The organism is Streptomyces sp. NPDC015242, assembly GCF_043079125.1.
In the GTDB taxonomy this organism is placed as follows: domain Bacteria; phylum Actinomycetota; class Actinomycetes; order Streptomycetales; family Streptomycetaceae; genus Streptomyces.
The window spans coordinates 113,660-168,576 of record NZ_JBIBUF010000012.1; the positions used below are offsets into that span (position 1 = coordinate 113,660).

Genomic DNA, 54,917 nt, shown 5'->3' on the forward strand with positions numbered 1-54,917 from the left:
TTGAGCAGGCGGTGCACGGTGCCCGGCCGGTCGAGCCGGCCGTAGGTGACGGCCGTGACCGTCTCGGCCATGCCCCACACCGGGGCGATGTGCTCCTCGCGCACGCCGTACCGGGCCGTCGCGTCGAGGAAGCGGCGCAGCACCGGCAGCACGATCCGCTCGCCCCCGCACAGCAGGGACTTGAGGCCGCTGAGGTCCCAGGGGCGACGGCCCGGCCGCTCGGCCAGCGCGTCCGCGACCAGCCGGTAGGCGAAGGTCGGGGCCCAGCTGTGCCGCGCGCGGTGTTCGTGGAGGAGGTCGAGCCAGCGCAGCGGGTCGGCGAGCACCTGCTCGGTGGGGACGTGGACGTTGGTGCTGCCGGTGAAGACGGCGAGCAGGTGGTAGAGGAGGAAGGCGCCGCTGTGGTCCAGGGGCAGCCAGTTCACCATCGTGTCGTCCGGGCGGACGTCGAGGATCCGCCGGCTGCTCGCCGCGAAGTCCGCGAGCCCGGCGTGCGTCAGGCGCGCCGCCTTCGGGCTCCCGGTGCTGCCGGAGGACAGCATCAGCAGGGCCGTGTCGGAGGGGTTCGGCTCGACGTGGTCCCGGGCGGGCGGCGCGGCGAGGCACTCCCGGGCCAGGGCGATCCGCGGGGCGGGCGTGCCGTGGGCGAGGGCCGCGGCGCCGGGCGCGTCGGTCAGGACGAGCGGTCCGTCGAGTAACGCGCGGGCGTGGCCCAGCCGTTCGAAGGCGGGTGAGCCCGGCGCGGGATGCTCGGCGATGGCCACCGGGACGGCTCCGCCCAGCACACAGCCCCAGAAGGCGGGGAAGAACTCGTCCAGCGGCAGCCCGCACAGCACCACAGGGTCACCGCGCCGCACGCCGTGCTCGCGCAGACCGCCGAGCATCCGGCGTGCCGCGTCCAGCAGTTCGGGATACGGCCGGGCGGCTGTCGTGCCGTCGGCCGCGACGCCCACGACGGCACCGCCGGGCGCCGACCGGGCGGCGCCGAGCAGGGCCCGCACCGCGTCGACGGGATCGTCCTCGGTCCGCTCGGGCTCAGGACCCCGGCAGACGGCCTGCCCCCGTAGACGCTCCATGCGTGTCCTCTCCCTCTTCTGCGGTGGTGCACGAACGGTTCGTGGCCTTGCGCGCGTGGCGCTTCCGTACGGTGAAGAGCAGGGCCAGGGCCCCGCACGCCGCCACCCCGTGGAAGGCGCCCACGACGGCCAGGGCGGGCAGAGTCTCCAACGCGGCCGCGGCGGCGATCGTGCCCAGCGCGAACCCGGACTGCTCGGCGGTGGCGGACAGGCCGAACAGCCGGTCGCGCTGCCGGTCGGGGGCGGCTTGCAGACGAGAGGTGTAGACGATCTCGGTCCAGCCGTCCGCGAACCCCGCCGCCAGGGCCGCCGCGATCAGGGCCGGGGCGGGCGGGCCGGTGAAGGCCGCGACGAAGCAGAGCGACATCGCGCAGGTGCCGGCCGCGAAGGCCCGCTCGCCCCAGGTCGTCCCGTGCGGGCGGCGCTTGAGGACCTGGTGGGCGAGGAGCGTGCCCACGGCCCACGCCGACCAGAACCGGGTCATGAACAAAGCCGGTTCGGACGGCTCGGCCGCGCTCGCCGCCAGGGGCAGCGCGACGTTGTGCGAGGCGGAGGCCAGCGCGTCCAGGCCCCGCAGCGCGATCAGGCCGAGCAACGGCCCGGCGATCCCGGCGACCCGCCGCCCCAGCCGCCCACCACGGACCTCCCGGCCCGCCCGTCGGCCCCCGGCCGCCGATCGGCCGGCTTCGGTCGCCGGGTCGACCGGCCGGTCGGCCTCGCTCGCCGGGTGGCCCGCCGTGTCGGCCGAACCGTCCGCCGGGGTCACCGGGTTGCCCGCCGTGCCGGCCGAGCCGACCGCCCCGGTCGCCGGGTTGCCCGCCGCGTTGGCTGAGCCGTCCGCCCCGGTCGCCGGGTTGCCCGCCGCGTTGGCTGAACCGTCCGCCCCGGTCGCCTGGTTGGCCACCGCGTCGGCTGAACCGTCCGTCAGCGTCGCCGGGTTGTTCGCCACCCGGGACGGCCGACCAGCCCCAGTCCCCGCCTCGGACGACCGGCCCGCCCCGGTCCCCGCCTCGGACGACCGGCCCGCCTCGGAGTCCGTGCGCGGGCGCAGCACCAGCACCGCCGCCGCCGACACCGCGAAGCTCGCGCCGTTGACCGCGAACGCGACGCCGAAACCACCGAGGGCGATGACCGGCGCGGCCGACGCGAAGCCCAGCACCGTGGCGACGGAACGGGCCGTCACCAGCACGCCGTTGGCCCGCGCCCGGTCCTCCTGCCCGACCATCACCGGGACCGCGCTGCGCAGGGCGACGTTGAAGAGCGTGTTGCCCGCCCCCAGCACGAGCACCGCGCCGAGCAGCACGCCGAGTGAGACGTCCCGGGCCCCCAGCGCCAGGACCGCCATGGCGAGGGTCTGGGCGACATCCGTGGCCACCATGAGCCCGCGGCGCGTGACCCTGGCGGTCACCGCACCGGCGGCGAGCCCGGCTGCGACGCCGGACAGCAGCCGTACGGCCATGACCGCGCCCACGCCCAGGGCGGTTCCCGTGACCTCGTACGAGAACAGGCTGAGCGCGATCAGATTGAGGTACGTCCCGTAGGCGGACACGGCGTGCGCGACCACCAGGGACCGGAACCTCCAGTCCACCCCCGTCACCGGACTCCTCGACCGCGGCCGGGCGGGAGCCGGCCGCTCACCATCCGAGCGTTCGGTCGATCATTGCAGAAGTGTTCGCGTCCGCGGGCGGAAATCCGTGCAACGGGCAGCCGGTCAGGGCCGGACCGAGGCCAGGGAGCGCTGCCTCACCCGCTCCAGATGGCCCGTGAACACCTCACGCGCCTCGGGTGTCAGGGTCCGCAGCGCCACCAGCGCCGTGATGACGACATCGCACAGCTCGGCCTGCACGTCGTCCCAGGTGTGCGTCGCGCCCTTGCGCGGGTTCTGGCCGGTCGCGCCGATCACCGCCTCGGCGACCTCGCCGACCTCCTCGTTCAGCTTGAGGACGCGCAGCAGCAGGCCCTCGCGGCTCTCGACGGGGCGGTGGGTGTCCAGCCACGCGCACAGGGCGTCGACGGTGGCCCACAGGTCGGGCGCGGCGGGTGCGGGGGACGTGTGCTCACTCATGGGCCCGCAGCCTGCCACGCGGGTCTGACAACGCCCCGGTCGCGCCCCGCGGGGTGCTACGCCATGGACTCCTCCTCGAACAGCGCCTCCTGCTCGCCCTCCTTGGCCTTGCGCAGCCGCCGGGCCCGCCCCCCGACGACCAGCGCCGTGCCCGCGGCGGTGGCCGCGAACGCGGCCGGGATCATCCAGCTCCGGTTCACCGCGTGCCCGAGCACGGCGTCCAGGGAGAACCGGCCCGGTCCGGTGACGGCCAGACCCGCGGCGGTCAGGCCGAGTGTCGCCGCGTACTCGTAGCCGCCGCTCTGGTTGAAGAAGCCGTTCGGGGCGTGCACCGCCGCGGCCCCCGCCATCGCCCCGGCCGCCGCCGCGCCGGCCGCGGGTGTGGCCAGGCCCAGCGCCAGCAGCACGCCGCCGCCGGTCTCCGCGAGCCCCGCCGCCGTCGCGCTCGCCTTGCCCGGGGCGTAGCCCACGGACTCCATGAACTGACCGGTGCCCTCGATGCCGTGGCCGCCGAACCAGCCGAACAGCTTCTGCGCGCCATGGGCGGCCAGGACGCCGCCCGCCCCCAGCCGGAGCAGCAGCAGGCCCAGATCACGCCGGTGGTCGTGCCTCACGCGTCGCTGGTAATACCTCACGTCGTCTCCCGGAGCAGACAGCAGGAACAGGGGAACACCCCTCGTCGCGTCCCACCGTCGCACTTCAGGCACCCCCCGACACCTCACGGCCGCGCCCGGGGCGCCGTTCGGGTGGCACGGGTGGCGTGGCCGGGCGGCCGGGACGAGGCTGGCGCGTATGACGATTCAGACCACGCGCCTGAGCGACCCGGCCGTCCGGGCCTTCGTGGCCGCCGTGAACAGCCACGACCGGGAGAGCTTCATGGCGCTCCTCGCCCCCGGCGCGACCATGGCGGACGACGGAACCGACCGCGACCTCGCCGACTGGGTCGACCGGGAGATCTTCTCCTCCCACGGCCACATGGAGGTCGACAACGAGTCCGACGGCGGCCGGTCCCTGCTCGCCCGCTACAGCAACGACACCTGGGGCGAGATGCGCACCCGCTGGAGCTTCACCATCGACGAGGACGGCAGGATCTCGCGGTTCGAGACCGGTCAGGCCTGACCCGCGGCAGCCCCGCGCACGCGTCTGCTTGCCCTCGCGTGGGCTCCAACTCCTAGCCTCTGCGGGCATGGAGACCACACGGCCGCTGGGACGCGGCGGCATCGAGGTGAGCGCCCTCGGCTTCGGCTGCTGGGCGATCGGCGGGGAATGGCAGGCCGCGGACGGGCAGCCGCTCGGCTGGGGCAGGGTCGACGACGAGGAGTCGGTGCGGGCGGTGCGGCGCGCCCTCGACCTGGGCATCACCTTCTTCGACACGGCCGACACCTACGGCGCCGGGCACAGCGAACGCGTGCTGGGCCGGGCGCTGGGCAAGCGCAGGGCCGACGTCGTCGTCGCCACCAAGTGGGGCAACGTGTTCGACGAGGAGACCCGTACGCTCACCGGCGGCGACGACTCACCGGCTCATCTGCGCCGCGCGCTCACCGCGTCCCTGCGCCGGCTCGGCACCGACTACCTCGACCTCTACCAGTTCCACCTCGCCGACGCCGATCCGGAGAGGGCCGCCCTGCTCCGGGACGCGTGCGAGGAACTGGTCCGCGAGGGGCTGATACGGGCCTACGCGTGGAGCACCGACGACCCGGCGCGTGCCGCCGTGTTCGCCGAGGGGCCGCACTGCGCCGCCGTGCAGCACGCGCTCAACGTCCTCCAGGACGCGCCCGCGATGCTCACGCTGTGCGAGGAGGCCGGCCTGACGAGCATCAACCGCAGTCCGCTCGCCATGGGGCTGCTCACCGGGAAGCGCCGGGACGGGCAGCCGCTGGAGGCGGGGGACATCCGCAGCAGGCCGCCGGCCTGGCTGCGGGGGTTCGGCGACGGCTCGGGCGCCGATCCGCGCTGGCTCGCCCGCGTCGACGCCCTCCGGGACGTCCTCACCAGCGAAGGCCGCACGCTCGCCCAGGGCGCCCTGGCCTGGCTGTGGGCGCGCAGCCCGCGCACGGTGCCCATCCCCGGCTTCCGTTCGGTCGCCCAGGCGGAGGAGAACGCGGGAGCCCTGGAGAAGGGGGCGCTGACCGGTGCGCAGCTCACGGAGGTCGACCGGCTGCTCGGGCGGTGACCCCGGCGGTGACCCAGGCGGTGACCCCGACCGGGAGCCGTGCCGGTGGAGGGGGCCGGCCGGGAGCCCGGCCGGTGGAGGAGGGCCGCCCGCGCACCCGGGCGCCGTTCGCGGTGCGGCGGCCTGTGCGGCAGTCGTTCCACACGCACCGGTGCGTACTCCGCGGTGCTCGCGAAGTCCACCCCCACCCGGTGCGGTGGAACGACTGCCGCCTCCCCCCTGGATGTGGCCGACGGGAGCCCTCTGCTCCATCTGTGAAGCTTTGGTGTAGATGATTTGAGCATAGGCCCCCCACCGGCCGCAATGGGGTGGACGTTCCTATTCCGTTTGTGCACGTTGACGAGTTGACGAACTCGGCCGCCGGCTCAGCCCCGTCCGACGTACGGCATCGTCGTGGCCAGCACGGTCGCGAACTGCACGTTCGCCTCCAACGGCAGCTCCGCCATGTGCCGCACGGTGCGCGCCACGTCCGCGACGTCCATCACCGGTTCCGGGGCGACCGTCCCGTTCGCCTGGAGCGCTCCGGTCTGCATGCCCGCCGTCATGTCGGTCGCCGCGTTGCCGATGTCGATCTGCCCCACGGCGATCCGGTACGGCCGGCCGTCCAGGGACAGTGACTTGGTCAGGCCGGTCAGCGCGTGCTTGGTCGCCGTGTAGGCCACCGACTGCGGGCGGGGCGTGTGCGCGGAGATCGAGCCGTTGTTGATGATCCGCCCTCCTTGCGGCTCCTGCTCCTTCATCTGCCGGTACGCCGCCTGCGCGCACAGGAACGCCCCGTTGAGGTTGGTGTCCACCACGTGCCGCCAGGCGTCGTAGGACAGGTCCTCGACCGGCACGCCGCCGGGCCCGAACGTGCCCGCGTTGTTGAACAGCAGGTCCACCCGCCCGAACCGACCGACGGTGGCCGCGAACAGCTCCGTCACGTCCTGCGGGCGTGAGACGTCCGTCCGTACGGCGAGGGCCGCGCCCCGCGGCACCAGGGCCGCCGTCTCCTCCAGCGTCTCCGCGCGCCGGCCCGCCAGCGCCACCGACCAGCCCGCACGCAGCAGTTCCACGGCGACCGCCCGGCCGATACCGGAGCCCGCGCCGGTCACCACCGCGATTCCGTTCCCCTTGGCATCCATGGGCCCGCAGCGTACGGGAGGGTCCGCCATCCGGAACTCATCCGTCCGTCATGTGAGTGCGGTGTACGCGTCAATCAGGTGTCGTCCCCGGCCACTCCAATGCCCCCTGCAGCCATTCGCCAGGGGAGGACCGGATGACACCCGCAGCACACCCGTCCCAGCACGCCCCCGAACTCCGCGCCGCCGCCCGCCACATCGGCCGCCGCCGCTTCCTCACCACCACCGGCGCCGCCGCCGCGCTGGCCTTCTCGACCAACCTGCCCGCCCCCGGAGTCGCGGCCGCCGCCGAACTCGACGCCGCGCGCCTCACCGACAACCCCTTCACGCTGGGCGTCGCCTCCGGTGACCCCCTGCCGGACTCGGTCGTCCTGTGGACCCGCCTCGCGCCCGTGCCCTTCCAGGCCGACAGCGGACTGCCCGCCGAACGCGTCACCGTGCACTGGGAACTGGCCCACGACGAGCGGTTCCGCCGCATCGCCCGGCGCGGCAGCGCCACCGCGCACCCCGAGTTCCACCACACCGTCCACGTCGAGGTCGGCCACCTGGAGCCCGGCCGCGTCTACCACTACCGCTTCCGCGCGGGCCGCTGGACCAGCCCCGCCGGCCGCACCCGCACCGCCCCCGGCCCCGGCAGCCGCGTGGCGTCCCTCACCCTCGCCGCCGTCTCCTGCCAGGCCTACCACGACGGCTACTACACCCCCTACGCCCACCTCGCCGCCGAGGACGTCGACCTCGTCTTCCACCTCGGCGACTACCTCTACGAGTACGCGGTCGACTCCGTCGGCGGCCAGCGCAAGTACACCGACCGCACCCTGCCCGCCCTGTTCGCCCGCGAGACGGTGACCCTGGAGGACTACCGGCTGCGGTACGCCCTCTACAAGTCCGACCCGGACCTGGCCGCCGCGCACGCCGCGCACCCCTTCGTCGTCACCTGGGACGACCACGAGACCGAGAACAACTACGCCGGAGACGTCCCCGAGAACAGCGTCCCGCCGGAGGAGTTCCTGCTGCGCCGCGCCGCCGCCTACCGCGCCTACTGGGAGAACCAGCCCCTGCGCCGCCCCCAGCGCCCCACCGGACCCGACATGCGGCTCTACCGCCGCCTGACCTGGGGCCGGCTCGCCCAGTTCGACGTCCTGGACACCCGCCAGTACCGCTCCGACCAGGCCTACGGCGACAAGGCGCACGTGCCCGGCCCCGAGTCCCACGACCCGGCACGCACCATGACCGGCGCCACGCAGGAGCGGTGGCTGCTCGACGGCTGGCGCTCCTCGCGCGCCCTGTGGAACGTCGTACCGCAGCAGGTCCTGTTCGCCCGCCGGCACATGGACGCCACCACCCCGTCCCGCGTCTCCATGGACGCCTGGGACGGCTACAGCGCCTCCCGCCGCCGCGTCCTGGACGGGGCGAAGGCCGCGGGCGTGGAGAACCTGATGGTGCTCAGCGGCGACGTGCACTCCGCCTACGCCTTCGACATCAAGGACGACTTCGACGACCCGGCCTCCGCCACGCTCGGCACGGAGCTCGTGGCGACCTCGGTCTCCAGCGGCCGGGACGGCGCCGACAAGCCCGCGACCTGGGACACCTACATGTCCGCCAACCCCCACCTGAAGTTCTTCAACGGCCGGCGCGGCTACGTCACCGTCGAGCTGGGACGGCAGGCGGCACGCGCCGACTTCAGGACGGTGCCGTACGTGACCCGGCCGGGGGCGCCGGTCACGACGGCCGCGTCCTTCGTGACGGAGGTGGGCAGGCAGGGGCTCACGCCGGCGTGAGCTCCGCGGCGCGGCCCCCGTCCGGGGTCTCGCCCGGGGTCTCACCGGGGTAGCGGACGCCGACGCGGTCGCGGATCGCGTCGAGCGTCCGCATCACGGCGAGCGTGCCGTCGAGGGGCACCAGCGGCGACTCGGTCTCCCCGGCGCGCACGGCCCGCATGACCTCCAGCGCCTCGTGGCGCATGCTGTTGCGCGGCCCGTCCGCCGGGTCGGCCGTGAACTCCTCGGCGTCACGGCCGTCCCGGTGCAGCACGAAGCTCTCCGGGAAGAAGAAGCCGTGCGGGATGTCGATGCGGCCCTTGGAGCCGGTCACCGAGGCGCCGGTGGCCGTGCCGCCCACGATGGAGCAGTGCACCGAACCCAGGGCGCCGCTGTCCCACGAGAGCACCGCTGCCGTCTGGAGGTCGACGCCCTCCTCCGAGAGCACCGCGCGCGCCGCGACGTCCGACGGCTCCCCGAGCAGCAGCTGCGCGAACGACACCGGATACACGCCCAGATCGAGCAGCGCGCCGCCGCCCAGCTCCGGGTTGCGCAGCCGGTGCGAGGGCGGGAACGGGCCCGCGAGACCGAAGTCGGCCTGCACGCTGCGCACCTCGCCGATCGCCCCGTCGTCCACCAGCGCCTTCAGCCGCCGCACCAGCGGATTGCAGTACATCCACATCGCCTCCATCAGGAAGCGCCCGTGCTCCCGCGCCAGCGCGACGAGTTCCTCCGCCTCGCGCAGGTTCAGCGTGAACGGCTTCTCGCACAGCACGTGCCGCCCGGCCGACAGGCACAGCCCCGCGGCGGCCCGGTGCGCCGTGTGCGGTGTGGCGACGTAGACGACATCGATGTCCTCGTCCTGCGCGAGCGCGTTCCAGTCGCCGTAGGCCCGCGCTATCCCGAACCGCTCGGCGAACGCCGTCGCCGAGTCCTGCGACCGCGACGCCACCGCCACGACCTCCGCGTCCGGCAGGTCGACCAGATCCGCGGTGAACGCGGCCGCGATCCCCCCGGTCGCCAGGATCCCCCACCGCACCGTCTCCACCGTCATTACCGCCCCGCCTTAGCCTCGTGACCCCTAGCAGTCCGTACGAGCTGAGAGCATAGGTGGCGATCGACTCGAAGAGGGAGGGACTCATGCCCGAGGGTGGGGCGTCCATATCGAAGACCGCGCAGGGGGCCGCGACCGGGACGGAAGCCCCCGACCTCACACCACAGCGCCGCACCGGGCTCCTGGTCACCTTCCTCCTCGGGAGCCTGACCGCCGTACCGCCCCTGGCGATGGACATGTACCTCCCGTCGCTGCCGCAGGTCACCCGCTCCCTGCACGCGCCCGCCGCGACGGTCCAGCTCACCCTCACCGCCTGCCTGGCCGGCATGGCCCTCGGGCAGCTCGTGGTCGGGCCGATGAGCGACCGCTGGGGGCGCCGCCGCCCGCTCCTGGCCGGGCTCGCCGTCTTCGTCGTCGCCACCGTCCTGTGCGCGCTCGCCCCCACCGTCGAACTCCTCGTCGCCTTCCGGCTGGCCCAGGGCCTCGCGGGCGCGGCCGCGATCGTCATCGCCCGGGCCGTCGTCCGCGACCTCTACGACGGCATGGCCATGGCCCGCTTCTTCTCCACCCTCATGCTGATCTCCGGGGTCGCGCCCGTCGTGGCGCCGCTGATCGGCGGGCAGGTGCTGCGCGTGACGGACTGGCGGGGCGTGTTCGCCGTCCTCACGGTCGTCGGCGTCCTCATCGGCGTCCTGGTCTGGACGCGGCTCCCCGAGACCCTGCCGCCCGCCGAACGGCACAGCGGCGGCGTCGGCGAGGCCCTGCGCGCCATGCGCACCCTGCTCGCCGACCGCGCCTTCACCGGCTACATGCTCACCGGCGGTTTCGCCTTCGCCGCCCTCTTTGCCTACATCGCGGCCTCCCCGTTCGTCATCCAGGAGATCCACGGCGCCTCCCCGCAGACGTTCAGCCTGCTGTTCGGCCTCAACTCGATCGGACTGGTCGCCGTCGGCCAGATCAACGGCAAGGTCCTGGTCGGCCGGGTCAGCCTCGACCGCGTGCTGGGCGCCGGCCTGGCGATCGTCATCGCCGCCGCGACCGCGCTGCTGCTGATGTCCCTGGGCGTGTTCGGCGAGGTCGGTCTCGCCCCCGTGGCCGTCGCGCTGTTCGTCCTGATGTCCGCGATGGGCATCACCCTGCCCAACACCCAGGCGCTCGCCCTGATGCGCGTCCGGCACGCCGCCGGCTCGGCCTCCGCCCTGCTGGGCACGTCCTCCTTCCTCATCGGGGCGATCGCCTCCCCGCTGGTCGGCGTGGCCGGGGAGGACACCGCCCTCCCGATGGCCGTCGTCCAACTGGCCGCCGCACTGGTGGCGCTGGCCTGCTTCGTGGGAATGTGCCGACCCTGGAGGGCCCGCGCGAGTGTGGAGGGAGCGGACCGCTGAGCGCACCGAGACTGCGCGACGGCACGCCGGAACGGGCCGGACTCGACCCCGCGGAACTGCGTCATCTGGTCCGGGAGGTCCACGTCCTCACCACCGGGCAGCGCCCCTGGGCACCGGGCGCGGTGCTGGTCGTCGGACGCGGCCCGGTGATCGCGGTCGAGGAGGCGGCGGGCTGGGCCGTCCGTTACGCCGCCTACGACGAGACCACCGACGCGGGTGTGGAACTGCCCCCCGGGGACCGGGTCCCGATGACCGTCGCCACCCCCTTCGACCTGGCGTCCCTCACCAAACTGTTCACCTCGGTCGCCGCCGTGCAGCAGATCGAGCGCGGCACGCTCGGCATCGACGCGAAGGTCGGCGCGTACCTGCCCGACTTCACGGCGGCGGCCCGGCACGGCATCACCGTCCGCCAGCTCCTCACCCACACCTCGGGCCTGCGCCCCGAACTCCCGTTGTACGACTGCGCCGACGACGCCGAACGCCTCACGGCACTCCGAGCGGAGGCCCCCGTCGGCGTGCCCGGCACCCACTGCTACTCCGACCTCAACATGCTCCTCCTCCAGCACGTCCTGGAACGCCTCACCGGCCGCACCCTCGACGTCCTGATCCACGACGGCATCACCCGGCCGCTCGGCATGACCTCGACGGGCTTCGGGCCGTGCCCCGCGGCGGCGGCGACGGAGGACCAGCGGCGGCCCTGGGCCAAGGCGGACCGGGGCATGCTGCGGGGCGAGGTCCACGACGAGAACGCCTGGGCGCTCGGCGGAGTGGCGGGCCACGCCGGGCTCTTCTCCACGGGCCGGGACCTCGCGGTCTTCTGCCGCGCCCTCCTGACCGGCGGCTCCTACGGCCCCGCCCGCATCCTCGGCCCCGACTTCGTCGAACTCCTCTTCACCCCACCGGGCCTCGGCTTCACCCTCGACCAGCCCTGGTTCATGGGCGACCTGGCGGGCCGCGGCGCGGCGGGTCACACGGGCTTCACGGGCACGTCCCTGGTCCTCGACCCGGCGACGGACACGTTCCTCGTCCTCCTGACGAACACGGTCCACCCCCGCCGCAGACGCCCGGACAACGCCCCGCGGGCAGCGGCGGGGTCACGGGTGGCCCGGGCCGTGCGGGGGAGGTGAGAGGACGCCGTGCTGACCGGTCGGCACGGGTGCGACCGGGCGGACGGCGGTGAAGTCCTGGACCGCGTCGCGAGTGGCGGAGAGCAGCAGCAGCCACTCGTCGCAGCCTTGCCACGGATGGAGATCGCCACCGCCTCCGCGAACCACCCGCGGTCCTTCGCCTATGCGGGGGCCTGCGTCCAGTGGCGCGTCCGCGAAAAGCGGGATCCACACGTCGGCGCATATCTCGTTCGCCGACCCCATCGCCGCCAGCCCGAAGGCGTTCTCGGCCGCGGCGGTGCGCTGTTCGTCGGCGAAGTCGTCGAGCACCTGGTCCTCGTCCGGCCGTCCGTTCCCGCGGAAGGTCAGCGTGGTCGTACCCGCCCGGGCCGCGTACTCCCACTCGGCCTCGCTGGGCAGCCGGAACGGCCACGCTTCGAGCAGGTCGTCCACGTCGCTCTCGAAGCGGGCCGTGCTCCGGTCCGATGCCGCGAAGCTGTCCTCGTACGCGGGCAGCCAGTGCCGTGCTTGCGCGACCGTGAGCGGATGCCGGGCGATCAGGAAGGGCTCGACCCGCACTTCTCGCACCGGCCGGGCCCGGACAGCGCCGGCGAAGAACGCTTCGAGGTCGTCATCGGCGCCTCCGGCCCGCTCGATGGCCCGTACCGCCTCCAGTTCCGCGTCGGACAGGCCCATCAGGAACGTCCCACCGGGAACGGCCCGGAAGACCACGTCGGAGGGGGTGTGCCGCCAAGCCGGTCGGCCGGCCACGATCTCTTGAAGCCACATGGTGCCGGACGCTAGCAGCCGGCTTCCTGTCCTCAGCCCGCGGCCATCGAGCCGGCCGGACCTCCCCCTCGCGGCCCGCCAGGAGCCCGCCGGACCGGCCGAAGGAGCCGCAGCGCGCCCTCGCTCCCGCACCGCGATCCGCGCCTGTTTCGTCAGCGTCATGCCGTCGCGGAGCGCGAGCAGCCGCATGGCGATGCGGGCCGCGCCGAAAGGGCCGGCCTCGGCCTCCGGTTCCAGGCGGCGGCCCGGCTCACAGACGCGGACGACGCAGGTGTCGTCCAGGGTGAGGGGGACCGCGCCGGCGCGGACCGTCAGCCGGGCGCCCTCGGCGGGCCAGTGCGGGTCGGCGGCGAGGATCCGGCGGGTTCCCGTGACCCACTCCCCGTAGCGGTGGCCGTCCGGCAGCAGGCCCCACACCCGCGGCGGCGGGCTCAGGATGAGGCGGCGGGTCCGGGCCATGGTCACGCTCCTGGGCGGTCAGGGCAGCAGGTCTCGACGCGGGAGGGTCCAGGGTGCGGCGCGGCGGGCCGGGTGCGCGGTCCGGCCGGGCCGGACGGGGGAGTCCGGCGGCCTTTGCACCCTCGTAGAATCGCCGGGTGAACGCCCCCGTACCCCCGGCCGACTCCCTCCGCGCCGCCCTCGCCGGTCTGCTCGACGGGCTGCCGCCGCGGCAGGCCGCGCAGGCCGTGGAGCGGCTGATCAGCAACTACCGGGGGGACACCCCGACCCACGCGCCGATCCTGCGGGACCGGGCCGACGTCGCCGCCTACGCCGCCTACCGGATGCCCGCCACGTTCGAGGCGGTGCGGTCGGCGCTGGAGGCGTTCGCCGAGGCCGCGCCCGGGTGGGTGCCCGGGTCGCACACCGATGTCGGCGGCGGCACGGGCGCGGCGGCCTGGGCCGTGAGCGCCACCTGGGAGGGCGAGCGGCCCGTCACCGTCCTCGACTGGGCCGAGCCGGCCCTCGCGCTCGGCCGGGAGATCGCCGCGGACCGGCCCGCCCTGCGCGACGTCCGCTGGCAGCGCTCCCGGATCGGAGCGGCGCTCGCCCTGGAGAGCACCGACCTCGTCACGGTCTCGTACGTCCTCAACGAGCTGACCGACGCCGACCGCACCGCCCTCGTCGACGCCGCCGCGGCCGCCGCACGGGCCGTCGTGATCGTGGAACCCGGCACGCCCGACGGTTACGCCCGGGTCATCGAGGCCCGCGACCGGCTGATCGGCGCCGGCTTCCGGATCGCCGCCCCCTGCCCGCACAGCGCCGCCTGCCCCATCGCCCCCGGCACGGACTGGTGCCACTTCTCCGCCCGGGTCAGCCGCTCCTCCCTGCACCGCCAGGTCAAGGGCGGCTCCCTCGCCTACGAGGACGAGAAGTTCAGCTACGTCGCCGCCGCCCGCTTCCCCGTGGAACCCGCGCCCTCCCGCGTCGTGCGGCGCCCCCAGATCCGCAAGGGCCAGGTCCTGCTCGACCTGTGCGAGACGGAGCCGTCGCTGCGCCGCGCCACCGTCACCAAACGCCACGGCGACCTCTACAAGGCGGCCCGGGACGCCGACTGGGGAGACCCCTGGCCGCCCTCCGGCCCCACCGGGTGAGTCAGCGCGCCCCCGTCCAGCGCAGCAGCGCGTCCTGCGCCCACGCCCGGTCGGCCGGTGCCAGGTTCGCGAGGTCCACGCCGTGATTGCCGCCCGGCACCCACAACACCCGTGAGTCGGCGCCCCCGGGCCGGAAGTGCTCGGCGACCGACGGGTCCTGTGCGCCGTTGACGAACAGCAGCCGGCTGCCGCGACGCCGGACCCAGCGGTCGATGTCCGGCATGGCCTCCGTGTCGAACACCATGGGGACGTCCCGGGGGACGAAGACGCGTGCCTCGATGCCGCCCGGGTGGCGCAGCAGGTCCGCCACATGGGCGGTGGGGACGTCGCCGTACCCCAGCTGCGTGCCGACCTGGTACCAGTACGGGACGTAGCGCCGCGCCGTCGTGTCGGCGTAGAACGGCAGTCCCGCCCACGTGTCCAGCCACGCGTACAGCTCGTCGGTCGTCGCCGCGGGACCGGGGATCGCGGCGAGGTCGTCCGGTGTGGCGCGCTGCCAGAACATGAACAGCACCCGCAGCACGGCGACTTCGAAGGCCCGGTCGGCGCTGCCGACGATGCGGAAGGTGTCGCCGGCGGCGGACGCCCAGGCCTCGTAGCGGGCCACCATCTCGGTCCTGCGCAGCAGCATCCGCCGCTGGGCGGCCTTGACGGCCTCGCGCGCCGGAGCGGTGCCGACCGTCTCCAGGAAGCGCAGGTGGACGGAGTCGTCGCGGTCGTCGGCGTTGTTCGGCGCCGAATAGACCACCGAGCCGTCGACGTCCCGGGGGTGGAAGCGGCGGTGGTAGACGGTCGCCATCCCGCCCTTGCTGCTGCCGGTGGAGAGCCACGCGCCGGGGTAGAGCCGGCGGAACAGGCGGACGACGCGGTGGTGGTCGCCGGCGGCCTGGCGGATCGTGAGGTGGGCGTAGCCGGGGCGCCCGGCGGGGACCGAGGTGCCGAAGAAGCGGTGTTCCACCTGGAGCTGGTTGGCTCCGAGGAGCAGCGCCGGTTCGGTCCGGCGGGGGGTGAGGACCGCGTTGTAGCCCGTGCTGAACAGCACCGTGGGGCGGTCGGCGGCCGTGTGGAGCAGGGTGAGCCGCTGCTCGAAGGTGCCGGCCGCCGGGTCCGTGTGGTCGACCGGCTGGCGCAGGCCGAGGACGAAGTGCCGGTATCCGGGTCCGGCGTCCTGCCGCTCCTCGACCAGGCGCAGTCCGGGCAGCGAGCGGAGGGCGTCCGCGACATCCACGATCCCGGCGTGCCCGGCGTGCCCGGCGTGCCCGGCGTGTGCGGCACGCGCCGGTGCCGCCGCCGAGGCGGTGAGGCCCGCCGTCGCGACGGCCGCTGTGAGCATCCTTCGTCTCGTCCACATGCGCATGGAGGTCCCTCCCGGGTGTCCGTGGTGCCTGGTGGCGGTCGCGCTGCCGCGACCGCCCCAGTACATCCGCCGGACGCCCCGGGGGGATCCCGCGCGCGAGGGGTGGCTCTCCCCCGGGCGGGGGAGGGTCACGAGGAGGTCCGGGTCGTGCCGCCCTCCTGCCGCCGCTGCTGCCGTTCCTCCTGGAGCTTGCGCAGCAGTTCGCGCTTCTGGGCCTGCGCATCGAGGCCGCCGCCGACCCGGCCGCCCCGGCCGTTGCCCCGCAGGGCTTCGCGGCCGAGGTTCTTGCACGCTCCGCCGACTCCCAGCAGGTTTCCGGCTCCGCCTCGGGCCATGTCGGGCTCCTTCCGCATCAGCGATAAAACGAGACGTATCGTCTCGCCAGGACGCCACCACTCTCCGCGAGACGCTCCGTCTTGTCAACCTGATAAATTCGGCCCATGGCCGCCCAGAAGTCAGCCCAGCCCGCCCCCGGCAAGTCCGCCCCCGACGCCACCCGGCGCAGCGAGAAGTCCCGCCGCGCCATCTACGACGCCGCCCTCGCCCTCGTCGTCGAGGCCGGCTACCCCAAGACCACGATCGAGGGGATCGCCGCCCGCGCCGGTGTCGGGAAGCAGACGATCTACCGGTGGTGGTCGTCCAAGGCCGACGTGCTGATGGAGGCCTTCCTCGACCTGGCCGAACGGTCCCAGCGGGAGGCGACGGAGGAGCCGTTGTCGTACGCCTTCCCCGACACCGGGGACATCGCCGCCGACATCAAGGCCGTCCTGCGGGCCACCGTCGACGAACTGCGCGACCCCCGCTTCGAGGCGCCGTCCCGCGCCCTCGCCGCCGAGGGCGTCGTCAACGAGGAACTCGGGCGCGAGCTCGTGGCCAAGCTGATGCAGCCCTCACTCGACCTCTACACGGACCGGCTGCGCGCCGCCCAGGCCGCCGGGCAGGTCCGTGAGGACCTCGACCTGCGCATCGCCCTGGAGTTCTTCATCTCCCCGCTCGCCCAGCGCTGGCTCCAGCACACCGGCCCGATCTCCCACGAGTACACCGACACCCTCGTCGACTACGCCCTTCACGGCCTCGCCCCCCGCTGAGCGGCCCGGGCCAGCCGCCCCGGCGCGTCCGTGATCACCCCGTCGCAGCCCAGCGCCAGCACCCGGTCCCGCTGCGCGTCCGTCACCACCGTGTGCGCCCACACCCGGGGGATCCCCGAGCGCACCGCCCGCAGCAGGTCCGCGTCCCGCGCCCGGTGGTCCACGTCCAGCAGGTCGACGTACGACCGCCAGCGCTCCGGGCGGTCCGTGCGCAACTGCTCGGCCGAGCGCCACACCTGTGCCAGCAGGCCGAGGCGGTGGGCGCGCCGGGCCACCTCGGGGTCGTTGGAGTTCACGAACACCGAGCGGGTCAGGCCCCGGGCCCGGATCAGGGCCGCCAGCCGGTCCAGGGCCCGCGGGTCCTTCGCCTCCAGCATCAGCACGATCCGTCCGCCGAAACGGTCCAGCACCTCGGCGACCGTCGGCGGCCGCTCCGACCGCCAGCTCCCCGGGAGCCGGTCCTTCGGGCGCAGCCGCACCCCCCGCCACTCCCGCGCGTCCAGGCCGCGCACCGCGCCGCCCAGGTAGGTCGTGCGGTTCAGGGTCTCGTCGTGGAACACCACCGGCGTGCCGTCGCGCAGCAGCCGGGTGTCGAAGTCCAGCACCTGTGCCGTACCGCGCGCGTAGGCGGCCATCAGGCCGCTCATGCTGTTCTCCGGGACCTCGCGGGCGCCGCCGCGGTGGGCGACGTAGGTGATCCGGGGCAGTGCCGCCACCGTCAGCGGGCCGGTGCCCCACTCCAGCGGGGCCGGGGCGCGGCCGCCGGGCCCGGCGAGGGCGAGCGAGACCACGGACGCCGCGGTGGCCACGGCCGTCAGCGCGATGCTTGTGACCATGGCGACCACGGTAGGGCGCCCTGTCCTGGCAAGGCGGGAAATGACACCGGTCGGCGGGGTTGCACACCCTTTCGTCCTGTGGCATATGCCTCGCCCGCCCGTGCGCGTCTCGCCCCACCGGTCCACGTCTCGGCCCTCATGCCCCGGATGTGGGCACTGGCCCCCCGGTGCGCGGGAAGATGGGACCATGAGGCATGCTGTTCCGCACGACGGCGAGGCGAGGGGATAGATGAGCGCGGAGTTCGGCGGCCGGACCGGCCTGCAGGGCAAACTCACCCAGTGGCTGCGCGCGGGGCGCCGGCCCAAGGAGACCGCCGGGGACGGCGGCCGTGAGGACCTGCTGCTCGCCGCCGCCGGCGCGGGACTGCCGCTCGCGCCCGCCGCCCACCCGGCCGGGTACCGCTGCTCCTGCGACCGTGTCGGCTGTCCCACCCCGGCCCGCCACCCGGTGTCCTTCGCCTGGCAGACGCAGTCCACCACCGACCGCGCCCAGATCGAGCGCTGGGCCCGCCATCAGCCGCAGGCCAACTTCATCACCGCGACCGGCATGGTGCACGACGTCCTCGACGTGCCCCTCGACGCCGGTCGCGTCGCGTTGGACCGGCTGCTGTCCGAGGGCGTCGAGGTCGGTCCGGTCGCCGAGAGCGACGACGGGCGCATGCTCTTCTTCACCCTCACGCGCGGTACGCCCGAGGACGAGGACGAGTGGTGGCCGTGCGAGCTGGACTGCCACCCCGAGACGATGGACGAACACCCCGGGCTGCGCTGGCACTGCCGCGGCTCCTACGTCCTCGTCCCGCCGGCCCGGCTGCCCGGTGAGGACCAGTCGGTGCGGTGGGTGCGCGGGCCCGAGCACGCGCTGCCGGATCCGCTGAGCCTGCTGGAGGTGCTCACCGAGGTCTGCGCGCGGTACGCCGGTGAGGACACCGACCAGCGGGCGGCCTGGCCCCTGCGGCACTGAGCCCCCCGCGTCCCGGTCCGCTACGAGCCTTCCCCCGCCGTCAGACCCTGGATCCTCCCCAGGATGGTCACCTTGCCCGGCCCCTTCGGGTCCAGCGCGACCTCGTTGGAGACGAACTCCATCGTGAGGGACTGCTTGATCTCGCCCTTCGTCAGGGCCAGCACGTCCTTGTTCGGGACGGGGACCGACGTGCCCGCGGCGGCCGTCTGCTTCTCGTAGTGCCGCGTGGCGAAGAACACCAGCGCTCCGCCGTCCGTCGTGCGCAGGGCCAGCGGCGCGTAGTCGCCGTTCGTCAGCGGCTCGTCGATGTACTGGGTGACCAGGCCCGGCTTCTTGGCGTTCTTCTGGCGCAGGGCACGCCACTGGGTGGTGTGCGGGCCGTCCGCGAAGGTCTCGCCGCCGTCCTTCAGGTACGCGGTGTAGCCGCGGCCCAACTCGCCCGGGGCGGCGGCCAGTCCCGCCGCGTTCACCGGGACGGACTCGGCCCAGCCGTCCGCGTCCCTCTTGAACTGAGGGACCTTGCCCGGGGCGACGAGCGTCAGGTACGCCACCTGGAACGGGGCGTCGAGGCTGCTGCGGGTGAACACGAGCAGCCAGCGGGCGGTGCCGCCCTTGTTGCCGGCGGCGTCGACGAGGAACCAGCGGGGCCAGCCGGCCTTCTTGGGGATGGTGAACTTCGCGTCCGTCAGCTGCAGGGGGGTGTGGTTCGGGTTGCCGTCCGGGTTGTTCGCCCGGCCGGCCTTCAGCCGGGCCGAGTCGATGTCGGCGAGGGCGCCGGTGGTGCGGTCGGCGTCCAGGGCGGGGTCGTAGGCCTTGTCGGCCTCGTTGTACGCGGTCGTGAACTGCTGGAGGGCCTTCGCGGCTTCGGCGCGGGTCGTGGACGGGAGGATCTCCCGTTCGCCGTGCACGACGACGCATCCGCCGGTCGTCATCGACAAAGCCGTCACTGACGCTGCTATGAGGGCGCTCCGGGCGGGCCTGCGGAGCGTTCGAGGGTCGCGATCCCTGCTCATCGGGTTCCTTCACCTTCCCCTTTCCGGAGGCGAACCCTACCGGGTGCCTGCGGCGGGTACGGCGTCAGGCCCGGTCGCCCACCGGTTCCGTCCGCACCCTGGCCGGGGCGAGGAAGAGGGCCAGAGTGGGCACCAAGTACAGCAGCCACACCGTGACTTGGAGGGTCGTCGGGTCGGGCTGGAAGTTGAGGACGCCCTTCAGGAGCGTGCCGTACCAGCTGTCCGGCGGGACGGTGCCGGAGACGTCGAAGGCCTTGTCGTCGAGGCCGGGCAGGAAGTCGGCCTCCTGGAGGTCGTGGAAGCCGTACGCCAGCACCCCCGCCGCGACCACGACCAGCAGGGCGCCGGTGTACGTGAAGAACTTCGACAGGTCGATGCGCAGGGCACCCCGGTAGAACAGCCAGCCCAGGAGGATCGCCGTCAGCAGGCCCAGGGCGACGCCCAGCAGGGGACGCGGGGTGCCGTCGCTCGCCGCGTGGACCGACGCCCAGACGAACAGGGCCGTCTCCAGGCCCTCCCGGCCCACCGCGAGGAACGCCGTGGCGACCAGCGCGCCCGTGCCCATCGCGAGGGCGGCGTCCAGCCTGCCGTGCAGCTCCGACCTGAGGTGCCGGGCGGTGCGGCGCATCCAGAAGACCATCCACGTCACCAGGCCGACCGCGAGGATCGACAGCGACCCGCCGAGCGCCTCCTGCGCCTGGAACGTCAGCTCCTGGGAGCCGAATTCGAGGGCGCAGCCGAAGCCCAGCGCGAGCGCCACCGCGACGCCGATGCCCGCCCAGATCGGCTTCAGCGCGTCCTTGCGGTCGGTCTTGACGAGGTAGGCGATGAGGATGCAGACGACCAGGCTCGCCTCCAGGCCCTCGCGCAGACCGATCAGGTAGTTGGAGAACACGGGCCTAGGCCTCCTCGGAGAACAGCGTCCGGCCCCACCAGTCGTCCTGGTCGCGGACGCCCGGCGGAATGGCGAAGAGCGCCGAACCGACGTGCTGGATGTACTCGTTGAGCGCGTCCGCCGCCAGGTTGCGCTGGATCGGGATGAACCCCTCGCGGACGTCGCGCTGGTAGGCCAGGAAGAACAGGCCCGCGTCCAGGCGGCCGAGTCCGTCGGTGCCGTCGGTGAAGGAGTAGCCGCGGCGCAGGATCGTCGCCCCGCGGTTGGAGCCGGGGTGCGCCAGCCGGACGTGCGCGTCGGGCTTCATCGCCTTCAGGAAGGGCTCGTCGCGTTCCTTCGCCTTGCCGACCGGGGCTCCCTCGCCCTTGTCCCGGCCGAAGATGTCCTCCTGCTCCTGCAGCGGGGTGCGGTCCCAGGTCTCGATGTGCATGCGGATGCGGCGGGCGACGAGGTAGCTGCCGCCCGCCATCCAGGCCGGGCCGTCCTTCTCGCCGACCCAGACGTGCTCGCGCAGGCGGTCCGTCTCGGTGCCCGCGATGTTGCGCGTGCCGTCCTTGAAACCGAACAGGTTGCGCGGGGTCTGCCCCTCGGGCGTCGTCGAGGACGTCTTGCCGAAGCCGAGCTGCGACCAGCGGATGACGACCTTGCCGAAGCCGATGCGGGCCAGGTTGCGGATGGCGTGCACGGCGACCTGCGGGTCGTCGGCGCAGGCCTGGACGCACAGGTCGCCTCCGCTGCGGGCCCGGTCCAGGTTGTCGCCCGCGAACTTCGGCAGGTCCACGAGGGCTTCGGGGCGGCGGCCGGCGAGGCCGAACCGGGTGAACAGGCTCGGGCCGAAGCCGATCGTCAGGGTGAGGCGGGAGGGCTGCAGGCCCAGTGCCTCGCCGGTGTCGTCCGGGGGTGCCTCGGGCAGGCCGCCGTAGGCGCCCTCGCCGACGGCCCGTCCGGCCGTCATGCGCCGGGCCGCCTCCGTCCAGTCCTTCAGCAGCCCGACGAGGGCCGCGCGGTCCTCGGTGGTCACGTCGAACGCGGCGAAGTGCAGGCGGTCCTGGACCGGGGTGGCGATGCCCGCCTGGTGGGGTCCGTGGAACGGGATCGCCGTGCCGGCGGCCGGCGTTGCGGCGTCCTGGTCCGTGCGGGCGAGTGCCACCGCGCCGCCCGCCGCGGCGGCGCCGAGCGCCAGGCCGGCGCCGCCCCAGCCGAGCAGCGAACGCCGGGACGGGGAGGGTGTGTCGGTGTCCGTCATGGTGGGGTCCCGGTCACTTCACGACGGACGCGGCGAGTTTCGACAGCGGCTCCGCGAGCGCGTTCACCGCGTCCGAGAGCTTCTTGCGGTCCGCCTTGCCGACCTTGTCGTAGGACGTGAAGTCGTAGGAGCCGGCGTTCGGGCGGTACCGGTCGAGCAGCCCGTTCAGCGCGGCGAACTGCCGGTCCAACTCGGTGACCAGGTCCGCGTCGTTCTCCCGGGCGACCGGCTTGAGCAGGTCGTACGACTTCTGCGCGCCTTCCACGTTGGCCTTGAAGTCGACGAGGTCGGTGTGCGAGTAGCGCTCCTCCTCGCCGGTTACCTTGCCGGTGGCCACCTCGTCGAGGAGTTCCTTGGCGCCGTTGGCCATCGAGGTGGGGGTGATCTCGGCCGTGCCGACCCGCTTCTGCCAGTCCTTCAGGTCCTTGACGAGCAGTCCGGCGAGTTCCTTCTCGCGGTCGCCGATCTTCCCGTCCTGCCAGAGCGCCTTCTCCAGGCGGTGCCAGCCCGTCCAGTCGGTGGCGGGGTCCTGGCCGTCCTCCAGGCCGTCCTCGCGGACGTCGACCTTGGGGTCGATGTCGCCGAAGGACTCGGCGACCGGCTCGGTGCGCTCCCAGCCGATGCGGGAGGGGGCGTAGGCCTTCTTCGCCGCCGCGATGTCGCCGTCCTGGACGGCCTCGGCGAAGGTCTCGGCGAGCGGCAGCGTCGCGTCGGCCTGCTGCTGCACGTAGGCGCGGTAGGCGGCGACGGCCTTGTCCAGGCGCGGGTCGCGCGTGGCGGTCCTGCCGCCGGTGGCCCTGACGGCCTGGCGGATGCCCTTGCCCTTCATGCCCGGCTTGCAGGCGATCTGGTAGTCGCCGGCCTTCACCTCGGCGGTGACGCGCTGCTTGGTGCCGGGGCCTATGTTCTCCCGCTCGGTGACCACGCGGTCGTCCGGGAAGAGGACGTAGACCTCGGTGACCTTGGACCCCTTGTTCTCGACGGCCAGCTCGACGTGCCCGGCCGGGAACTCCTTCTTCGACACCTCGCACGTGTCGTCCGTGGCCGTCACGTGGATCACACGGTCGCCGTCCTGCGCGCCGCCCTTCTCGGTGCAGCCGGTGACGGCGGTCAGGGCCGCCGCGGCGGCGACGAGGAGGGAGGCTGGTCTGACGGGTCGCATGGAGGCTCCAAGACAGGAAGGTGAGGCTCACCTAAGGCACATAAGAATTACCTAAGTGGCTCAAAATCGCCGCCATGACGCAGTCAAGGGACGGTCAAAGCTCGCGTCTCGGTGTGATCAGCAGGGCCCGTGACCGCGGATGCGGGAAGACCTCGACGGGTTGGTCGTAGACCTCGGAGAGCACGCGCTCGGTGAAGACCTCGGCGGGGGTGCCCCGCGCCGCGACGCCACCGGCGTGCAGGAGGGCGACCCGGTGCGCGTACGCCGCCGCCAGTCCCAGGTCGTGCACCACCACGACCACCGCGTCCCCGGCGCGCGCCCTCGACCGGCACAGGCGCAGGACCAGTTCCTGGTGCCGCAGATCGAGGGCGGCGGTCGGCTCGTCGAGCAGCAGGAGCGGGGTCCGCTGGGCCAGCACGCGGGCGAGCGCCACCCGGGCCCGCTCGCCGCCGCTGAGCGCGGAGAACGGGCGCGCGGCGAAGGCGGTCACCTCGGTCGCGGCCATGGCCTCGGCCACCGCCCGGTCGTCGTCGGCGGGCGTGGTCGCGGGGCAGGCGGCGTGCGGGGCCCGGCCCATGCGGACGACCTCCTCCACCGTGAAGGGGAAGGAGAGCAGCGGTGACTGGGGCAGCACCGCGCGGCGCAGGGCGAGTTCCGGCGCGCTCCACCGCGTCGCCGGACGGCCGTGGACGCTCACCGTCCCCTCCGCGGGCGGGACGTCACCGGCCAGGGCGCTCAACAGGGTCGACTTGCCCGCCCCGTTGGGGCCGACCAGGGCGAGGACCTCGCCGGCGCGAACGGTGAGGTCGACGCCGGTGAGGACCGCGCGGGTGCCGAGCCGGACGCCGAGGTCCCGGGCCTCGGCCAGGACGTCGCCGGGCGCGGGCGGGGCCGGGGGACGCGGGCGCTGGCCGCGCGGGCGGATCATGCCCAGCCTCCCTGGCGGCGCCGGGTGCGGCGCAGCAGCCAGAAGAAGAACGGGCTGCCGAGCAGGGCCGTCAGCACCCCGAGCGGAAGCTCGGCCGGGGCGGCGACCGTACGGGCCGTCAGATCGGCGGTCAGCAGGACGAGCGCGCCGAGGAGCGCGCTGCCCGGGACGAGGAAGCGGTGGCCCGGACCGGCCGCCATGCGGAGCAGGTGCGGGACGACCAGGCCCACGAAGCCGATGATCCCGGCCACGCTCACGGCCGCCGCCGTCAGCAGCGCGATGACGACGATCAGCACGACGCGCAGCCGCTCCACGTCGACGCCCAGGTGGTGGGCGGGGCGCTCGCCGAGGGCCAGCAGGTCCAGCCGGCGGGCGTAGCGGGGCGCCGCCGCCAGGCCGACCACCGCGCACGGCAGGACCGCCAGTACCTTCGGCCAGGTCGCCTGGGAGAGCGAGCCCAGCTGCCAGAAGGTGATCTGGTTGACCGCGGCCGTGTCCGCGACGAAGAGGAACAGGCCGATGAGCGCCCCGGCGAAGGCGTTCACGGCGATGCCGGTGAGGATCAGCGTGACCACCTCCGTCCGGCCGCCCGAGCGGGACATCGCGTACACCAGCAGGACCGTCAGCAGCCCCGAGACGAAGGCGAAGGCCGGCACGGTCCAGGTGCCGAGGACGTCCAGGCCGAGGGCGATCGCGGCGACCGCGCCGACCGCCGCCCCGGAGGACACGCCGATGACGCCCGGCTCGGCGAGCGGGTTGCCGAACACGCCCTGCATCAGCGCGCCCGCGCAGCCCAGGGAGGCGCCGACCAGCAGGGCCAGCGCGATCCGCGGGAACCGCACGTTCCACAGCACGGACTCGGCCACCCGGTCGAGCCCTGTGCCGCCCAGCCCCAGCCGGTGCTGCACGGAGGCGAGGACGTCACCGACGGGCACGGGGAAGGCGCCCGTGCCGGCGGCGACCGGGACGAGGACGAGCAGGGCGCCGGCCAGGGCGGCCGTCAGCAGCCGGGCCGTGGCGCGCCGGGCCGGAGCGCCGGCCGCCGTCCGCTGCACGGCGGTCACCGGGTGCCTCCCTCGCCGTACAGCTGCCGCACCACCGACGCGAGCACCTGGTCGGTGCGTGGTCCGTAGGTGAGCAGCACGCCGTCCTCGACCGCGACGACCCGGCGCTCCGCCCCGGCCGGGGTCTGGGCCACGCCGGGGAGCCGCACCAGGCCGTCCACGCCGCCGACCGAGGAGAGCCCTTTGGTCATGACCAGGATCGCGTCGGGGGCGGCACGGACGAGGGCCTCGCTGGTGATGGCGGTGAAGTCCTTCTCCAGGCCCGAGTCGGCCCCGGCGTCCACGGCCCCGGCCGCCTCGATCAGCGAGGTCGCGCCCGATCCCGCCCCGCCGATGAGGTAGACGGAGGCCGAGCCGCGCAGGTAGAGGAAGGCCACCCGGGGCCTGGGCCGCTCGTCGGGGACCGACTCCGTGACGGCGGCGATGCGTTGCTCGGTGCGGCGGACGAGCCGCTCGCCGGCCTCGGGCACGCCGAGCGCGTCCGCGACCGCCCGGATGCGCGGGCCGACGTCGTCCAGGCCCCGGGCCGGGGCGACGAGCAGGATCGGCACGCCCGCGGCGCGGATCTGGTCCATCGCCTCCCGGGGGCCGGTCGTGGTCTCGGCCAGCACCAGGTCGGGCCTGAGCGACAGGACGCTCTCGGCGGAGACGTCGTGGCCCCGGGTGACCACGGGCAGTGCCGCGGCCTGCGCGAAGGTGGTGGTGATGTCGCGGGCCGCGACCCGGTCGCCGAGGCCGAGCGCGAAGACGATCTCGCTGAGGCTGCCGGACAGGGGCACGATCCGGGCGGCCCGCTCGACCGTCACCCGCGCGCCGTCGGCGGAGCGGACGGTGACCGGAAGCTCGGGCTCCGGCGTGCCGGTGAGGGGCTGCACGCGGTTCGCCGCCGCCACCGCGGTGGGGGCGGGCGGTGCCGCCTGGGAGCACGCCGTGGCCATGAGCGCGAGGGCGAGCCCGGACAGCAGCGCCCTCGCCGGTCGCCTGCGCAAGCGTCCCACCATCCGTCACGTTCCCTTCACTTGCGGAGCCCGGAGGGACCCCTGTGACCCTTGAGCCGGTTTCAGCTTAGGTTAGCCTTACCTTAGTCTTTACCGGCTGCCGTCATCGTCGCTTCCGGAGGACCCCGCCATGCCCGCCCGGCCACCTGCCCTGCTCACCCTGTTCTGCGCGGCCCTCCTGGGCGTCGCGGGAGCCGTCCTGCCGGCCTCCGGCGCCCACGCCGCGAGCCGTGCCGTGGAGGGCGGCCGGCTCGACTGGGGCGTCAAGTCGTCGTTCTCCGCCTACGTCACCGGGCCCGTCGCCGGGGGCGGCTACTCCCTCACGGGCGGTGCGGCCACCGTCGGCCGCAGCGGCTTCCGCTTCCACTCGGCGACCGGGACGTACGACGGCGGCTCCGGTGCCTTCCGCGCCTCCTTCTCGGGCGGGGTGCGCTTCCTCGGCCACCGCACCGAGACGGGCGAGCACAGGCTCGACCTCACCCTCAGCCGACCCACGGTGAGCGTCACCGGCTCCACCGGCACGCTCTTCGTGGACGTCACCAGCAAGGCGAAGGGCACCGGGACGGTCACGACGTCCCGTCAGGTGCCCTTCGCCTCCCTCGCGCTGGGCGGTATCGACATGCGCGGCGGCGGCACCTCCGTCGTCCTGCAGAACGTCCCCGCCACGCTCACCGCCCAGGGCGCCGGCTCCTTCGCCGGGTACTACACGGCCGGTACCGCGCTGGACCCGGTCAGCCTGTCGGTGGACGTACGGCAGGCCGCGGCGAAGTCCCCCACACCCGCCGCGCCGTCGCCGTCCGCCACCCGGAAGAGCACCCCGCGCGGTGCCGTCCAGGACGGTGCCGTCGACTGGGGAGTACGGCGCACCTTCCGCGAGTACGTCACGGGCGACATCGCCGACGGCCGCTGGACCCTCTCGTCCGGCGCGCTGGACGGCGGCGCCCTCTTCCGTTTCCCGGGCGGTAAGGGGCGGTACGAGGACGGCGGCCTGGAGGCCTCGTTCCGCGGTGCCGTGCGCTTCACCGGCGCCCACGGCCTCGACCTGCGGCTGAGCGCGGTGCGCGTCACCGTCGACGGCGGCACGGGCACGCTGTTCGCCGACGTGACGAGCCCTCGGTACCGCGCGAGGAAGGTCCCCCTGGTCACCTTCGCCGCCGGGGATCAGGAGAGGTCGGGCGGGCTGCTCCGGGTGACCGAGGCACCCGCGCGGCTCACCGCCCAGGGGGCGCGGGCCTTCGGCGGGATGTACCGGGCGGGCACCGCGATGGACCCCGTCTCCCTGGCCGTGGCCCTGACCGCAGGCGCCGCCCTGCCCGCCCTGCCCGACCTGGGCAGCGAGCCGACGGCGAGCGCCCCGCCCACGCCGACGCCCGCGCGGGCCTCCGCGGAGCCCGTCGCGAGCGACGCGGCGGACGGCGGGACACGCGCCCTGCCCGTCGCCCTGGCGGCCGGTTGCCTGGCCGCCGCGGCAGCGGCCGTCACGGTCGTCACCGTCCGCAGGCGCCGCACGCGTCCGGCCGCCGAGGCCCCGGACGCGCCTTGACCCACTCGCCGAAACGCCTCGTCACCCCATCGCCACGCGCCCCTTCACCCACCACCCGTCACCACCTCATCCCGTCACCACCTCATCCCGTCACCCAGGAGAGTCACGCCATGCCCGTCAGACGACGCCGGACCGCCGCCCTCGCCGCCGCCGTGGCCACGGCCGCCGCCCTCGGCGCCACCGCGCTCGCCCCCTCCTCCGCCGCCGCCGCCGAAGTCCCGCTCACCGGCTACGCATTGACCTGGGGCATCAAGCAGTCGTACCGCACCTACGTCACCGGCATGGCGGCCGGCACCTTCACCACCGCGGACGGCGCGAGCCAGGCCGCGGGCAACGGCCCGTTCACCTTCGTGGACGGCTCCGGCGGCTACGACCCGACCGCCCACACCGTGGACCTCGCCTTCCAGGGCACCCTGAGGATCGACTCGAAGCTGCACGGTTTCGCCCTCACCCTGTCCGACGTGAGGTTCGACAGCGCCGCCGCGGAAGTCACCGCCGACGTCACGAGGAACGGCGCCACGACGGACGACGTGCCGCTCGCGAAGGTCACGGTCACGCGCGCGATGAAGGACATGGCCACCACGCTGACCAAGGAGGCGGCGGACGTCTTCGGCAGCGCGGGCTACGAGGGCGCCGCCGGCGACCCCCTGACGGTGGTGCAGAAGACCCCGCCCCCGTCGCCCAGCCCCACGACGCCGACCCCCACAGCGACGCCCACTCCGACCCCCACGGCCACTCCGTCGCAGACGCCGGTCACGTCACCCTCCCCGACGCCACCGCGGGTGACGCAGTCCCCGGCGCCGAGCGGCCCCACCACCGGCGGTCCCTCGGCCCCCGCGCCGCGGGGCGAGATAGCCGACGGCAGGCTCGGCTGGGGAGTGAAGGAGTCCTTCCGCGCGTACGTCGTGGGCCCGGTCGCCCACGGGCGGATCACGGTGTCCGGCGGAGCGACGCAGGCGTCCGGCAACGGCCCCTTCACCTTCCCCGGCGCGACCGGCCGTTACGACACGGCCGCGGGCACCCTCTCCGTGTCCTTCCAGGGCAGCGTGACCTTCCAGGGCCACGAGAGCGACGGACGGCACGGACTCGACCTCACCCTGGCCGGTCTCACGGTCACCCTCGACGACGGCGCCGGCCGCCTCACCGCCGACGTCGCCAGCCTCGGCGAGCAGTCGCGGGACGTGGTGCTCGCCGAGCTGAGGACCGGCGTCTCCACTCTCATCCCCGAGGGCGACGTCATCACCCTCGACGACGTCACCGCCACCCTCACCGAGGCCGGCGCCAAGGCCTTCGGTGACTTCTACACCGCGGGTACCCGGCTCGACCCGGCCGACCTGTCGATCGCCCTCACGGACGACGCGCAGCTCCCCGGCGGCACGGACGGAGGTGACGGTTCCGCGGGCGCGTCCGGCGGCTCCACGGGCGGCTCGGCCGACGGCACCGGCTCCTCGGCGGGCGGCTCCACCACGGTCGGCGGCTCCACCACGGGGGGCTCGGCCACCGGGGCCGTCACCGGTGGCCTCGCGAGCACCGGTTCCGCGCTCCCGGCCGGCCCCCTCGGGGCGGCCGCCGCCGCGGCCGTCGTGATGGGCGCCGGGGCCGTCCTGGCCGTGCGCAGGCGGCGCACCCGGGCCTGAGCGGACGTCCGGGGCGGGCGGTCCGTCGGCCCCCGCCCCGCCGGTGCTTGAATGCCCCCGTGACTGACTACGACGTGCTCCGCGTCTTCTGCGGGCCGAACGGTGGGTACGGCAACGAACTCGGTGTCGTACGTGACGGATCCGTGCTGCCCGGTCCGGGCGACCGTCAGGCGTTCGCCGCCAAGCTCGGGTTCAGCGAGACCGTGTTCGTCGACGACCCCGAGCGGGGCGTGATCGACATCTACAGGCCCACCTCGCGCCTGCCCTTCGCCGGGCACCCCTGCGTCGGCACGGCCTGGCTGCTCGACGTGCCCGAGCTCGTGATGCCCGCCGGGGTGGTCGGGGCGCGGCAGGACGGGGAGTTCTGCTGGATCGAGGCGCGGGCGGAGTGGGCGCCGCCGCGCACCCTGCGGCAGTACGGCGGCGTCGCCGAGGTCGACGGCCTGCCCGTGCCACCGTCGGGGGAGTGGGTGTACGCCTGGGCGTGGGAGGACGAGCCCGCCGGGCGGGTCCGGGCCCGGGGCTTTCCCGGCCGGGGCGACGGCATCGACGAGGACGAGGCGACCGGGGCGGCCGCCCTGCTGCTCACCGAGCGGCTGGGCCGGGCCCTGAACATCACCCAGGGGGCGGGCTCCCAGATCCTCACCGCGCCCCAGCCGGGCGGCTGGACCGAGGTCGGCGGCCGGGTGCGTCTGGAACGCTGACCCGGGCGGCGCGCGGCCGTACGGGTGGAACAGCGTGTGTGCGCGGTGGCGAACGGGGACCTCTGGGCATGACCGAGCACCACCGCGAGAGGATTCTCATGCGCATTCGATCCGCTCTGGCCGTAGCCGCCCTGACCGTCGCCGTCACCGCCACCGGCGCGGCGACCGCCGCCGCCAACGACGACGACGGCCGGGACTACCGCGACGGCCACCACGTGGCGTGCAGCCCGTACTTCTACGAGATCGAGGCCGAGACCGCCGAGATCGAAGGTGGCGGCGCCCTCTGCCGCAACGACGTGTTCGACGTCTGAGCCGCAGGGCCGAGGCTCTGCCGAGCCGGCACCGGGGCCCCTCGCCGGGTGCGAGGGGCCCCGGTGTGTGTCCGCGCGGCTCACGCCGAGAGCGGGAACTCCTCGCCCAGCGCCTGGAAGACCGCGTTGTTGAGCCCGTAGGCCCGCTTGCACTCGGCCACGATCCGCTGCCGCTCCAGTTCGTCCCCGGGCACGGCGTCCAGCAGCTCCCAGTAGGAGCGCTTGAAGGCGGCCGGGTTGGGGATCTGCTCGAAGACGTAGAAGCGGACCCCGTCGCCCTTCCTGGGGAAGCCCCACGTCTTCTCGGCGGTGTCGCGGATGATCTGCCCACCGGAGAGGTCGCCGAGGTAGCGGGTGTAGTGGTGGGCGATGTAACCGGCCGGCCAGTCGCGGGCGCACTCGGTGATCCGCCCGGCGTACTCCAGCGTGGCCGGCAGCGCTGTGGCCGCCGAGCGCCAGCCGGGGCCGCGCAGGTACTCCAGGTCCTGCTCCAGCGCCGCCGTGCGGAACAGCTCCGGGCGGACGAAGGGGCCCGCCACGGGGTCTCCGGCCAGCCGCTCCGCGGCGGACTCCAGCGCCCGGTACACGAACCACAGCTGCTCCGTGTAGCGCGCGTACGCGTCGACCCCCAGTTTGTGCCCCAGCAGATCGCTCAGGAAGGTCGAGCCCCTGACCTCCTCGTGCTGCTCGCGGGAAGCGGTCCTGAGGAGGGTCGAGAAGGATTCCATGGGCCCACTTTCTCTGGTTAGGGTCGCCTAAGTCAATGCCTTGCCGACCAGCTGTCGGTAAACTTCCCGACGCGTTGTCGGAAAAAACCCGTGCGGAAAAAACCCGTGCGGGCACGAGAAAGGCCCGCCCTCGGGTGAGAGCGGGCCGCGGACGGGGAAGCGGAGCGTTACGGCAGGGTGAGGATCTCCGCGCCCGAGTCCGTCACCACCAGCGTGTGCTCGAACTGCGCCGTCCGCTTCCGGTCCTTCGTCACGACCGTCCAGCCGTCGTCCCACATGTCGTACTCGTGCGTGCCGAGCGTCAGCATAGGCTCGATCGTGAACGTCATCCCGGGCTGGATGACGGTCGTGGCGTGCGGGCTGTCGTAGTGCGGGATGATCAGGCCCGAGTGGAACGACGAGTTGATGCCGTGGCCCGTGAAGTCGCGCACGACGCCGTAGCCGAAGCGCTTGGCGTACGACTCGATGACCCGGCCGATGACGTTGATCTGCCGGCCCGGCTTGACCGCCTTGATCGCCCGGTTCAGCGCCTCCCGGGTCCGCTCCACCAGCAGCCGCGACTCCTCGTCGACGTCCCCCACGAGGTAGGTGGCGTTGTTGTCGCCGTGCACGCCGCCGATGTACGCCGTCACGTCCAGGTTGACGATGTCGCCGTCGCGCAGGACGGTGGAGTCCGGGATGCCGTGGCAGATGACCTCGTTGACGCTGGTGCACAGCGACTTCGGGAAGCCCCGGTAGCCGAGCGTCGAGGGGTAGGCGCCGTGGTCGCACATGTACTCGTGCGCCACCTTGTCCAGCTCGTCCGTGGTCACCCCGGGGGCGATCAGCTTCGCGGCCTCCTCCATCGCCCGGGCGGCGATCCGGCCGGCGCGCCGCATCGCCTCGATCGTCTCGGGCGTCTGCACCTCCGGTCCGGTGTACGGCGTCGGCGCGGGCTTGCCGACGTACTCGGGCCGGCGGATGTTTCCGGGCACGGAACGGGTGGGGGACAGCTCCCCGGGGACGAGCAGCGACTGGCCAGACATGCCAGCGAGTCTAACCAGCGGCCGTGGGGGAACATGTCGGTGGCGAGAGGAGCTGGTCATGGCCCTGTTCAAGAAGCGGACGGTCGGCAAGCCGGGCGAGTGGTACTACTGCCTGGAGCACAAGAAGGTCGAGGAGGGGCCCGACTGCCCGGGCAAGGACCGCTTCGGCCCGTACGCGAGCCGCACCGAGGCCGAACACGCGATGGAGACCGCCCGCGAACGCAACCTGCAGTGGGAGAACGACCCCAAGTGGCACGACGCCCCGACGGGCGGTCGCGAGGAGAACTGACGCACGGCGGACGCGCACGGACGCCCGGGGCCCAAGCCGCCCCGGGCGTCCGTGTGCCCGCCTCCAGCGTGCAAAGGTCCCGCGGTGGGCTCGATGTCCGCCCGGGTCCGTCGGGGCCCGGGCTGCGGGGGCTCGCCTCCTGGCTGTCGGCGGGGTGGCCGGCTGTCGGCCGGTGGGGCTTCGGCTTCCGTCCGGGGTGGGCGGGCTGCCGGTGCGGTCCGGGGTGGCGGTGGCCATCCCGGCTACCAGCGGGCCGGCGGTGGGGCGGTCAGGTGCTCGGCCAGTCTGGCCACCCGGTCCCGGAAGCGGCGCCGCCCCCGCGGGGCCGGCAGCGCGTTCTCCCCGGCCGCCGCGCTGACCAGGTGCTGGACCGTGTCCAGGTCCAGTTCCGCGCCCGCCGGGACGGCCAGGGACTCGTGTGCCACGGCCGGCAGCTCGCCCCGGTCGGGACCGAGGGCCAGCACCGTCGCCCCGGCGCGGCGGGCGTCCGACACCCGTTCGAGCAGGGGCGCGGCAGGGCCCTCGGGTGACACCACCAGCAGCGTCTCGCCCCGCCGGGCCGCCTCCAGCCGGCCGAGACCCACCGCGAGGTGCGCCGGATCCGACGGGCGCGCGTCGTGCCGCACCAGCGTCGGCGCCAGCTCCGGCGTGCCCGACCAGGCGGCCTCGTCCACCAGATGCGCCGCCAGGTGCCACGGCTCGTACGCGGGCGTGCCGACGAGCAGCAGCCCGCCCCCGTGCGACACCACCGACCCGCGCAGCGCCCTGGCGAACCGCCGGGTGGCGACCAGCCACTCCGTCCCGGCGAGCACTTCCCGCAACAGCGCCACCCGTACCGCGTCCATGCGACCGCATCCTGCCCGAACCGGGCAGTCGTGACGTGGAGTTCACCGCGCATTCGCCCGGCCTGGGTAGGCGGCCCGGTCACGCATTCCGTCGTCGAACGCCCGGAGGAGCCCCGCGATGACCGAGACCAGCGTCCCCTTCCGCGCCGGCCGGGAGGGATACGCCAGCTTCCGCATCCCCGCCGTCGTCGCCACGGGCGGCGGCGCCCTGCTCGCCTTCTGCGAGGGCCGGGTCGGCTCCCGGGACGACTTCGGGAACATCGACATCGTCCTGAAGCGCTCCACGGACGGCGGCCGCACCTGGGGCCCGCTCCAGGTCGCCGCGCGCAACGGCGACGCCCTCGCCGGCAACCCGGCCCCCGTCGTCCTCGACACCGGCCGTGTCCTGCTGGTGCACGTGCGCAACGCCGCCCTGGCCACCGAGGACGCCATCCGGCGCGGCAAGGTGAGCGCGGCCGACGGGCGCCGCGTGTGGGTGCAGCACAGCGACGACGAGGGCCTGACGTGGTCGGCGCCGCGGGAGATCACCCAGGAGACCAAGAAGCCGCAGTGGCGCTGGTACGCCACCACCCCCGGCCACGCGATCCAGCTGAGCACCGGCCGGGTCGTCGTCCCCGCCAACCACTCCCTGCCGCCCACCGGCACCGACACCGGCACGGAGGGGAAGTGCAACGGGGGCCACTGCCTGCTCAGCGACGACGCCGGCGCCACCTGGCGGATCGGCTACGTCGACGACGACCCCGACGGCTACATCAACGCCAACGAGACCACCGCCGCCGAACTGCCCGACGGGCGCGTCTACTTCAACACCCGCAACGACTCCCCGTCGCCCGGCACCCGCGCCGACGCCCACTCCGCCGACAGCGGGCAGAGCCTGCTGAAGCCCTTCCGCCCGCAGGCGGGCCTGCCCGCCCCCGTGTGCCAGGCGAGCGTCCTCCAGCTCCGCGACCCCGACCTGCTGCTGTACTCCGGGCCGGCCGACCCGGGCTTCCGCGCCCTGATGACGATCCGCGCCTCCACCGACGGCGGCACCACCTGGCGCCCGGCCCACACCGTGGACGGACTGCCCGCCGCCTACTCCGACCTCGTCCGCGCCGACCGGGACACCGTGGGGCTGCTGTACGAGACCGGCGACTTCGGCGCCTACGAGACGATCACCTTCCGGCGGGTGCCGGTGGCGGCGCTGACCTGAGCCGGTCGGGGCGGGGCCGCGGTCGTAGAGTCGGGGCCATGACCTCTACCGACAGTGCTGCCACCGACAACGCCCAGAAGGCCCCCGCCAAGGACCCCTGGGACCTGCCCGACGTCTCCGGACTCGTCGTCGGGGTGCTCGGCGGGACCGGGCCGCAGGGCAAGGGCCTCGCCTACCGGCTCGCCAAGGCGGGGCAGAAGGTGATCATCGGCTCGCGGGCCGCCGACCGCGCGCAGGCCGCCGCCGAGGAGATCGGCCACGGCGTCGAGGGCGCCGACAACGCCGAGACCGCCCGCCGCAGCGACATCGTGATCGTCGCCGTGCCGTGGGACGGCCACGGCAAGACCCTGGAGTCCCTGCGCGAGGAACTGGCCGGCAAGCTCGTCGTCGACTGCGTCAACCCGCTCGGCTTCGACAAGAAGGGCGCCTACGCCCTCAAGCCCGAGGAGGGCAGCGCCGCCGAGCAGGCCGCGGCCCTGCTGCCGGACTCCCGGGTCACCGCCGCCTTCCACCACCTGTCGGCCGTGCTGCTGCAGGACCCGGAGATCGACGAGATCGACACCGACGTGATGGTGCTCGGCGAGGTCCGCGCCGACGTGGAGATCGTCCAGGCCCTCGCCGGGCGCATCCCCGGCATGCGCGGCATCTTCGCCGGACGGCTGCGCAACGCCCACCAGGTGGAGTCGCTGGTGGCGAACCTGATCTCGGTGAACCGCCGCTACAAGGCGCACGCGGGGCTCCGGGTCACGGACGTGTGAGCCGATGGGGGACACTGGACGGCACAGCAGTGCCCGAAGTGTCCCCCGACAGGAGTCGACCGAGATGCCCCGCCTTGCCCTCTACGCCCTGATCGTCTGCGTCCTCTCCGTGGCCGCGGCCGTCGTCTCCTTCACCCGGGGCAGCTTCCTGGGCATCGTGTGGGTGCTGCTGGCGGGCCTGTCGTCCAACATGTGCTGGTACTACTTCAAGCGCGCCCGGCAGCAGAAGTCCGTCACGGGCTGAGCGGTCACGGCGCGGCCGAGCAGAACTCGTTCGAGCCCTGCCAGAAGCGGTACAGCTCCTGCCCGCAGTACGTCTCGAAGTCGCTGATCCCGAGCGACTTCAGGATCGCGTCGACCACGTCGAAGAACACGCCGTTCACCGCGGGCAGCCACAGCAGCGCGAACACGAACAGCAGGCCGAACGGCGCGAACGGCTCGACCTGGCGCCGGACGTTGTACGACAGCCACGGCTCGATCACGCCGTAGCCGTCCAGGCCCGGCACCGGCAGGAAGTTCAGCAGCGCGGCCGTCACCTGCAGCAGCGCCAGGAACGCCAGCGCGAAGCGGAAGTCGCCCGGCACGCCGTCCAGCGCGTCCAGCCAGAACGGGGCCGTGCAGACCACGGCGAACAGCACGTTCGTCAGCGGGCCGGCGGCCGAGATCAGGCTGTGCTTCCAGCGCCCGCTGATCCGCCCGCGCTCGATGAACACGGCGCCGCCGGGCAGCCCGATCCCGCCCATGATCACGAAGATCACCGGCAGCACGATGCTGAGCAGCGCGTGCGTGTACTTCAGCGGGTTCAGGGTCAGATAGCCCTTCGCGCCGACCGAGATGTCGCCGCTGTGCAGGGCCGTGCGCGCGTGCGCGTACTCGTGCAGGCACAGCGAGACGATCCACGCCGCCGTCACGAACAGGAACACGGCGACCCCGGGCTGCTCGGCGAACCCGGTCCAGGTCGCCCATCCCGTGACCGCCGTGACGGACAGGATCCCGACGAAGACGGGACTGATCCGCCGCTCACTGTGGCGGCTGGTGGCGGTGGTCATGGGACTCCCTGCACTCTCGGACACGCGGTGGGACGCCCGACGGTACCCGGCGCGCGGGGAAAACGTCTCGCGCGGGGCGGCCGGTTCCGGGGAGGGTGGGTCCATGGGGTTCTGGCACGTGATCTACGAGGACCGGCAGATGGAGTGCTGCGGCACGCCGTTCGCGGTGGGGGACGAGGTGAGCCGGCCCCTGCTCTTCGAGGACCCGGACAGCGTGTTCGGTGGCGGCCGGCAGGACCGGCTCACCGAGGTCGGCGGGCCGGTGGAGGAGGTGGGTGGCGTCCGTGTGGTGCGGGCCGGGCCCGGCCTCACGGTCGCCCTGAGCACGGGCCTCGGCGACGACGAGGCCCGGCTGCCGGAGCGGGGGAGCCTGTTCCGGGCGGCCGGGCTGCTGTCCGCCGAGCGGCACGGCGCCCGCCGGCCCGAGGTCCGCGAGGTGCAGGTGCTGTCCCAGGCCTGCAGCGAGACCGCGCCCGGCTCGCGGACGTGGCAGCCGGTGGCCGGGGAGCGGCGGCTGCGGACGGTGGAGCGATGCCCGGGGTGGTTCGCGGAGGAGGAGACGGACCGAGGACGCCAGTGGAAGGAGTCCGGGGTCCTGGCGGCCCTGGACGTCCCGGACGGGGCGCCGCCGGTCCGCCCCCGCCGCGCCGCCGGACCGTCGTGACCGGCCTGCCGCGTCCGGAGAGAATGGACCCCGTGCACTACCGCATCCTCGGCACCACGCAGGCGATCCGCACCGACGGCACGGTCGTCCCGCTCGGCGGGGCGCGGTTGCGTGCGCTGCTGACCGTGCTCGCCCTCAGGGCGGGGCACACCGTACCCGCCGGGATGCTCGTGGACGAGGTGTGGGGCGGGGACCCGCCCGCCGACGCGGCCGGCGCGCTGCAGGCCCTGATCGGACGGCTGCGGCGGACGCTCGGGGCGGACGCGGTCGCCTCCGCCGAGGGCGGGTACCGGCTCGCCGCCGCGCCCGACGACGTCGACCTCCACCGGTTCGAGCGGCTCGCCGGTGACGGGCTGCGCGCCCTGGCCGACGGCGACCCCGCCAAGGCCGCCGTGGTGCTCGACGACGCGCTCGCCCTGTGGCGCGACCCCGCCCTCGCCGACCTGCCCGACCGCACCGCCGAGGCGGCCCGCAGCGAGGCCCGGCGCCTGGACGTGCTGCGCGCCCGCCACGGCGCCGCCCTCGCCCTCGGCCAGGCCGGGCAGGCGCTGCCGGAACTGACCGCCCTGTGCGACAGCCGCCCCCTGGACGAACCCCTCCAGGCGCTGCGCCTGCGGGCCCTGCGCGACGCCGGCCGCACCGCCGAGGCCCTCGCCGCCTACGACGGCGTACGCCGGCTCCTCGCCGACCGGCTGGGCACCGACCCGGGCCCGGAACTGCGCGCCCTGTACGCGGAGTTGCTGACCGCTCCGGACGGCGACGAGGGCCCGCCCGCCGCGTCCCCGGCCGCCCGAGCTGCGGCACCGGCGACGCCCCCGACGTCCCCCGCCGCCCCCGGCAACCTGCGCGCCCGCCTCACCTCGTTCATCGGCCGCGAGAGCGACATCGAGGCCATCCGCGGGGATCTCGCGACGGCCCGCCTGGTCACCCTGCTCGGCCCCGGCGGCGCCGGCAAGACCCGCCTGTCGCAGGAGGCCGCCGAGACCGTGCGGCACGCCATGCCCGGCGGGGTGTGGCTGGCCGAGCTCGCCCCGGTCGACGACCCCGCGGCCGTCCCGGAGGCCGTGCTCACGGCGGTCGGCGCCCGCGAGACCGTCCTGTACGGCGCGGGAGCCGAGGGCATCCGCGCCGCCGTCACCGACCGGCTCGACGACCCCGTCGAACGCCTCGCCGAGCACTGCTCGCGCCCCGGCATGCTGCTCATCCTGGACAACTGCGAGCACGTGGCCGACGCCGCCGCCCGGCTCACCGGGGAACTGCTGGAGCGCTGCCCCGGCCTGACCGTCCTCGCCACCAGCCGCGAACCCCTGGGCGTGCCCGGGGAGTTGGTGCGCCCCGTGGAGCCGCTGCCCGAGCCGGTCGCGCTGCGGCTGCTGGCCGAGCGGGGAGCGGCGGCCCGGCCCGGTTTCCGGATCGAGGACGACCCGGAGGCCTGCGCCGAGATCTGCCGGCGCCTGGACGGACTGCCCCTCGCCATCGAACTCGCCGCCGCCCGGCTGCGGATGCTCACCCCCCGCCAGATCGCCGACCGGCTCGACGACCGCTTCCGCCTGCTCACCTCCGGCAGCCGCACCCTCCTGCCCCGCCAGCAGACCCTCAGGGCCGTCGTCGACTGGTCCTGGGACCTGCTGGACGAGGACGAACGGGACGTCCTGCGGCGCCTGTCGGTGTTCGCCGGCGGCTGCGACCTGTCCGCCGCCGAGGCCGTGTGCGGACCGGTCGCCCTGGAGGCGCTCGGCTCGCTCGTCGACCGCTCCCTGGTGGTGGCCGCCCCGCCCGGCGATCCGGCCGACGGCGAGATGCGCTACCGGCTGCTGGAGACCGTCGCCGAGTACGCCGCCGAGCGGCTGGACGAGTCCGGGCAGCGCGCCGAGGCCGAGCGGGCCCACCTGACGTACTACCGCGAACTCGCCCGCACCACCGACCCGTTGCTGCGCGGCCCCGGCCAGCTCACCGCGATCCTCCGGCTGGAGCGGGAGTACGAGAACCTGCGCACCGCCCTGCGCCACGCCGTCGCCCTGCGCGACGAGCAGGAGGCGCTGTGCCTGGCGCTCTCCCTGGTCTGGTACTGGCAGATGCGCGACCTGCGCATCGAGGCCCGCAACTGGTGCCGCGAGGTCATGGCGCTCGGCCCGGACCCGTTCACCGAGCCGGTCCGCCCCGCCGTGCCCGTGTGGCAGCGCTGCACCGACGCCCCGCCGCCGATGACCGGCGAGGTCCTCCAGGAGGCCCGGCGCGGGGTCCATCTGGCCCACCTCGCCTGCATGGACACCGAACTGGAGGCCTGGCAGGACCCCCGGTCCCAGCGGAAACTGCGGGTCATCGCCCAGACCTACGAACCGGGCCTGCCGCAGAACTGCCGACTGCCCGGCCTGCTGTGGTTCTTCGCCGTGATGCTCACCGGCGACATGGACCGGCTGCGGACCATCGTGGACGCCTCCATCCGCACCTGCCGGGAGACCCCCGGGTTCGACTGGGAGCTGGCCTCCGGCCTGCAGATGCGGGCCAACTTCCTGGCCAACCGCACCGACTGGGCGGGCGACGCCGCCCGGGACGCGGACGAGTCACTGGCGATCTACCGCCGCCTCGGTGACGCCTGGGGGACCGCCGAGGCCCTCTCCGCCCGTGCCGAGGCCCGGGAGCGCGAGGGCGACTACGCGCGGGCCGCCGCCGACTACGAGGACGCCATCGCCCACGCCGAACAGGTCGGTGCCCGCGCCCAGGCGGCCGTCCTCGCCGCCCGGCTGGGCAGCGCGCTGCTGGAGGCGGGGGAGGGCGAGCGCGGTGAGCGGCTGCTGCGCGAGGTCATCAGGCAGCGCGAGGACTCGCACAGCGAGGCCATGCCCGCCGCCCGGCTCTTCCTGGCCGGCCGGCTCGGCATGACGGGCCGGGTCGCCGAGGCACGCGAGGAACTGCGGCGGCTGCGCCAGGACTTCCGGATCGCCCACTTCGTCGTCTTCGACGCGTTCATCCTCGGCACGGAGGCCTGGCTGGACGCGGTGGAGGGACGGCACGAGGAGTGCCTGGACCTCGTCCGCAAGACGCTGGCCCGGGCCGACGACCCCCTCGCGGCGGCCATCGCGCCCCATATGCGCTCGGGCTGCCTGATCATCGGCGCCTGGGCCCTGGCCTGCGTCGACGGCGGACGCCGAGCCGCGGACGCGGCCCGCTGCCTGGGCGCCTTCGACGCCCTGCTGCCGCGCGGGCACGTCGCCCAGCGGCAGGAGCGCCTCACCCGCGAGCGGGCGGAGTCGCACGCCCGGGAGGTGCTGGGCGGCGCGGCGTACGAGGCCGCGTACGCGGAGGGCGGCGGCCTGTCGCTGGAGGAGGCCGCCGCCCTGTTCTGACCACGGCCGCGCCGGCCCGGTCAGTTCTTCGTGCGGAACTTGTGGATCGCGATGGGCGCCATCACCGCCGTGATCGCCACCGACCAGCCCACGGTCATCCACAGGTCGTGCGCGACCGGGCCGCCCACCATCAGCCCCCGCGCGGCGTCGGCCAGCGAGGACAGCGGGTTGTAGTCGGTGAAGTTCTGCAGCCAGCCCGGCATCGACTGGGTCGGCGCGAAGATCGACGAGCCGAACTGCAGCGGCATCAGCACCAAGAAGCCCATGGCCTGCACGGACTGCGCGTTCTTCATGATCACGCCGAGCGTGAGGAAGATCCACATCAGGGCGGATCCGAAGAGTGCGGACAGCCCCACGGCGGCGAACAGGCCCGGCCAGTCCGTGATGTCGAAACCGACCAGCACGCCGACGATCATCAGGATCAGCGTCGCGATCAGCATGCGCACCATCTCGACCGCGATCTTGGCGAAGAGCACCGAGCCGCGGCCGATCGGCAGCGACCTGAAGCGGTCCATGACCCCGGTGTTGAAGTCCTGGTTGAAGCCGGTCCCCACCCCCTGGGCCATGTTCATGCCCATCATGGCCATCAGGCCGGGGACGATGTACTGCACGTACGCGTCCTGCCCGCCGCCGAGCGCCTGCCCGATCGACCCGCCGAAGACGTACACGAACAGCAGGGTGAACACGACCGGGAACAGCACGGCGTCGAACATCGACTCCGGGTCCTGGCGGATCCACAGCAGATTGCGGCGCACCAGCGCGCCGGTGTGCCGCACGTGGGCGCGCAGCGGGATACGGGCGTCCGGTTCGACGTGGGTGACGGCAGCCGCGCTCATACGGCGACCTCCTCGCGGGTGTCGGTGGGCACGGCGTCCTGCGGGGCACTGGCGCGGTGGCCGGTGAGGGACAGGAACACCTCGTCCAGGCTGGGCAGTTCGGTGGTGATGGAGGCGAGGGTGATGCCGCGCGCGGTGATCGCCCCGACCACGGCGGTCAGTTGCTCGTCGCTGAGCACCGGCACCAGCACGGCCCCGCGCTCGGTGTCCACGGTGGTGCCGGCCAGGCCGGTGATGCCGAGCTCGTCCAGCGCTCCCGCCAGGGGCCGCAGCTGCACCGGGTCCGCCGGACGCACGCGCAGCGTGCGCCCGCCGACCTTCGCCTTCAGCTCCTCGATGCCGCCGCCCGCGATGACCTTGCCCCGGTCCACGACGGTCAGCTCGGAGGCCAGTTGCTCGGCCTCCTCCATGTACTGGGTGGTCAGCAGGACGGTCACGCCCTCGCCGACCATGGCCTTCACCTCGTCCCACACCTCGTTGCGGGTGCGCGGGTCGAGTCCGGTGGTCGGCTCGTCGAGGAAGAGGACGGTGGGCCGCCCGATCATCGAGGCGGCCAGGTCGAGCCGCCGCCGCATGCCGCCGGAGTAGGTGCCGGCGGGCCGCTTGGCGGCCTCGGTGAGCGAGAACCGCTCCAGCAGCTCGTCGGCGCGGGCCCGGGCCTCCCTGCGGGGCAGGTCCAGCAGCCGTCCGATCAGGTACAGGTTCTCCCAGCCGGGCAGCTTCTCGTCGACGGAGGCGTACTGCCCGGTGAGCCCTATCACCCGCCGCAGCTGCCGCGGCTGCCGTACGACGTCGTACCCGGCCACGGTGGCCCGGCCGGAGTCGGGTTGCAGCAGGGTGGACAGGATCCGCACGAGGGTGGTCTTGCCGGCGCCGTTGGGCCCGAGCACCCCCATCACGGTGCCTTCCCGCACCTCCAGGTCGACCCCGTCGAGTGCCTTGGTCTCCCCGTAGTGCTTCACCAGCCCCCGCACGGAGACGGCCGTACCCGCGCCGCTGGAGTTGTCGTCGATTCGCGTCATGGGGACGACGGTGTCAGGCCGTACCGACAAACCACCGACAGACCGCTGACAGGGGCGCCCCGCCACCGACAGCTCTCCGACATGCCCCGTTCGCTGACCAGGACCCCGCACACGGAAACGGCAGCCCGCGGGCCACGAGCCCACGAGCTGCCGTGCGCCGGGAACGTCAGTGGCGTACCGCCTCCGCCTCCCGCGGGACATGGCTCGCCACGATCCGCTCGCGCCCGGCGGCCGGGGTGGCCCGGCGCCGGTCCACCACGGCGGCCAGCGCCGCGACCCCCAGCCCGAGGACGGCCAGGGCCGCGCCGGCCAGGGCCGGGGAGGTGGCTCCGAAGCCGGCGGCCAGGGCGAGGCCGCCGATCCAGGCGCCGCCCGCGTTGGCCAGGTTGAAGGCGGCCTGGTTGGCCGAGGACGCCAGGGACGGGGCCGAGGCGGCCTTCTCCATGACCATCAGCTGCAGCGGGGAGCCGGTGGCGAAGGCCGCCGTGCCGAGCAGGACCACCGCGACGGCGGCGGTGACCTCCGTGCGCATCAGCAGCGGGAACAGCGCCAGGACCGCCACCAGCGAGGCCAGGCCGCCGAAGAGGGTGCCCCGCAGGGAGTGGTCGGCCAGGCGGCCGCCGAGCAGGTTGCCGGCGGTGGCGCCGACGCCGAACAGCGCCAGCAGCAGGGTGACGCTGGCGTCGGCGAAGCCGGCGGCGTCCGTGAGCATCGGGGTGATGTAGCTGTAGGCCGCGAACAGGGCGCCGAAGCCCGCGACGGTCGTGCCGAGCGACAGCCAGACCGGGACCGAGCGCAGCGCGGCGAGTTCACCGCGCAGGCCCTGCGCGGTGGCGTGCTCGTGGTCGTGCGGGATGAGGAACGCGAGCGCGGCGATGGCGGCCAGGCCGATGGCGCTGACGCCGAGGAAGGTCGCCCGCCAGCCGAGCTGCTGGCCCATGAGGGTCGCGACCGGCACGCCCACGACGTTCGCGACCGTCAGGCCGAGGAACATCAGGGACACCGAGCGGGCCTTGCGTTCGGGGGCGACCATGTTCGTGGCGACCACGGCGCCCACGCCGAAGAAGGCGCCGTGGGGCAGTCCGCTCAGGAAGCGGGCGGCCAGCAGCCAGCCGTTGCCGGGCGCGAGGGCCGACAGGGCGTTGCCCACGACGAACAGCCCCATCAGCCCGATCAGGACCGTGCGGCGGGACATCCGGGCGGTGACCGCGGCCAGCAGCGGGGCGCCGATGACGACGCCGAGCGCGTACGCCGACACCAGGTGGCCGGCGCCGGGTATGGAGATGTTCAGGTCGTCCGCGACATCGGGCAGCAGCCCCATCATCACGAACTCGGTGGTGCCGATGCCGAAGGCACCCACGGCCAGGGCGAGCAGGGCCAGGGGCATGAAGGAACCTTTCGAGACTTGCTTGATGATCCGTACGTCGTATGTTCAAGTACGGAACAAAGTCTCGCAGGCGCACTATTCCACGAGGTGACGCCGAGGTTGCCGAACAGCGTCGAAACCGCTGTGACCTGCGGTTCTCAGGAACCGCTTGTGGCGACCCTCACACGCGCGGCGACGGGCAGGTGGTCGCTGCCGGTCTGCGGCAGGGTCCACGAGCTCTGCGGGTCCAGGCCCCGGACCATGATCTGGTCGATGCGCGCCATCGGGAACGACGCCGGCCAGCTGAACCCGAAACCGCTGCCCACCGCGCCCTGCGTGGAGCGCATCTGCGAGGTGACGGCGTTCAGGGCGCGGTCGTTCATCGTGCCGTTCAGATCGCCGAGCAGGACCACGTTCTCCAGCGGCTCGTGGGCGATGGCCTCGCCCAGGTAGTCGGCGCTGCGGTCGCGCTGCCGGGCCGTGAACCCGGCCTCCATCTTCACGCGCACCGACGGCAGATGGGCGACGTACACGGCGACCTGCCCGGCCGGCGCGGTCACGGTGGCGCGCATCGCGCGCGTCCAGCCCATGTCGAGGTCGACGGCCCGCACACCGCTGAGCGGGTACTTGCTCCACACGCCGACCGTGCCCTCCACCGCGTGGTAGCGGTACGTCGGCGCCAGCGCCTTCTCGTACGCCGGGACCGCGGCCGGGGACAGCTCCTCCAGGGCCAGCACGTCCGCGCCCGAGGCGGCCACGTCACGGGCGGTGCCGGACGGGTCGGGGTTCTCGGCGTTGACGTTGTGCGTGACCACGGTGAGGTCGCCGCCGCCGGCGGTCTTGTCGCTGAGCTGCCCGCCGAAGAGGTTGAACCAGACCACCGTCGGCGCGAGCACCGCGATCAGCGCCGTCGCCGACCTGCGCACCAGGGCGAGCAGGAGCAGCACCGGGACGAACAGCCCCAGCCAGGGCAGGAACGTCTCGATGAGGCTGCCCAGGTTGCCGATGGCGTTGGGGATCTGCGCGTGGAGCAGCATGATGACGGCCAGCAGCACCGCGCAGGCGGCCACGACCAGTCCGCGCCGCCAGATCCGTGGGTCGCCCCGCCAGCCGCTCAGCAGCCGGTCCAGCAGGCGCCGAAGCCGGGTTCCACGATGCTCGGGCCCCGAGCCGCCGCCGTCCGTCTCCGTCATGTACGCCTGCTGCGCCATACCGTCGCCTCACTACCTGCCGTGCACACCATCGCCCCCGTGTCCTTACGACCCTAGGGGATGATCCGTTCCGTTCCCGCCGTCCCGCGACGGCCGTACGGGGGCGAGGACGTTCGAGCCCGTCCGGCGAGTTCCGGCCGACGCCCCCGAAAGCGTGCTCTGTGACGAAACGCGCACACCGGGGCCGTCCTCACGTGGAACCGACGGGCGGTGAGCCCGCGGGGCGCAGGCCCTCCAGCAGCGTGTCGACGACCTGTTCGGCCAGGCCCTCCGGCAGGTCGGCGTCCGCGTGCAGCACCGAGCGCACCAGCAGCGGTCCCACGAACAGGTCGCTCAGCAGCTCCAGGTCGACGTCCGTGCGCAGTTCACCGTTCTCCTGGCCCCGGCGCAGCACGGCGAGGCCCAGACGGCGGCGCGGTTCGACGACGGTGGCGTGGTACGCCGCCCAGATCTTCGGGCTGCTCTTCATCTGGGCGTGGACGCTGTGCAGGATCGCCGAGGAGCGCTTGGCGAGCCCGCGCAGGCGCATCTGCTCCAGCAGCGCCACGAGGTCGTCGCGCACGGACGTGCCGGGCAGGGGCGGCTCGGCGGGCTCGGCGGCGCGCACGACGTCGACGAAGAGTTCCTCCTTGCCGCTCCAGCGGCGGTAGATGGTGGCCTTGCCGACCCCGGCGGTCCGGGCCACGCGCTCCACGGACAGCTCCGCGAGCGGCACGCCGTCCTCCAGGAGCTTCATCACGCCCTCGATGATGGCGCGCTCGACGGCCTCGCTTCTGGGGCGGCCCCTCTGGGGGCCGTCGTGCCGGGGCTGCCGTTCGGCAAGACTCACGTCGCGCGTCCTTTCTGGCCTGGGTGAGGCCGATTCTCCCGCAGGACTACGGCCGCGCGCCGGACAGCTCCCTGCGCTCCTCGCCCTGCGGGGCGGCCGGCTGCCTGCCGGGCAGGAACAGCGCCACGACGAGCGCGCCCACCAGCGCGACGCCCGCGCCCCACAGGGCGGTCACGTGCATCGCGTGCAGGAACGCGTCGTGAGCGGGAGCGACCAGGGCCTCGCCCCGCGGCCCCAGCTTCGCCGCGACGCCCAGGGTCGCCTCGATGGACTCGCCCGCGGTGTGCCGCAGGCCGGGCGGCAGGGCGCCGAGCCTGTCCTCGATGCCCGTGCGGTACGCCGTCGACAGGACCGAGCCGAGGACGGCGATGCCGAGGGCGCCGCCGACCTGCCGGAAGGTGTTGCTGAGGGCGGAGGCCGAGCCGGCCTTCTCGCGGGGCAGGGCCTGCATGATGACGACGCTGACCGGCGTCATGATGTGCGCCATGCCGGTGCCCATCAGGAAGAAGACGACCTCCAGGACCCAGATGGGGGTGCCGGCGTCCAGGGTGGCAAAGGCGGCCAGCATGGCGGCGATGACCAGCAGACCCGCGGTCGTCGTGGCCTTGTTGCCGAACCGGTCGACCAGCAGCCGGGCGCGCGGCGCGAAGATCATCTGGGCGGCGGCCAGCGGCAGCATCAGCAGACCGGTCTCCAGCGGCGAGTAGCCGCGCACGCTCTGCGTGTAGAAGACGGAGAAGAAGGTCACGCCCATCAGCGCGAAGAACACCAGCGCGATGGCGGCGACGGCGGCCGAGAAGACCTTGTTCTTGAAGTACGTGACGTCGATGGACGGATGGGTGCTGCGCTTCTCGAACACCACGAAGGCGACGAGCACGGCGAGACCGGCACCGATGGTCGCCAGCACGGTGACGTCCGTGAAGTCGGCGAGCTGCCCGCCCTTGATGATGCCGTAGACGAGCAGCACCAGGCCGGCGACCGACAGGACCACGCCGACCGGGTCGAGCCGGCCCGGCTCCGGGTCGCGGGAGTCGGGGACCAGCCACAGCATCAGGCCGAGGGCGAGCAGCACGATCGGCACGTTGATGAGGAAGACCGAGCCCCACCAGAAGTGGTCGAGCAGCACGCCGCCGGTGATCGGGCCGATGGCGATGGCGAGGCCGACACCGCCCGCCCAGATGCCGATGGCCTTGGGCTGCTCCTCGCGTTCGAAGACGTTCATGAGGACGGCGAGGGTGGCCGGCATCACGAAGGCGGCGCCCAGGCCCATCACGGCACGGAAGGTGACGAGCTCGCCGGGCGAGCCGGAGAACGCGGCGAACGCCGAGCCGACGCCGAACACGGCGAGCCCGCCGAGCAGCACCTTCTTGCGGCCGAGCCGGTCACCGAGGAGCCCCGCGGTGAACAGCAGGCCGGCGAAGACCAGGGTGTAGGCGTTGATCGCCCACTCCAGCTCGCTCTGCGTGGCGCCCAGGCCGGTCGGGGCCGGGGTGGAGATCGTCTTGACGGCGACGTTCAGGATCGAGTTGTCCAGGACGACGATCAGCAGGCTCAGCATCAGCACGCCGAGGATCGCCCAGCGGCGCCGGTGCACCGCTTCCGGTATGCGGCGGCCGGTGGGGGCGGCGCCGTCGGCAGGTGTGGTCATGCCGTCGAGCGTAGGCGCATTCCGATACGAGACCGTCTCGTATTGGAATACTCTTACCGAGCTCTCACGGGCGCGGGGCACCCGGAACCGGAACTCACAGGGGGTCCCCTGGCCCTCGGTGGCACGAGGTGCCACCATGGACGTGGTCCGGGGACGCCGTCAGGGCGCCTCGAGATGACGTGTTAGGAGCCGTGCCATGACGCAGCTTCCGGCTGCCCAGACTGCGACGAAGCCCTCCGACGGCGGCAAGACGCTGTACGGGGGCAAGGGCACTCGCCGCATCACCGTGCGCGACATCGCCGCCGCCAAGGAGCGGGGCGAGAAGTGGCCCATGCTCACCGCCTACGACGCGATGACCGCGTCCGTCTTCGACGAGGCCGGCATCCCGGTCATGCTCGTCGGCGACTCGGCGGGCAACTGCCACCTGGGGTACGAGACCACCGTGCCCGTGACCCTCGACGAGATGACCATGCTGTCGGCGGCGGTCGTGCGGGGCACCTCGCGCGCCCTGATCGTCGGTGACCTGCCCTTCGGCTCGTACCAGGAGGGCCCGGTGCAGGCGCTGCGCTCGGCGACCCGGCTGGTGAAGGAGGCCGGCGTACAGGCCGTGAAGCTGGAAGGGGGCGAGCGCTCGCACGAGCAGATCCGGCTGCTCGTCGAGTCCGGCATCCCGGTCATGGCCCACATCGGGCTGACCCCGCAGTCCGTCAACGCGATGGGCTACCGCGTGCAGGGGCGGGGCGAGGAGGCGGCCCAGCAACTGCTGCGGGACGCGAAGGCCGTGCAGGACGCGGGCGCGTTCGCCGTCGTGCTGGAACTGGTTCCCGCGGAGCTCGCGGCCGAGGTGACGCGGGTGCTGCACATCCCGACCGTCGGGATCGGTGCGGGCCCCGAGACGGACGCGCAGGTGCTGGTGTGGACCGACATGCTGGGTCTGACCGGCGGGCGCGTGCCGAAGTTCGTGAAGCAGTACGCGAACCTGCGTGAGGTCATGGGGAACGCGGCCAGGGCCTTCGCCGAGGACGTGGTCGGCGGAACGTTCCCGCAGGAGGAACACTCCGTCCACTGAGCCACTGCGGTACCACGCGGCCCCGCCGATCTTCCCCCGTCGGCGGGGCCGTTCCGTTCCCGGCGCCCGGGCTCCGCGGGGCTACTCCGGCTGCGTCGCGATCTGGATCAGGTTGCCGCAGGTGTCGTCGAAGACGGCCGTGGTGACCGGGCCCATCTCCAGGGGCTCCTGGGTGAAGCGGACGCCGAGGGCGCGCAGGCGCTCGTACTCGGCGTGCACGTCGGCGACGGCGAACTGCATCAGCGGGATGCCGTCGGCGATCAGGGCGTCGCGGTAGGGCTTGACGGCGGGGTGGCCGGCGGGCTCCAGCAGGAGTTCCGTGCCGCCCGGCTCCTCCGGGGAGACGACCGTCAGCCACCGGTCCTGCTCGCCGACCGGGACGTCGTACTTCTTCACGAAGCCGAGGATCTCGGTGTAGAAGCGCAGGGCCTTGGCCTGGTCGTCGACGAAGATGCTGGTCAGGTGGATCTTCACGGGGTGCTCTCTTCCGGTCGGGAGGGGTCGGGCGCGGGCCATCGCTCGGTGATGTGCCGCAGCGGGGCCGTGTTCAGGTCGTGGAACTTGTAGCGGCCCTCCCGCCGGGTCTCGACCAGCCCGGCGGCCTCCAGCACCGCGAGGTGCTGCGAGACCGCCTGGCGCGAGATGCCGAGCCGGTGCTTCATGCTCAGCCGCGAGCAGATCTCGAACAGGGTCTGCCCGGACTTCTCCGCGAGCTCGTCGAGGATGGTGCGGCGGGTGGGGTCGGCCAAGGCTTTGAAGAGGTCATCGGCCACGCCCTCAGAATAGGCAAGTGTTCACTTGCCTATCAAGTCCCCCCGCCGTCCCCCGTCAGACCGACTCGCGCCACCCGTTCGTGATCGGCAGGCGCCGGTCCTTCCCGAAGCCCTTCGCCGAGATCTTCGTCCCCGGCGGGTACTGGCGCCGCTTGTACTCGGCCGTGTCCACCATGCGCAGCGTCTTCACGACCAGCTCGCGGTCGAAGCCGGCCGCGACGATCTCGTCCGCGCCGCGGTCCCGGTCGACGTACAGCTCCAGGATCGCGTCGAGCACCGGGTAGTCGGGCAGCGAGTCCGTGTCCACCTGACCGGGGCGCAGTTCCGCGCTCGGCGGCTTGGTGATGGAGTTCTCCGGGATCGGCGGGGTCTGGCCCCGCTCCCGGGCGGCGCGGTTGCGCCACTCCGCCAGCCGGAAGATCGACGTCTTGTACACGTCCTTGATGGGGCCGTACGCGCCGACGGAGTCGCCGTAGAGCGTGGAGTAGCCGACTGCCAGCTCCGACTTGTTGCCCGGCGCCAGGACGATGTGGCCCTCCTGGTTGGAGATCGCCATCAGCAGCGTGCCGCGCAGGCGTGACTGGAGGTTCTCCTCCGCCAGGCCCGTCAGGCCCAGCGACCCCATGTAGGCGTCGAACATCGGCTCGATCGGGACCGTGCGGTAGTTCAGTCCCGTGCGGCGGGCCAGCTCGGCCGCGTCGTCCCTGGAGTGGTCCGAGGAGTACTTCGACGGCATCGACACGCCGTACACGTTCTCCGCGCCCAGCGCGTCGCAGGCGATCGCCGCGACCAGTGCCGAGTCGATACCGCCGGACAGGCCGATCAGCACGGACCGGAAGCCGTTCTTCGCGACGTACGCCCGCAGGCCCACGACCAGCGCCGAGTAGACCTCCTCGTCGTCGTCGAGACGGTCCGCGTAGCCGCCGGTCAGCTCGGGCTCGTAGGCCGGCAGCGGTTCCTCGGAGAGGACCACGCGGTCGATGCGCAGACCGTCGTCGACCACGCCCGTCGGGGCGTCCGCGGCGGCCGCCGGCAGGTCCAGGTCGAGCACCACGCAGCCCTCGGAGAACTGCGGGGCCCGCGCCACGACCTCGCCGTCCTTGTCCACGACGATCGAGTCGCCGTCGAAGACCAGCTCGTCCTGGCCGCCGATCATGGCCAGGTACGCCGTGGTGCAGCCGGCCTCCTGGGCCCGCTTGCGCACCAGCTCCAGACGCGTGTCGTCCTTGTCGCGCTCGTAGGGGGAGGCGTTGATCGACAGCAGCAGGCCCGCCTTCGCCGACCGGGCGGCGGGGACGCGGCCGCCGTCCTGCCACAGGTCCTCGCAGATGGCCAGGGCGACGTCCACCCCGTGCACGCGCAGCACCGGCATGCTGTCGCCGGGCACGAAGTAGCGGAACTCGTCGAAGACGCCGTAGTTCGGCAGGTGGTGCTTGGCGTAGCCGAGGACCACCTCACCGCCGTACAGCACCGCCCCCGCGTTCCGCGGCGCGCCGGCCGGCTGGCCGTACTTCGGCTGGGCGGTCTCACTGCGGTCGAGATAGCCGACGACCACCGGCAGCCGGCCGAAGCCCTCGTCGGCCAGACGGGCGGCGAGGCCGCGCAGCGCCGCCCGGGAGGCCTCGACGAAGGACGACCTGAGGGCCAGGTCCTCGACGGGATACCCGGTCAGCGCCATCTCGGGGAACGCCACGAGGTGCGCTCCCTGCTCGGCGGAGTGCCGGGTCCAGCGGACGATCGACTCGGCGTTCCCGGCGAGGTCGCCGACGCGCGAGTCGATCTGGTTCAGGGCGAGACGTAGTTGAGGCACGGGACCAGTGTAATCGTCAGAGCGACGCAATGGGGTGGTGTGGCCCATCGCACACCACCCATGTCGCTCGCCTACGCCCGGGGCCCGGCGCCCCGCGCCTTCAGCAGATCGGCCATGAGCCCGATCTCCGACTGCTGCGCGTCCACCATGCCCCGCGCGAGCCGCTTCTCCACCCCGACCGTGCACTTCTCCACGCAGCCGCGGGCCATGTGGATGCCGCCTCGGTGGTGGTCCGTCATGAGCTGCAGGTAGAAGACCTCGGCCTGCTTCCCGCTGAGCTCGCCGAGCTTCTTCAGCTCGCTGTTCGTCGCCATGCCCGGCATCAGCGCGCCGTCCTTGCCGGAGGCCATGCCGCCCATGTCCATCCAGGTCATCGGCGGCTCGCTCGACACCTTGGGCAGGCCCCACAGGTCGAGCCAGCCCAGCATCATGCCGCGCTGGTTGGCCTGCGTCTGCGCGATGTCGTAGGCGAGGCGGCGCACCTCCTCGTCCTTCGTGCGGTCGCGCACGATGTACGACATCTCCACGGCCTGCTGGTGGTGCACCGCCATGTCGCGCGCGAACCCGGCATCCGCGGACTCGGCGGAGGGGGTCGCGGTGCCGCCGTCGTCCCCGGCGACGGCGTAGGTGATCGCACCGGCCGCGACGAGCGCGGTCACGGCGGCACCGGCGACCAGACCCGCCTGCCTCACTGCGACAGCCCGTTGGTGCAGGCGGCACCCGGCTCGGGGGTCTGCTCGCCCTGGACGAACTTCTCGAAGAACTTGTCGACGTTCGGGTCGTCCGCGCCCGTCACCGTGCGCTGGTGGCCCCACGCCGAGAGCATGATCGGGTCCTTCTGGTCGTCCATCGGGCTCATCAGCGTGTACGGCGTCTTCTTCACCTTCGCCGCGAGCGCGTCGACGTCGGCCTTCTTCGCTGCCGCGTTGTACGTCACCCACACCGCGCCGTGCTCCAGCGAGTGCACGGCGTTGGTGTTGTTGATCTCCTTGGTGTAGACGTCGCCGTTGCAGTTCATCCACACCTGGTTGTGGTCGCCGCCGACCGGCGGCTGGGTGGCGTACTTCACGGCCTTGGTGACGTGGTTGCGGGCGAGCTCGCCCTCCCAGGTCTTCACGCCGTCCTTGCCGGTGACGAACTTGCCCTTGCCCGAGGAGTCGCTCGCCGCGGTGCCGCTGCCGTTGTCGGACTGGGACTGCACGAGCACCACGCCGCCTGCCACCAGTCCGCCGACGATCACGACGCTGGCCACGATGGTGAGGATCCGGTTGCGGCGCTCACGGGCCTGCTCGGCGCGCCGCATCTCCTCTATTCGCGCCTTGCGTTCCGTGTTGCTCTTCTTGGCGGAGCCCATGAGGTGTCCTTCGCGGGGAAAGTGGGACGGTCGGGTGGCCTGATCGTAATGGGGGAGCCGGGGCCACTCGTAGGGCGGCCGCGCGAAAGGGCCGAATCGATACGGCACCGACAGCTCCCCGACAGCTCGGGCCGGCGAGGCCCGGGCGCACCGGGCCGTGCGGACCCCGGGCGCACCGGGCCGTGCGGACCCCGGACGCCGGAATCGAGCCGCCCCGGGGGAGCGAAGCGGACCGGCCGTTACGCGGGCCGGTGCGAGCAGGCACTATGGGCGCAGGAGCAGTCCACCCGCCGTACGCGGGTCGTCCGGCCGCCGCCGGTCGGGCGATCATGGTCCGCAACGCGTACGAAATGGTGGTGTGGTGGGATGCTCAGGTGCCCGACCGCCTCCCGTGGTACGGAAGACAGGCGGCCTGACCAGCAAGGATGGGGAAGCGGAAGATGGACAAGCAGCAGGAGTTCGTGCTCCGGACACTGGAGGAGCGCGACATCCGGTTCGTACGCCTGTGGTTCACGGACGTGCTGGGCTTCCTCAAGTCCGTCGCCGTGGCCCCGGCCGAGCTGGAACAGGCCTTCGACGAGGGCATCGGCTTCGACGGCTCCGCGATCGAGGGCTTCGCCCGGGTCTACGAGTCCGACATGATCGCCAAGCCGGACCCGTCGACCTTCCAGATCCTGCCCTGGCGCGCGGAGGCCCCGGGCACGGCGCGCATGTTCTGCGACATCCTCATGCCGGACGGCTCCCCGTCCTTCGCCGACCCGCGCTACGTGCTCAAGCGCGCCCTGGCCCGGGCGAGCGACCTCGGCTTCACGTTCTACACGCACCCGGAGATCGAGTTCTTCCTGCTGAAGGACCGGCCCCTGGACGGCTCCCGTCCCACCCCGGCCGACAACTCCGGCTACTTCGACCACACCCCGACCAACGTCGGCATGGACTTCCGCCGCCAGGCGATCACGATGCTGGAGTCGATGGGCATCTCGGTGGAGTTCTCCCACCACGAGGGCGCGCCCGGCCAGCAGGAGATCGACCTGCGCTACGCCGACGCGCTCTCCACGGCCGACAACGTCATGACGTTCCGCCTGGTCATGAAGCAGGTGGCGCTGGAGCAGGGCGTGCACGCGACCTTCATGCCCAAGCCGTTCTCGGAGCACCCCGGCTCCGGCATGCACACCCACCTCTCCCTCTTCGAGGGCGACCGCAACGCGTTCTACGAGTCGGGCTCCGAGTACCAGCTGTCCAAGGTGGGCCGCTCCTTCATCGCGGGGCTGCTGCGGCACGCGGCGGAGATCTCCGCCGTCACCAACCAGTGGGTCAACTCCTACAAGCGCATCTGGGGCGGCGCGGAGCGCACGGCCGGCGCGGGCGGCGAGGCCCCGTCGTACATCTGCTGGGGCCACAACAACCGCTCGGCGCTGGTCCGCGTGCCGATGTACAAGCCCGGCAAGACGGGCTCGGCCCGCGTCGAGGTCCGCTCCCTCGACTCCGGCGCGAACCCCTACCTCGCCTACGCGGTCCTGCTCGCCGCCGGCCTCAAGGGCATCGAGGAGGGCTACGAGCTCCCGCCGGGCGCGGAGGACGACGTCTGGGCCCTGTCCGACGCGGAGCGCCGCGCGATGGGCATCGAGCCCCTTCCGCAGAACCTGGGCGAGGCGCTGACCCTGATGGAACGCAGCGACCTGGTCGCCGAGACGCTCGGAGAGCACGTCTTCGACTTCTTCCTGCGCAACAAGCGGCAGGAGTGGGAGGAGTACCGCTCGGAGGTCACGGCGTTCGAGCTGCGGAAGAACCTTCCGGCGCTGTAGTACGAAACGTCCCGGTGAGGCCGGCGGCCGTGGGCCGTCGGCCTCGTTTCACCGCGACGCCGTCCGGGACACCGGTTCCCACGCGAACCCGTCCGGGTCCGTGAACGCCCCCGTGTCGGCACCGATGACGAGCCGGTGGGAGCCCGTGCCCTCGGGGGAGACGCCGGCCACCTTCGCCAGGCCGCGGCGCTTGTACAGCGACAGCTTCACGGGGCCCGGCCCGGTCTCGAACTCGACGTACTTGCCGCCGAAGCTCTTCGCCACCGGCAGGCCGTGCTCGACATAGAACCGCTTGCTCGCCTTCACGTCCTCGACGCCGAGCAGCAGCACGATCTCGTCGAACTCCCGTGCGGCCGGGCCGCTGTCCTTCTTCGACGACGAGGCGAGCTGCCAGATCGTGCCGTCCGGGGCCCGCACCACGCCGCCGTGGCCCCACAGGGACTTCGCGGCGGGCTTCAGCACCGTGGCGCCGGCCGTCACGGCCGCCTCGAACAGGGCGTCGACGTTGCCCGGCTGCGAGGTCACGAGGGACAGCGTGAAGCCGCGGAAGCCTGCCGTCGGCGCCTGCGCGGCCCGCAGGCGCACCTGTCCGGCCAGGCCGAAGGCGGTGGTGCAGAAGCGTTCGGCGGCGCTGGGGTCGTCCACCTCGAGGGTGACGCATGCGATGGAGGTCATGGCCACGACGCTAGTCGCGGCCCGGGCTCCCGGCTTCTCGATTCCTGACCGGTCCGGTCGCTCCCCCCCCCGCCGGGCCCGGTCAGGTCTCGCGCTGGCCCTTCTGCTTCGCCAGCAGCTCGTGCAGCGGTTCCGTCGCCCGCCTGCGGTACTCCTGCACCGCCCAGCCGTTGCCGTCCGGGTCCCGGAAGTGCATGAACGTGGCGCCGTCGTCCGGCGCGTACTGCACCGGCTCCGAGATGTCGAGCCCGCGGGCGACGAACTCGGCGTGGGCCGCCTTGATGTCCGCGACGCACAGCTGCAGGCCCTGGTAGGAGCCGGGGGCCGGGGTCGGGCCCGGGGTCATCTCCCACAGCGAGTCGCCGAGGGCGATCGAGCAGCCCGAACCCGGAGGGGTCAGCTGGACGATCCGCATCCCGGGCATGACCTCCTGGTCGATGTCCACGTGGAAGCCGACCTTGTCCCGGTAGAAGTCCCGGGCCCGGTCGATGTCGGTCACGGACAGCGGGATGACTTCGAGGGTGATGTCCACGGCGTGACTCCTTCGTCGGGCGGCATCGGCGCCGGACACCGGGCGCAGGGCGCACCGCCCTCACGCCACCGGTCCGGCGGAACGGCTCCCCCTCACCGAAGCCGAAAACCGTGCGCGGCGCCACCGAGTGGACGGCGGTGCACCCCACGCCGTGGCGGAAATGGCCCTCCCGTACCACGACGTGCCAGAGGTTGCCGTACTTCTCCTCCGTCCCGCGGCCAGTCCTCGTGGC

53 protein-coding genes and 1 pseudogene (1 of these 54 cut by a window edge) are annotated in these 54,917 nt (G+C 73.4%); 20 read left to right on the plus strand and 34 right to left on the minus strand.

Annotated features, from left to right (window positions below; all coding sequences use genetic code 11):
- The 4 genes from ACF07N_RS33470 to ACF07N_RS33485 form a co-directional block, all read right to left on the minus strand.
- Positions 1-1,076, minus strand: the start of a protein-coding gene (locus tag ACF07N_RS33470) for an amino acid adenylation domain-containing protein (protein ID WP_392120296.1). 10,075 nt of this gene lie to the left of the window's left edge; only the first 1,076 of its 11,151 coding nucleotides appear in the window; it begins with the start codon at positions 1,074-1,076; its stop codon lies beyond the left edge, outside the window.
- Positions 1,036-2,664 carry an MFS transporter gene (locus tag ACF07N_RS33475; protein ID WP_392120298.1) on the minus strand — a complete coding sequence of 543 codons (1,629 nt, stop codon included), beginning with the start codon at positions 2,662-2,664 and terminating at the stop codon, positions 1,036-1,038. Before ACF07N_RS33475 ends, ACF07N_RS33470 begins: the two co-directional genes overlap by 41 nt.
- Before the next feature lie 123 nt (positions 2,665-2,787).
- Positions 2,788-3,141 (minus strand): MazG-like family protein, encoded by a 354-nt coding sequence (locus tag ACF07N_RS33480; protein ID WP_392120301.1) that lies wholly within the window; start codon positions 3,139-3,141, stop codon positions 2,788-2,790.
- Positions 3,142-3,197: 56 nt separating this feature from the next.
- The gene (locus ACF07N_RS33485; RefSeq protein WP_383323320.1) at positions 3,198-3,755 is read right to left on the minus strand and encodes a DoxX family protein; all 558 of its coding nucleotides are present in this window, start codon (positions 3,753-3,755) and stop codon (positions 3,198-3,200) included.
- A 178-nt stretch (positions 3,756-3,933) separates the two neighbouring features.
- Between ACF07N_RS33485 and ACF07N_RS33490 the strand changes: the two genes are divergently transcribed.
- Positions 3,934-4,260 (plus strand): nuclear transport factor 2 family protein, encoded by a 327-nt coding sequence (locus ACF07N_RS33490; RefSeq protein ID WP_392120304.1) that lies wholly within the window; start codon positions 3,934-3,936, stop codon positions 4,258-4,260.
- A 67-nt stretch (positions 4,261-4,327) separates the two neighbouring features.
- Positions 4,328-5,314 (plus strand): aldo/keto reductase, encoded by a 987-nt coding sequence (locus tag ACF07N_RS33495; protein ID WP_392120307.1) that lies wholly within the window; start codon positions 4,328-4,330, stop codon positions 5,312-5,314.
- Positions 5,315-5,679: 365 nt separating this feature from the next.
- Here the strand turns inward: ACF07N_RS33495 and ACF07N_RS33500 are convergent, their stop codons facing one another.
- Positions 5,680-6,438 (minus strand): SDR family oxidoreductase, encoded by a 759-nt coding sequence (locus ACF07N_RS33500; protein WP_383340731.1) that lies wholly within the window; start codon positions 6,436-6,438, stop codon positions 5,680-5,682.
- A gap of 134 nt (positions 6,439-6,572) precedes the next feature.
- On the opposite strand from ACF07N_RS33500, the gene ACF07N_RS33505 reads away from it, so the two are divergent.
- Entirely contained in the window at positions 6,573-8,213 is a 1,641-nt protein-coding gene (locus tag ACF07N_RS33505; protein ID WP_392120310.1) for an alkaline phosphatase D family protein, read from the plus strand.
- On the opposite strand, the gene ACF07N_RS33510 is transcribed toward ACF07N_RS33505, so the two are convergent.
- Positions 8,200-9,246 carry a Gfo/Idh/MocA family protein gene (locus ACF07N_RS33510; protein WP_392120313.1) on the minus strand — a complete coding sequence of 349 codons (1,047 nt, stop codon included), beginning with the start codon at positions 9,244-9,246 and terminating at the stop codon, positions 8,200-8,202. The two genes, ACF07N_RS33505 and ACF07N_RS33510, sit on opposite strands and share 14 nt — an antisense overlap.
- 86 nt (positions 9,247-9,332) lie before the next feature.
- On the opposite strand from ACF07N_RS33510, the gene ACF07N_RS33515 reads away from it, so the two are divergent.
- Together ACF07N_RS33515 and ACF07N_RS33520 are read left to right on the plus strand one after the other, a co-directional pair.
- Entirely contained in the window at positions 9,333-10,631 is a 1,299-nt protein-coding gene (locus tag ACF07N_RS33515; protein ID WP_392120316.1) for a multidrug effflux MFS transporter, read from the plus strand.
- Positions 10,583-11,758, plus strand: a complete 1,176-nt coding sequence (locus ACF07N_RS33520) for a serine hydrolase domain-containing protein (RefSeq protein ID WP_392120319.1) — start codon at positions 10,583-10,585, stop codon at positions 11,756-11,758. Before ACF07N_RS33515 ends, ACF07N_RS33520 begins: the two co-directional genes overlap by 49 nt.
- Here the strand turns inward: ACF07N_RS33520 and ACF07N_RS33525 are convergent.
- On the minus strand, positions 11,726-12,985 hold the full coding sequence (locus tag ACF07N_RS33525; RefSeq protein ID WP_392120322.1) for an SUMF1/EgtB/PvdO family nonheme iron enzyme: 1,260 nt from the start codon (positions 12,983-12,985) through the stop codon (positions 11,726-11,728). The two genes, ACF07N_RS33520 and ACF07N_RS33525, sit on opposite strands and share 33 nt — an antisense overlap.
- A gap of 137 nt (positions 12,986-13,122) precedes the next feature.
- On the opposite strand from ACF07N_RS33525, the gene ACF07N_RS33530 reads away from it, so the two are divergent.
- Positions 13,123-14,118 (plus strand): small ribosomal subunit Rsm22 family protein, encoded by a 996-nt coding sequence (locus ACF07N_RS33530; protein WP_392120325.1) that lies wholly within the window; start codon positions 13,123-13,125, stop codon positions 14,116-14,118.
- Position 14,119: 1 nt separating this feature from the next.
- Here the strand turns inward: ACF07N_RS33530 and ACF07N_RS33535 are convergent, their stop codons facing one another.
- On the minus strand, positions 14,120-15,475 hold the full coding sequence (locus ACF07N_RS33535; protein ID WP_392120328.1) for a S28 family serine protease: 1,356 nt from the start codon (positions 15,473-15,475) through the stop codon (positions 14,120-14,122).
- 128 nt (positions 15,476-15,603) lie between these two features.
- The gene (locus ACF07N_RS33540) at positions 15,604-15,810 is read right to left on the minus strand and encodes a DUF6243 family protein (protein WP_392120331.1); all 207 of its coding nucleotides are present in this window, start codon (positions 15,808-15,810) and stop codon (positions 15,604-15,606) included.
- Between the two features lie 105 nt (positions 15,811-15,915).
- On the opposite strand from ACF07N_RS33540, the gene ACF07N_RS33545 reads away from it, so the two are divergent.
- Positions 15,916-16,563: a TetR/AcrR family transcriptional regulator gene (locus ACF07N_RS33545; RefSeq protein WP_392120333.1), complete on the plus strand. Its 648-nt coding sequence runs from the start codon at positions 15,916-15,918 to the stop codon at positions 16,561-16,563.
- Here the strand turns inward: ACF07N_RS33545 and ACF07N_RS33550 are convergent.
- Complete coding sequence (locus ACF07N_RS33550; RefSeq protein ID WP_392120335.1) at positions 16,542-17,399, minus strand: glycerophosphodiester phosphodiesterase; 858 nt, start codon at positions 17,397-17,399, stop codon at positions 16,542-16,544. The genes ACF07N_RS33545 and ACF07N_RS33550 overlap by 22 nt on opposite strands.
- 229 nt (positions 17,400-17,628) lie before the next feature.
- Here ACF07N_RS33550 and ACF07N_RS33555 point away from each other — a divergent pair, with 229 nt between their 5' ends.
- Positions 17,629-18,360 (plus strand): bifunctional DNA primase/polymerase, encoded by a 732-nt coding sequence (locus tag ACF07N_RS33555; protein ID WP_392120338.1) that lies wholly within the window; start codon positions 17,629-17,631, stop codon positions 18,358-18,360.
- 20 nt (positions 18,361-18,380) lie between these two features.
- Here the strand turns inward: ACF07N_RS33555 and ACF07N_RS33560 are convergent, their stop codons facing one another.
- From ACF07N_RS33560 to ACF07N_RS33590, 7 genes and pseudogenes are all read right to left on the minus strand, one after another.
- Positions 18,381-19,373 carry a hypothetical protein gene (locus tag ACF07N_RS33560; protein ID WP_392120341.1) on the minus strand — a complete coding sequence of 331 codons (993 nt, stop codon included), beginning with the start codon at positions 19,371-19,373 and terminating at the stop codon, positions 18,381-18,383.
- A pseudogene (gene efeU / locus ACF07N_RS33565) lies at positions 19,336-20,268 on the minus strand (iron uptake transporter permease EfeU); the annotation flags it as partial. The pseudogene efeU and the gene ACF07N_RS33560, both read right to left, overlap by 38 nt.
- A gap of 4 nt (positions 20,269-20,272) precedes the next feature.
- Entirely contained in the window at positions 20,273-21,514 is a 1,242-nt protein-coding gene (gene efeB, locus ACF07N_RS33570) for an iron uptake transporter deferrochelatase/peroxidase subunit (protein WP_392120343.1), read from the minus strand.
- Between the two features lie 13 nt (positions 21,515-21,527).
- Complete coding sequence (gene efeO, locus ACF07N_RS33575; protein WP_392120346.1) at positions 21,528-22,676, minus strand: iron uptake system protein EfeO; 1,149 nt, start codon at positions 22,674-22,676, stop codon at positions 21,528-21,530.
- Between the two features lie 94 nt (positions 22,677-22,770).
- Positions 22,771-23,604 (minus strand): heme ABC transporter ATP-binding protein, encoded by an 834-nt coding sequence (locus tag ACF07N_RS33580; protein WP_392120349.1) that lies wholly within the window; start codon positions 23,602-23,604, stop codon positions 22,771-22,773.
- Positions 23,601-24,668 (minus strand): FecCD family ABC transporter permease, encoded by a 1,068-nt coding sequence (locus ACF07N_RS33585; protein ID WP_392120352.1) that lies wholly within the window; start codon positions 24,666-24,668, stop codon positions 23,601-23,603. The genes ACF07N_RS33580 and ACF07N_RS33585 overlap by 4 nt, the downstream gene beginning before the upstream one ends.
- Entirely contained in the window at positions 24,665-25,669 is a 1,005-nt protein-coding gene (locus ACF07N_RS33590) for a hemin ABC transporter substrate-binding protein (protein ID WP_392120355.1), read from the minus strand. Before ACF07N_RS33590 ends, ACF07N_RS33585 begins: the two co-directional genes overlap by 4 nt.
- A gap of 127 nt (positions 25,670-25,796) precedes the next feature.
- On the opposite strand from ACF07N_RS33590, the gene ACF07N_RS33595 reads away from it, so the two are divergent.
- The 4 genes from ACF07N_RS33595 (at position 25,797) to ACF07N_RS33610 (ending at position 29,861) form a co-directional block, all read left to right on the plus strand.
- Positions 25,797-27,209: an HtaA domain-containing protein gene (locus ACF07N_RS33595; protein ID WP_392120358.1), complete on the plus strand. Its 1,413-nt coding sequence runs from the start codon at positions 25,797-25,799 to the stop codon at positions 27,207-27,209.
- Positions 27,210-27,319: 110 nt separating this feature from the next.
- Positions 27,320-28,846 (plus strand): HtaA domain-containing protein, encoded by a 1,527-nt coding sequence (locus tag ACF07N_RS33600; RefSeq protein WP_392120361.1) that lies wholly within the window; start codon positions 27,320-27,322, stop codon positions 28,844-28,846.
- 59 nt (positions 28,847-28,905) lie between these two features.
- The gene (locus ACF07N_RS33605) at positions 28,906-29,550 is read left to right on the plus strand and encodes a PhzF family phenazine biosynthesis protein (protein ID WP_392120364.1); all 645 of its coding nucleotides are present in this window, start codon (positions 28,906-28,908) and stop codon (positions 29,548-29,550) included.
- 98 nt (positions 29,551-29,648) lie between these two features.
- Positions 29,649-29,861: a hypothetical protein gene (locus ACF07N_RS33610; RefSeq protein ID WP_383340756.1), complete on the plus strand. Its 213-nt coding sequence runs from the start codon at positions 29,649-29,651 to the stop codon at positions 29,859-29,861.
- 80 nt (positions 29,862-29,941) lie between these two features.
- Here the strand turns inward: ACF07N_RS33610 and ACF07N_RS33615 are convergent, their stop codons facing one another.
- Together ACF07N_RS33615 and map are read right to left on the minus strand one after the other, a co-directional pair.
- Positions 29,942-30,589 carry a heme oxygenase (biliverdin-producing) gene (locus ACF07N_RS33615; RefSeq protein WP_392120367.1) on the minus strand — a complete coding sequence of 216 codons (648 nt, stop codon included), beginning with the start codon at positions 30,587-30,589 and terminating at the stop codon, positions 29,942-29,944.
- 167 nt (positions 30,590-30,756) lie between these two features.
- Entirely contained in the window at positions 30,757-31,614 is an 858-nt protein-coding gene (gene map / locus ACF07N_RS33620; RefSeq protein ID WP_383323385.1) for a type I methionyl aminopeptidase, read from the minus strand.
- Positions 31,615-31,672: 58 nt separating this feature from the next.
- Here map and ACF07N_RS33625 point away from each other — a divergent pair, with 58 nt between their 5' ends.
- Positions 31,673-31,903, plus strand: coding sequence for a hypothetical protein (locus tag ACF07N_RS33625; protein ID WP_383323388.1), 231 nt, complete (start codon positions 31,673-31,675; stop codon positions 31,901-31,903).
- Between the two features lie 242 nt (positions 31,904-32,145).
- Here the strand turns inward: ACF07N_RS33625 and ACF07N_RS33630 are convergent, their stop codons facing one another.
- Complete coding sequence (locus ACF07N_RS33630; protein WP_383340762.1) at positions 32,146-32,748, minus strand: hypothetical protein; 603 nt, start codon at positions 32,746-32,748, stop codon at positions 32,146-32,148.
- 118 nt (positions 32,749-32,866) lie between these two features.
- Here ACF07N_RS33630 and ACF07N_RS33635 point away from each other — a divergent pair, with 118 nt between their 5' ends.
- Genes ACF07N_RS33635 through ACF07N_RS33645 form a run of 3 tightly spaced genes read left to right on the plus strand, consistent with a single transcriptional unit; the run spans position 32,867 to position 34,942 of the window.
- Positions 32,867-33,940, plus strand: coding sequence for an exo-alpha-sialidase (locus tag ACF07N_RS33635; protein ID WP_392120371.1), 1,074 nt, complete (start codon positions 32,867-32,869; stop codon positions 33,938-33,940).
- A gap of 38 nt (positions 33,941-33,978) precedes the next feature.
- Positions 33,979-34,698: an NADPH-dependent F420 reductase gene (gene npdG, locus ACF07N_RS33640; protein WP_362274026.1), complete on the plus strand. Its 720-nt coding sequence runs from the start codon at positions 33,979-33,981 to the stop codon at positions 34,696-34,698.
- A gap of 4 nt (positions 34,699-34,702) precedes the next feature.
- Positions 34,703-34,942 carry a hypothetical protein gene (locus tag ACF07N_RS33645; RefSeq protein WP_383340768.1) on the plus strand — a complete coding sequence of 80 codons (240 nt, stop codon included), beginning with the start codon at positions 34,703-34,705 and terminating at the stop codon, positions 34,940-34,942.
- Positions 34,943-34,946: 4 nt separating this feature from the next.
- On the opposite strand, the gene ACF07N_RS33650 is transcribed toward ACF07N_RS33645, so the two are convergent.
- Positions 34,947-35,747, minus strand: coding sequence for a site-2 protease family protein (locus ACF07N_RS33650; protein ID WP_392120374.1), 801 nt, complete (start codon positions 35,745-35,747; stop codon positions 34,947-34,949).
- A gap of 103 nt (positions 35,748-35,850) precedes the next feature.
- Here ACF07N_RS33650 and ACF07N_RS33655 point away from each other — a divergent pair, with 103 nt between their 5' ends.
- Positions 35,851-36,411, plus strand: a complete 561-nt coding sequence (locus tag ACF07N_RS33655; protein WP_392120377.1) for a DUF6578 domain-containing protein — start codon at positions 35,851-35,853, stop codon at positions 36,409-36,411.
- Between the two features lie 23 nt (positions 36,412-36,434).
- Positions 36,435-39,758 (plus strand): BTAD domain-containing putative transcriptional regulator, encoded by a 3,324-nt coding sequence (locus ACF07N_RS33660; RefSeq protein ID WP_392120379.1) that lies wholly within the window; start codon positions 36,435-36,437, stop codon positions 39,756-39,758.
- 20 nt (positions 39,759-39,778) lie between these two features.
- Here the strand turns inward: ACF07N_RS33660 and ACF07N_RS33665 are convergent, their stop codons facing one another.
- The 6 genes from ACF07N_RS33665 to ACF07N_RS33690 all read right to left on the minus strand — a co-directional run bounded on the left by ACF07N_RS33665 (position 39,779) and on the right by ACF07N_RS33690 (position 46,670).
- Positions 39,779-40,594, minus strand: a complete 816-nt coding sequence (locus ACF07N_RS33665) for an ABC transporter permease (RefSeq protein ID WP_383323409.1) — start codon at positions 40,592-40,594, stop codon at positions 39,779-39,781.
- Positions 40,591-41,616, minus strand: a complete 1,026-nt coding sequence (locus ACF07N_RS33670; RefSeq protein WP_392120382.1) for an ATP-binding cassette domain-containing protein — start codon at positions 41,614-41,616, stop codon at positions 40,591-40,593. Before ACF07N_RS33670 ends, ACF07N_RS33665 begins: the two co-directional genes overlap by 4 nt.
- 166 nt (positions 41,617-41,782) lie before the next feature.
- Complete coding sequence (locus ACF07N_RS33675; RefSeq protein ID WP_383340780.1) at positions 41,783-43,003, minus strand: MFS transporter; 1,221 nt, start codon at positions 43,001-43,003, stop codon at positions 41,783-41,785.
- A gap of 137 nt (positions 43,004-43,140) precedes the next feature.
- Positions 43,141-44,193 (minus strand): endonuclease/exonuclease/phosphatase family protein, encoded by a 1,053-nt coding sequence (locus tag ACF07N_RS33680; protein WP_383323418.1) that lies wholly within the window; start codon positions 44,191-44,193, stop codon positions 43,141-43,143.
- A 190-nt stretch (positions 44,194-44,383) separates the two neighbouring features.
- Positions 44,384-45,022 carry a TetR/AcrR family transcriptional regulator gene (locus ACF07N_RS33685; RefSeq protein WP_392120386.1) on the minus strand — a complete coding sequence of 213 codons (639 nt, stop codon included), beginning with the start codon at positions 45,020-45,022 and terminating at the stop codon, positions 44,384-44,386.
- Between the two features lie 46 nt (positions 45,023-45,068).
- A complete protein-coding gene (locus tag ACF07N_RS33690) occupies positions 45,069-46,670 on the minus strand; it encodes an MFS transporter (RefSeq protein ID WP_383323425.1) in 1,602 nt (533 codons plus the stop codon).
- A gap of 196 nt (positions 46,671-46,866) precedes the next feature.
- Between ACF07N_RS33690 and panB the strand changes: the two genes are divergently transcribed.
- The gene (panB, locus tag ACF07N_RS33695) at positions 46,867-47,739 is read left to right on the plus strand and encodes a 3-methyl-2-oxobutanoate hydroxymethyltransferase (protein WP_383323429.1); all 873 of its coding nucleotides are present in this window, start codon (positions 46,867-46,869) and stop codon (positions 47,737-47,739) included.
- A gap of 81 nt (positions 47,740-47,820) precedes the next feature.
- Here panB and ACF07N_RS33700 read toward each other — a convergent pair whose 3' ends face one another.
- From ACF07N_RS33700 to ACF07N_RS33720, 5 genes are all read right to left on the minus strand, one after another.
- Positions 47,821-48,213: a VOC family protein gene (locus tag ACF07N_RS33700; protein ID WP_392120390.1), complete on the minus strand. Its 393-nt coding sequence runs from the start codon at positions 48,211-48,213 to the stop codon at positions 47,821-47,823.
- A complete protein-coding gene (locus ACF07N_RS33705; RefSeq protein ID WP_383323435.1) occupies positions 48,210-48,512 on the minus strand; it encodes an ArsR/SmtB family transcription factor in 303 nt (100 codons plus the stop codon). The genes ACF07N_RS33700 and ACF07N_RS33705 overlap by 4 nt, the downstream gene beginning before the upstream one ends.
- A gap of 55 nt (positions 48,513-48,567) precedes the next feature.
- Complete coding sequence (locus tag ACF07N_RS33710; RefSeq protein ID WP_392120393.1) at positions 48,568-50,322, minus strand: NAD+ synthase; 1,755 nt, start codon at positions 50,320-50,322, stop codon at positions 48,568-48,570.
- 71 nt (positions 50,323-50,393) lie between these two features.
- Entirely contained in the window at positions 50,394-51,014 is a 621-nt protein-coding gene (locus ACF07N_RS33715) for a DUF305 domain-containing protein (protein ID WP_383323441.1), read from the minus strand.
- Positions 51,011-51,676, minus strand: a complete 666-nt coding sequence (locus tag ACF07N_RS33720; protein ID WP_392120396.1) for a DUF3105 domain-containing protein — start codon at positions 51,674-51,676, stop codon at positions 51,011-51,013. The genes ACF07N_RS33715 and ACF07N_RS33720 overlap by 4 nt, the downstream gene beginning before the upstream one ends.
- 440 nt (positions 51,677-52,116) lie before the next feature.
- Here ACF07N_RS33720 and glnA point away from each other — a divergent pair, with 440 nt between their 5' ends.
- Positions 52,117-53,478, plus strand: coding sequence for a type I glutamate--ammonia ligase (gene glnA, locus ACF07N_RS33725; protein WP_114257364.1), 1,362 nt, complete (start codon positions 52,117-52,119; stop codon positions 53,476-53,478).
- Positions 53,479-53,526: 48 nt separating this feature from the next.
- Here glnA and ACF07N_RS33730 read toward each other — a convergent pair whose 3' ends face one another.
- On the minus strand, positions 53,527-54,153 hold the full coding sequence (locus tag ACF07N_RS33730; protein ID WP_392120399.1) for a glyoxalase: 627 nt from the start codon (positions 54,151-54,153) through the stop codon (positions 53,527-53,529).
- A gap of 82 nt (positions 54,154-54,235) precedes the next feature.
- Positions 54,236-54,685 (minus strand): VOC family protein, encoded by a 450-nt coding sequence (locus ACF07N_RS33735; RefSeq protein ID WP_392120402.1) that lies wholly within the window; start codon positions 54,683-54,685, stop codon positions 54,236-54,238.
- Positions 54,686-54,917 lie beyond the last annotated feature (232 nt).

What these genes read in the sequence shown, in the direction of transcription:
- ACF07N_RS33540 (WP_392120331.1), bottom strand. Translation starts at nt 15,810, where the DNA reads ATGGCCCGAGGCGGAGCCGGAAACCTGCTGGGAGTCGGCGGAGCGTGC.
- ACF07N_RS33535 (WP_392120328.1), bottom strand. Translation starts at nt 15,475, where the DNA reads ATGCGCATGTGGACGAGACGAAGGATGCTCACAGCGGCCGTCGCGACG.
- ACF07N_RS33500 (WP_383340731.1), bottom strand. Translation starts at nt 6,438, where the DNA reads ATGGATGCCAAGGGGAACGGAATCGCGGTGGTGACCGGCGCGGGCTCC.
- ACF07N_RS33670 (WP_392120382.1), bottom strand. Translation starts at nt 41,616, where the DNA reads ATGACGCGAATCGACGACAACTCCAGCGGCGCGGGTACGGCCGTCTCC.
- efeB (WP_392120343.1), bottom strand. Translation starts at nt 21,514, where the DNA reads ATGACGGACACCGACACACCCTCCCCGTCCCGGCGTTCGCTGCTCGGC.
- map (WP_383323385.1), bottom strand. Translation starts at nt 31,614, where the DNA reads ATGTCTGGCCAGTCGCTGCTCGTCCCCGGGGAGCTGTCCCCCACCCGT.
- ACF07N_RS33730 (WP_392120399.1), bottom strand. Translation starts at nt 54,153, where the DNA reads ATGACCTCCATCGCATGCGTCACCCTCGAGGTGGACGACCCCAGCGCC.
- ACF07N_RS33515 (WP_392120316.1), top strand. Translation starts at nt 9,333, where the DNA reads ATGCCCGAGGGTGGGGCGTCCATATCGAAGACCGCGCAGGGGGCCGCG.
- ACF07N_RS33665 (WP_383323409.1), bottom strand. Translation starts at nt 40,594, where the DNA reads ATGAGCGCGGCTGCCGTCACCCACGTCGAACCGGACGCCCGTATCCCG.
- ACF07N_RS33630 (WP_383340762.1), bottom strand. Translation starts at nt 32,748, where the DNA reads ATGGACGCGGTACGGGTGGCGCTGTTGCGGGAAGTGCTCGCCGGGACG.
- glnA (WP_114257364.1), top strand. Translation starts at nt 52,117, where the DNA reads ATGGACAAGCAGCAGGAGTTCGTGCTCCGGACACTGGAGGAGCGCGAC.
- efeO (WP_392120346.1), bottom strand. Translation starts at nt 22,676, where the DNA reads ATGCGACCCGTCAGACCAGCCTCCCTCCTCGTCGCCGCCGCGGCGGCC.
- ACF07N_RS33525 (WP_392120322.1), bottom strand. Translation starts at nt 12,985, where the DNA reads ATGGCCCGGACCCGCCGCCTCATCCTGAGCCCGCCGCCGCGGGTGTGG.
- ACF07N_RS33690 (WP_383323425.1), bottom strand. Translation starts at nt 46,670, where the DNA reads ATGACCACACCTGCCGACGGCGCCGCCCCCACCGGCCGCCGCATACCG.
- ACF07N_RS33545 (WP_392120333.1), top strand. Translation starts at nt 15,916, where the DNA reads ATGGCCGCCCAGAAGTCAGCCCAGCCCGCCCCCGGCAAGTCCGCCCCC.
- ACF07N_RS33510 (WP_392120313.1), bottom strand. Translation starts at nt 9,246, where the DNA reads ATGACGGTGGAGACGGTGCGGTGGGGGATCCTGGCGACCGGGGGGATC.
- ACF07N_RS33600 (WP_392120361.1), top strand. Translation starts at nt 27,320, where the DNA reads ATGCCCGTCAGACGACGCCGGACCGCCGCCCTCGCCGCCGCCGTGGCC.
- ACF07N_RS33680 (WP_383323418.1), bottom strand. Translation starts at nt 44,193, where the DNA reads ATGGCGCAGCAGGCGTACATGACGGAGACGGACGGCGGCGGCTCGGGG.
- ACF07N_RS33720 (WP_392120396.1), bottom strand. Translation starts at nt 51,676, where the DNA reads ATGGGCTCCGCCAAGAAGAGCAACACGGAACGCAAGGCGCGAATAGAG.
- ACF07N_RS33490 (WP_392120304.1), top strand. Translation starts at nt 3,934, where the DNA reads ATGACGATTCAGACCACGCGCCTGAGCGACCCGGCCGTCCGGGCCTTC.
- ACF07N_RS33610 (WP_383340756.1), top strand. Translation starts at nt 29,649, where the DNA reads ATGCGCATTCGATCCGCTCTGGCCGTAGCCGCCCTGACCGTCGCCGTC.
- npdG (WP_362274026.1), top strand. Translation starts at nt 33,979, where the DNA reads ATGACCTCTACCGACAGTGCTGCCACCGACAACGCCCAGAAGGCCCCC.
- panB (WP_383323429.1), top strand. Translation starts at nt 46,867, where the DNA reads ATGACGCAGCTTCCGGCTGCCCAGACTGCGACGAAGCCCTCCGACGGC.
- ACF07N_RS33560 (WP_392120341.1), bottom strand. Translation starts at nt 19,373, where the DNA reads ATGAGCAGGGATCGCGACCCTCGAACGCTCCGCAGGCCCGCCCGGAGC.
- ACF07N_RS33645 (WP_383340768.1), top strand. Translation starts at nt 34,703, where the DNA reads ATGGGGGACACTGGACGGCACAGCAGTGCCCGAAGTGTCCCCCGACAG.
- ACF07N_RS33555 (WP_392120338.1), top strand. Translation starts at nt 17,629, where the DNA reads ATGAGCGCGGAGTTCGGCGGCCGGACCGGCCTGCAGGGCAAACTCACC.
- ACF07N_RS33615 (WP_392120367.1), bottom strand. Translation starts at nt 30,589, where the DNA reads ATGGAATCCTTCTCGACCCTCCTCAGGACCGCTTCCCGCGAGCAGCAC.
- ACF07N_RS33595 (WP_392120358.1), top strand. Translation starts at nt 25,797, where the DNA reads ATGCCCGCCCGGCCACCTGCCCTGCTCACCCTGTTCTGCGCGGCCCTC.
- ACF07N_RS33480 (WP_392120301.1), bottom strand. Translation starts at nt 3,141, where the DNA reads ATGAGTGAGCACACGTCCCCCGCACCCGCCGCGCCCGACCTGTGGGCC.
- ACF07N_RS33625 (WP_383323388.1), top strand. Translation starts at nt 31,673, where the DNA reads ATGGCCCTGTTCAAGAAGCGGACGGTCGGCAAGCCGGGCGAGTGGTAC.
- ACF07N_RS33580 (WP_392120349.1), bottom strand. Translation starts at nt 23,604, where the DNA reads ATGATCCGCCCGCGCGGCCAGCGCCCGCGTCCCCCGGCCCCGCCCGCG.
- ACF07N_RS33675 (WP_383340780.1), bottom strand. Translation starts at nt 43,003, where the DNA reads ATGCCCCTGGCCCTGCTCGCCCTGGCCGTGGGTGCCTTCGGCATCGGC.
- ACF07N_RS33495 (WP_392120307.1), top strand. Translation starts at nt 4,328, where the DNA reads ATGGAGACCACACGGCCGCTGGGACGCGGCGGCATCGAGGTGAGCGCC.
- ACF07N_RS33505 (WP_392120310.1), top strand. Translation starts at nt 6,573, where the DNA reads ATGACACCCGCAGCACACCCGTCCCAGCACGCCCCCGAACTCCGCGCC.
- ACF07N_RS33650 (WP_392120374.1), bottom strand. Translation starts at nt 35,747, where the DNA reads ATGACCACCGCCACCAGCCGCCACAGTGAGCGGCGGATCAGTCCCGTC.
- ACF07N_RS33655 (WP_392120377.1), top strand. Translation starts at nt 35,851, where the DNA reads ATGGGGTTCTGGCACGTGATCTACGAGGACCGGCAGATGGAGTGCTGC.
- ACF07N_RS33550 (WP_392120335.1), bottom strand. Translation starts at nt 17,399, where the DNA reads ATGGTCACAAGCATCGCGCTGACGGCCGTGGCCACCGCGGCGTCCGTG.
- ACF07N_RS33635 (WP_392120371.1), top strand. Translation starts at nt 32,867, where the DNA reads ATGACCGAGACCAGCGTCCCCTTCCGCGCCGGCCGGGAGGGATACGCC.
- ACF07N_RS33660 (WP_392120379.1), top strand. Translation starts at nt 36,435, where the DNA reads ATGGACCCCGTGCACTACCGCATCCTCGGCACCACGCAGGCGATCCGC.
- ACF07N_RS33590 (WP_392120355.1), bottom strand. Translation starts at nt 25,669, where the DNA reads ATGGTGGGACGCTTGCGCAGGCGACCGGCGAGGGCGCTGCTGTCCGGG.